49 protein-coding genes and 1 riboswitch (2 of these 50 running past the window's edge) are annotated in these 57358 nt (G+C 66.1%); of the genes, 27 read left to right on the forward strand and 22 right to left on the reverse strand.

Features of this window, described 5'->3' with window-relative positions:
* A protein-coding gene (locus EYS42_RS11680; protein ID WP_130968337.1) for an acyl-CoA dehydrogenase family protein crosses the window boundary here: on the reverse strand, window positions 1-71 show its 5' portion. 1090 nt of this gene lie to the left of the window's left edge; the window shows 71 of its 1161 coding nt (coding positions 1-71); the start codon lies at window positions 69-71; its stop codon lies off the left edge, out of view.
* Between the two features lie 248 nt (window positions 72-319).
* Here EYS42_RS11680 and EYS42_RS11685 point away from each other — a divergent pair, with 248 nt between their 5' ends.
* Complete coding sequence (locus tag EYS42_RS11685; RefSeq protein ID WP_130968338.1) at window positions 320-922, forward strand: TetR/AcrR family transcriptional regulator; 603 nt, start codon at window positions 320-322, stop codon at window positions 920-922.
* A gap of 105 nt (window positions 923-1027) precedes the next feature.
* Here the strand turns inward: EYS42_RS11685 and EYS42_RS11690 are convergent, their stop codons facing one another.
* Together EYS42_RS11690 and EYS42_RS11695 are read right to left on the reverse strand one after the other, a co-directional pair.
* Window positions 1028-1207: a hypothetical protein gene (locus EYS42_RS11690; protein ID WP_130968339.1), complete on the reverse strand. Its 180-nt coding sequence runs from the start codon at window positions 1205-1207 to the stop codon at window positions 1028-1030.
* A 164-nt stretch (window positions 1208-1371) separates the two neighbouring features.
* Window positions 1372-1551: a hypothetical protein gene (locus EYS42_RS11695; RefSeq protein WP_130968339.1), complete on the reverse strand. Its 180-nt coding sequence runs from the start codon at window positions 1549-1551 to the stop codon at window positions 1372-1374.
* Window positions 1552-2113: 562 nt separating this feature from the next.
* Between EYS42_RS11695 and EYS42_RS11700 the strand changes: the two genes are divergently transcribed.
* From EYS42_RS11700 to EYS42_RS11765, 14 genes are all read left to right on the forward strand, one after another.
* On the forward strand, window positions 2114-2413 hold the full coding sequence (locus EYS42_RS11700; RefSeq protein WP_245503619.1) for a flagellar basal body protein: 300 nt from the start codon (window positions 2114-2116) through the stop codon (window positions 2411-2413).
* A gap of 98 nt (window positions 2414-2511) precedes the next feature.
* On the forward strand, window positions 2512-3486 hold the full coding sequence (locus EYS42_RS11705) for an alpha/beta fold hydrolase (RefSeq protein WP_130968341.1): 975 nt from the start codon (window positions 2512-2514) through the stop codon (window positions 3484-3486).
* Window positions 3487-3638: 152 nt separating this feature from the next.
* Complete coding sequence (locus EYS42_RS11710; protein ID WP_130968342.1) at window positions 3639-4739, forward strand: GDP-mannose 4,6-dehydratase; 1101 nt, start codon at window positions 3639-3641, stop codon at window positions 4737-4739.
* A gap of 10 nt (window positions 4740-4749) precedes the next feature.
* Entirely contained in the window at window positions 4750-6180 is a 1431-nt protein-coding gene (locus EYS42_RS11715) for a sugar transferase (RefSeq protein ID WP_130968343.1), read from the forward strand.
* Complete coding sequence (locus EYS42_RS11720) at window positions 6170-7123, forward strand: glycosyltransferase family 2 protein (RefSeq protein WP_130968344.1); 954 nt, start codon at window positions 6170-6172, stop codon at window positions 7121-7123. Before EYS42_RS11715 ends, EYS42_RS11720 begins: the two co-directional genes overlap by 11 nt.
* Window positions 7114-7953 (forward strand): NAD-dependent epimerase/dehydratase family protein, encoded by an 840-nt coding sequence (locus EYS42_RS11725; RefSeq protein ID WP_165456750.1) that lies wholly within the window; start codon window positions 7114-7116, stop codon window positions 7951-7953. The genes EYS42_RS11720 and EYS42_RS11725 overlap by 10 nt, the downstream gene beginning before the upstream one ends.
* Entirely contained in the window at window positions 7941-8909 is a 969-nt protein-coding gene (locus EYS42_RS11730) for a glycosyltransferase family 2 protein (protein WP_130968346.1), read from the forward strand. The genes EYS42_RS11725 and EYS42_RS11730 overlap by 13 nt, the downstream gene beginning before the upstream one ends.
* The gene (locus tag EYS42_RS11735) at window positions 8906-10351 is read left to right on the forward strand and encodes an O-antigen ligase family protein (RefSeq protein ID WP_130968347.1); all 1446 of its coding nucleotides are present in this window, start codon (window positions 8906-8908) and stop codon (window positions 10349-10351) included. The genes EYS42_RS11730 and EYS42_RS11735 overlap by 4 nt, the downstream gene beginning before the upstream one ends.
* Complete coding sequence (locus EYS42_RS11740) at window positions 10348-11562, forward strand: glycosyltransferase family 4 protein (protein ID WP_165456751.1); 1215 nt, start codon at window positions 10348-10350, stop codon at window positions 11560-11562. The genes EYS42_RS11735 and EYS42_RS11740 overlap by 4 nt, the downstream gene beginning before the upstream one ends.
* Window positions 11559-12707 carry an acyltransferase family protein gene (locus tag EYS42_RS11745; protein ID WP_130968349.1) on the forward strand — a complete coding sequence of 383 codons (1149 nt, stop codon included), beginning with the start codon at window positions 11559-11561 and terminating at the stop codon, window positions 12705-12707. The genes EYS42_RS11740 and EYS42_RS11745 overlap by 4 nt, the downstream gene beginning before the upstream one ends.
* Window positions 12708-13395: 688 nt before the next feature.
* On the forward strand, window positions 13396-14079 hold the full coding sequence (locus EYS42_RS11750) for a polysaccharide biosynthesis/export family protein (RefSeq protein WP_165456752.1): 684 nt from the start codon (window positions 13396-13398) through the stop codon (window positions 14077-14079).
* Between the two features lie 2 nt (window positions 14080-14081).
* Complete coding sequence (locus EYS42_RS11755) at window positions 14082-15254, forward strand: glycoside hydrolase 5 family protein (protein ID WP_130968351.1); 1173 nt, start codon at window positions 14082-14084, stop codon at window positions 15252-15254.
* Window positions 15251-16771, forward strand: a complete 1521-nt coding sequence (locus EYS42_RS11760) for a GumC family protein (protein WP_130968352.1) — start codon at window positions 15251-15253, stop codon at window positions 16769-16771. The genes EYS42_RS11755 and EYS42_RS11760 overlap by 4 nt, the downstream gene beginning before the upstream one ends.
* Before the next feature lie 3 nt (window positions 16772-16774).
* On the forward strand, window positions 16775-18046 hold the full coding sequence (locus tag EYS42_RS11765) for a lipopolysaccharide biosynthesis protein (RefSeq protein ID WP_130968353.1): 1272 nt from the start codon (window positions 16775-16777) through the stop codon (window positions 18044-18046).
* Here the strand turns inward: EYS42_RS11765 and EYS42_RS11770 are convergent.
* From EYS42_RS11770 to EYS42_RS11785, 4 genes are all read right to left on the reverse strand, one after another.
* A complete protein-coding gene (locus EYS42_RS11770; protein WP_130968354.1) occupies window positions 18027-19037 on the reverse strand; it encodes an inorganic phosphate transporter in 1011 nt (336 codons plus the stop codon). The genes EYS42_RS11765 and EYS42_RS11770 overlap by 20 nt on opposite strands.
* Window positions 19038-19052: 15 nt before the next feature.
* Complete coding sequence (locus EYS42_RS11775) at window positions 19053-19700, reverse strand: DUF47 domain-containing protein (protein WP_130968355.1); 648 nt, start codon at window positions 19698-19700, stop codon at window positions 19053-19055.
* A gap of 97 nt (window positions 19701-19797) precedes the next feature.
* Window positions 19798-20478, reverse strand: a complete 681-nt coding sequence (locus tag EYS42_RS11780) for an enoyl-CoA hydratase/isomerase family protein (RefSeq protein WP_130968356.1) — start codon at window positions 20476-20478, stop codon at window positions 19798-19800.
* An 83-nt stretch (window positions 20479-20561) separates the two neighbouring features.
* Window positions 20562-20822, reverse strand: coding sequence for a DUF1653 domain-containing protein (locus EYS42_RS11785; RefSeq protein ID WP_130968357.1), 261 nt, complete (start codon window positions 20820-20822; stop codon window positions 20562-20564).
* Between the two features lie 226 nt (window positions 20823-21048).
* Here EYS42_RS11785 and EYS42_RS11790 point away from each other — a divergent pair, with 226 nt between their 5' ends.
* Window positions 21049-22767, forward strand: coding sequence for a long-chain fatty acid--CoA ligase (locus EYS42_RS11790; protein ID WP_130968358.1), 1719 nt, complete (start codon window positions 21049-21051; stop codon window positions 22765-22767).
* A 33-nt stretch (window positions 22768-22800) separates the two neighbouring features.
* On the opposite strand, the gene EYS42_RS11795 is transcribed toward EYS42_RS11790, so the two are convergent.
* The 4 genes from EYS42_RS11795 to EYS42_RS11810 form a co-directional block, all read right to left on the reverse strand.
* On the reverse strand, window positions 22801-24621 hold the full coding sequence (locus EYS42_RS11795; protein ID WP_130968359.1) for a S8 family peptidase: 1821 nt from the start codon (window positions 24619-24621) through the stop codon (window positions 22801-22803).
* A gap of 44 nt (window positions 24622-24665) precedes the next feature.
* Window positions 24666-24753: riboswitch (cyclic di-GMP riboswitch) on the reverse strand.
* Window positions 24754-24858: 105 nt separating this feature from the next.
* Entirely contained in the window at window positions 24859-25194 is a 336-nt protein-coding gene (locus tag EYS42_RS11800) for a 2Fe-2S iron-sulfur cluster-binding protein (RefSeq protein WP_130968360.1), read from the reverse strand.
* Between the two features lie 11 nt (window positions 25195-25205).
* Window positions 25206-25676 carry a cyanophycin metabolism-associated DUF1854 family protein gene (locus EYS42_RS11805; protein WP_130968361.1) on the reverse strand — a complete coding sequence of 157 codons (471 nt, stop codon included), beginning with the start codon at window positions 25674-25676 and terminating at the stop codon, window positions 25206-25208.
* Between the two features lie 42 nt (window positions 25677-25718).
* The gene (locus EYS42_RS11810) at window positions 25719-27977 is read right to left on the reverse strand and encodes a cyanophycin metabolism-associated ABC transporter (RefSeq protein WP_130968362.1); all 2259 of its coding nucleotides are present in this window, start codon (window positions 27975-27977) and stop codon (window positions 25719-25721) included.
* A 103-nt stretch (window positions 27978-28080) separates the two neighbouring features.
* On the opposite strand from EYS42_RS11810, the gene EYS42_RS11815 reads away from it, so the two are divergent.
* Together EYS42_RS11815 and cphA are read left to right on the forward strand one after the other, a co-directional pair.
* A complete protein-coding gene (locus tag EYS42_RS11815) occupies window positions 28081-30282 on the forward strand; it encodes a cyanophycin synthetase (protein ID WP_130968363.1) in 2202 nt (733 codons plus the stop codon).
* 29 nt (window positions 30283-30311) lie between these two features.
* Window positions 30312-32882 carry a cyanophycin synthetase gene (gene cphA, locus EYS42_RS11820; protein ID WP_130968364.1) on the forward strand — a complete coding sequence of 857 codons (2571 nt, stop codon included), beginning with the start codon at window positions 30312-30314 and terminating at the stop codon, window positions 32880-32882.
* 9 nt (window positions 32883-32891) lie between these two features.
* Here the strand turns inward: cphA and EYS42_RS11825 are convergent, their stop codons facing one another.
* Window positions 32892-36617, reverse strand: coding sequence for an indolepyruvate ferredoxin oxidoreductase family protein (locus EYS42_RS11825; protein WP_130968365.1), 3726 nt, complete (start codon window positions 36615-36617; stop codon window positions 32892-32894).
* A 177-nt stretch (window positions 36618-36794) separates the two neighbouring features.
* On the opposite strand from EYS42_RS11825, the gene EYS42_RS11830 reads away from it, so the two are divergent.
* The 5 genes from EYS42_RS11830 to EYS42_RS11850 all read left to right on the forward strand — a co-directional run bounded on the left by EYS42_RS11830 (window position 36795) and on the right by EYS42_RS11850 (window position 43343).
* A complete protein-coding gene (locus EYS42_RS11830) occupies window positions 36795-38408 on the forward strand; it encodes a carboxyl transferase domain-containing protein (RefSeq protein WP_130968366.1) in 1614 nt (537 codons plus the stop codon).
* 60 nt (window positions 38409-38468) lie between these two features.
* Window positions 38469-39266: an enoyl-CoA hydratase-related protein gene (locus EYS42_RS11835; protein ID WP_130968367.1), complete on the forward strand. Its 798-nt coding sequence runs from the start codon at window positions 38469-38471 to the stop codon at window positions 39264-39266.
* Between the two features lie 3 nt (window positions 39267-39269).
* Complete coding sequence (locus EYS42_RS11840; RefSeq protein WP_130968368.1) at window positions 39270-41393, forward strand: acetyl/propionyl/methylcrotonyl-CoA carboxylase subunit alpha; 2124 nt, start codon at window positions 39270-39272, stop codon at window positions 41391-41393.
* 12 nt (window positions 41394-41405) lie between these two features.
* On the forward strand, window positions 41406-42593 hold the full coding sequence (locus tag EYS42_RS11845) for an isovaleryl-CoA dehydrogenase (protein WP_130968369.1): 1188 nt from the start codon (window positions 41406-41408) through the stop codon (window positions 42591-42593).
* Between the two features lie 150 nt (window positions 42594-42743).
* A complete protein-coding gene (locus EYS42_RS11850) occupies window positions 42744-43343 on the forward strand; it encodes a chalcone isomerase family protein (protein WP_165456753.1) in 600 nt (199 codons plus the stop codon).
* Window positions 43344-43370: 27 nt separating this feature from the next.
* Here the strand turns inward: EYS42_RS11850 and EYS42_RS11855 are convergent, their stop codons facing one another.
* The 9 genes from EYS42_RS11855 to EYS42_RS11895 all read right to left on the reverse strand — a co-directional run bounded on the left by EYS42_RS11855 (window position 43371) and on the right by EYS42_RS11895 (window position 52735).
* Window positions 43371-43673 carry a hypothetical protein gene (locus EYS42_RS11855; RefSeq protein ID WP_130968371.1) on the reverse strand — a complete coding sequence of 101 codons (303 nt, stop codon included), beginning with the start codon at window positions 43671-43673 and terminating at the stop codon, window positions 43371-43373.
* Between the two features lie 154 nt (window positions 43674-43827).
* Entirely contained in the window at window positions 43828-44835 is a 1008-nt protein-coding gene (glk, locus tag EYS42_RS11860; protein WP_245503620.1) for a glucokinase, read from the reverse strand.
* Between the two features lie 28 nt (window positions 44836-44863).
* On the reverse strand, window positions 44864-45934 hold the full coding sequence (locus EYS42_RS11865) for an ABC transporter ATP-binding protein (RefSeq protein WP_130968372.1): 1071 nt from the start codon (window positions 45932-45934) through the stop codon (window positions 44864-44866).
* 11 nt (window positions 45935-45945) lie between these two features.
* Window positions 45946-46812, reverse strand: a complete 867-nt coding sequence (locus EYS42_RS11870; RefSeq protein ID WP_130968476.1) for a carbohydrate ABC transporter permease — start codon at window positions 46810-46812, stop codon at window positions 45946-45948.
* A gap of 52 nt (window positions 46813-46864) precedes the next feature.
* Window positions 46865-47746 (reverse strand): carbohydrate ABC transporter permease, encoded by an 882-nt coding sequence (locus EYS42_RS11875; RefSeq protein WP_130968373.1) that lies wholly within the window; start codon window positions 47744-47746, stop codon window positions 46865-46867.
* Window positions 47747-47863: 117 nt separating this feature from the next.
* Window positions 47864-49123 carry an ABC transporter substrate-binding protein gene (locus tag EYS42_RS11880; RefSeq protein ID WP_130968374.1) on the reverse strand — a complete coding sequence of 420 codons (1260 nt, stop codon included), beginning with the start codon at window positions 49121-49123 and terminating at the stop codon, window positions 47864-47866.
* A 55-nt stretch (window positions 49124-49178) separates the two neighbouring features.
* The gene (locus EYS42_RS11885; RefSeq protein WP_130968375.1) at window positions 49179-50378 is read right to left on the reverse strand and encodes a maltoporin; all 1200 of its coding nucleotides are present in this window, start codon (window positions 50376-50378) and stop codon (window positions 49179-49181) included.
* A 182-nt stretch (window positions 50379-50560) separates the two neighbouring features.
* Window positions 50561-52027, reverse strand: a complete 1467-nt coding sequence (locus EYS42_RS11890; RefSeq protein WP_130968376.1) for a sensor histidine kinase — start codon at window positions 52025-52027, stop codon at window positions 50561-50563.
* Window positions 52028-52033: 6 nt separating this feature from the next.
* Window positions 52034-52735: a response regulator transcription factor gene (locus EYS42_RS11895; RefSeq protein ID WP_130968377.1), complete on the reverse strand. Its 702-nt coding sequence runs from the start codon at window positions 52733-52735 to the stop codon at window positions 52034-52036.
* Between the two features lie 73 nt (window positions 52736-52808).
* Between EYS42_RS11895 and EYS42_RS11900 the strand changes: the two genes are divergently transcribed.
* Window positions 52809-53663, forward strand: a complete 855-nt coding sequence (locus EYS42_RS11900; protein WP_130968477.1) for a MurR/RpiR family transcriptional regulator — start codon at window positions 52809-52811, stop codon at window positions 53661-53663.
* Here EYS42_RS11900 and EYS42_RS11905 read toward each other — a convergent pair.
* A complete protein-coding gene (locus EYS42_RS11905; RefSeq protein ID WP_130968378.1) occupies window positions 53648-54640 on the reverse strand; it encodes a PfkB family carbohydrate kinase in 993 nt (330 codons plus the stop codon). The genes EYS42_RS11900 and EYS42_RS11905 overlap by 16 nt on opposite strands.
* A gap of 235 nt (window positions 54641-54875) precedes the next feature.
* On the opposite strand from EYS42_RS11905, the gene EYS42_RS11910 reads away from it, so the two are divergent.
* From EYS42_RS11910 to EYS42_RS11920, 3 genes are all read left to right on the forward strand, one after another.
* Window positions 54876-55886: a sugar ABC transporter substrate-binding protein gene (locus EYS42_RS11910; protein ID WP_130968379.1), complete on the forward strand. Its 1011-nt coding sequence runs from the start codon at window positions 54876-54878 to the stop codon at window positions 55884-55886.
* Between the two features lie 61 nt (window positions 55887-55947).
* The gene (locus EYS42_RS11915) at window positions 55948-56907 is read left to right on the forward strand and encodes an ABC transporter permease (RefSeq protein WP_130968478.1); all 960 of its coding nucleotides are present in this window, start codon (window positions 55948-55950) and stop codon (window positions 56905-56907) included.
* A 36-nt stretch (window positions 56908-56943) separates the two neighbouring features.
* Window positions 56944-57358: the 5' portion of an ATP-binding cassette domain-containing protein gene (locus EYS42_RS11920; protein ID WP_130968380.1), read on the forward strand. It continues 392 nt past the right edge of the window; the window shows 415 of its 807 coding nt (coding positions 1-415); its start codon is at window positions 56944-56946; its stop codon lies off the right edge, out of view.

Here is a 57358-nt window from a genome sequence, read left to right on the forward strand (position 1 = left end):
CGGGTGGCCGACTCCTTGAGCATGCGGTGCTCGTCGGTCATCCAGGCGGGTGCAAAGCTGTGAATGGGCATGGAAAGTCTCCGAAGGTCCTGGTGAACAGATGTCAACCACTCAGGTAATTTGAATTACCGCCAATGGTTTACCCTTGATTGCAGTTGAAAGGATGGCAGCGCAACGGCTTGTTCACGCACATCTTCACTGCTCAATGGGCTTTCCACGGGGTGGCTGTGTGGCTTGATCTTGCAATGCAGCCCACCAGACAGCAAGGCCAAAGGAACGTTTTCTGCCAAAGCAGCATCATTTGGTAAGCTTGATTTCCATGAGCACACCTGCCTCCCTGAACAGCCTGCGCCCCGAAACACGTGAACGGCTGGAGAACGCCGTGCTGTCACTGTTTTCCAGCCGAGACTTCCATGATGTGGGGTTGATCGACGTGGCGCGCGAGGCCCACGTGTCGCTGCAGACCATCTACAAGTACTTCGGCAGCAAGGAAGCGCTGGTGTACGCCATGCTCGATGTGATGCTGGGGCGCCTGGCCGAGCGCATGATCGACCACCTGCAAGGCATCGACGACGTGCGCGAGCGCCTGCGCAAGACCCTGTGGGTCACGCTCGACTTCCTCGACCGCCACCCCGCTGTGCTGCTGTTGCTGTTCACGGCCGTGCCTGTGGTCAAGCACCGCAACATCCGCATCTACGAAAGCCCGGAACTGATGGGCGCCTTCCTGGGCGTGTTCGCGGACGGCCAGGCGCGGGGTGTGCTGAACCCTCGTGTGTCCACCAAAGTGCTGCTGGACGTGTTCATGGGCCTGGTGGGGCGGGTGGCCCTGATGCACATCGTTCGCCGAGAGAAAACCCCGCTGCTGTCGCACTTCGACGAGTGGTTCGGCATCATCTGGCGGGCCATGGCTCACAGCGAGTGATCACGGCCCGGCGGCCCACAAAGCAAAACCCCGGAGGCTTGCACCTCCGGGGCTGTCGGTCTTGATCGTCAAAAAGCGCCGCCAGTCAGCGGCGCTCATTCATGTTCAGATCAGCACCTTGAGCAGGGCCGAGCCGGTCTTGACCAGGGGGGTGCCCACGATCACGCCGGCGTTGTACAGACCGGAACCCAGGGCCACACCGGCCTGAGCGCCCGTCTTCACGGCCGAAGTCAGGATGCCGGCGCCGGCGACTTGTTGCACTTGCTTTTGGTTCAGTTGTTGCATGGTACTTCTCCAATCAATATGTATTCAGACCACAGGAATATAAAGAACAGGCAGAAAACCCTTGCGAGAATTCAAGCACCCATTCTTGGCCGCGACGAAATCAACAGCCCCATATATTCAATGTCAATGGGCTTAAATGAATAAGCCCACGGAGCTCTTGAATATCAGATCAGCACCTTCAGCAGGGCCGAACCGGTCTTCACCAGCGGGGTGCCGACGATCACGCCAGCGTTGTACAGGCCAGAGCCCAGGGCCACGCCTGCTTGGGCACCCGTCTTCACGGCCGAGGTCAGGATGCCAGCGCCGGCGACTTGTTGCACTTGCTTTTGGTTCAGTTGTTGCATTTTGCTTGTTCCAGTCAGTGTGAGGTTTTTGGAATCTGTGGGCCGCTGGCTTGTTGCTTTGCGAATCCACAACTTCACTTTACCCTTTGCAAAACAGCCTCTCCCAGCGGGGAATATCACCCCGCCCCACATTTCCCCTCAAAAAGGGGGATGGGTTATCACGAAGCTCGGCTTGGCGCGATCTGGTAATTCAAACCGAAAATGGGAATTAATATTTCCGAACACAATTTCACAATGCAAAAACGGTAATGTCTGCTTCTGACAGATTGTCGGCAATGTGACCTTTTTCATGCACATGACAGTGTCGAGTCCGTGAACTCCCTCAGACGTGTCACCTTTTGACAAGGTGCTCGGCGAGGCTCGCCCTCCTCCAGGACAGGCGGCAGGTGCTGGAACAGCCGCACACAGGGTTTACACGATTTGGCGCTTTGTGCCCCCTGCGTCTTCCGCAACTGAATGCCCGCCGCTGGATGCGCCATGACGTCAAAAACGTCACGCCTGCAGGCAAAAGAGCCCGCCCTCCCTCTGGTGTCCGCGGCAGAGGCCTGCCAACATGGCACGCATGAGCACCACTGGCATTGCCCTGTCTGGCATGAACGCCGCGATGTTGCAGCTCGACGTGAGCGCCAACAACATCGCCAATGCACAGACGCCCAACTACCGCAAACAGGCGGTGGCACTCGAGGCTGCGCCTGAAGCTCAGGGCGTCAAGGCCACCATCGTGCAAACGCGCGAGGCCCAGTCGTCCATCGAAGGCGATGTGGTCGGGCAGATGGCCGCGACCTACTACTTCCGCGCGAACCTGAAAGTGCTTCAGACCGAGGAGCGCATGATGGGCTCGCTGCTCGACGCCCGCGCCTGACCACCTCGGGTTAGTGCGGGGGGCTGGCTGTCGTCGGTGCTTCCCTGGTGTCGGCTGCATCCCTGTGCAACGGAAGCGACGGCTTCTACAGTGCTCGCATGGCTGCAGTACACCCCACTTCGCACACACCGGCCGCATGCGCACCTGAATGGGCTGGCACCGAACAGCTCCGGCGTGGCACGCATGCCATCGCCCTGCAACGCTGGGGAGACCCCCGTAAGCCCGTGCTGGTGCTGGTGCATGGCTATCCAGACGATCGCAGCATCTGGGCTCCGATGGCACGCCTGCTGGCTGACGAGTTCCATGTCGTCGCCTACGACGTGCGGGGGGCCGGTGCATCAGGCAAACCCTGGCGTCAGCGCCACTACCGGCTGCAAGAGCTCAGTGCCGACCTGCGGGCTGTGATCGACCATGTCAGCCCCGATCGGGCGGTGCACGTGGTGGCGCACGACTGGGGCTCGGTGCAGAGCTGGGAAAGCGTCACCGACCCGGGCTTCAAGGGGCGCATCGCCAGCTACACCTCCTGTTCAGGCCCGTGCCTGGACCACATGGGACACTGGATTCAACGCCGTCTGTCTCAACCCTCGTGGGCCCACAGCCAGGCCCTGCTGGGCCAGCTGCTGAAATCCTGGTACGTGTACCTGTTCCATCTGCCGGTGCTGCCCGAGCTGCTGTGGATGCTGGTGTTCGGCCCGGCCTTTGCCCCCTTGCTCAGGCTGATGGAGGGCATTCGCACCGAAGGGCGTGCCAATCAGGCCCGCGATGCGGTGCGAGGTGTCCGCCTGTACCGCGCCAATGTGTTCCCGCGCCTGTGGGCCCCGCGTGAGCGGCATGCCGTGGCGCCCGTGCAGCTGCTGATCCCGCTGCAAGACCGCTTCATCAGCCCGGCGCTGTACGACGACCTGCACCGCTGGGTGCCCGAACTCACCCGACACACATTTCAGGCCGGACACTGGCTGCCGCTCAGTCACCCCAGTGAAATGGCTGGGGCCGTGCGCCGCTTTGTGCGACAGCACGGAGGCGGAGACCGCCGCCCCGTCGCCTCACCGCCACCTGGCCCCACCAAGAGTTAGGGGGGAAGAGGGGTACGGCGCTTGCATGCATCCAGGCAGTGTCATTAACCTGACACTGTAGGCCCATGTCATGCACCAACGTGGGCCAGCCCGGCAGTCAAGGGCAAGCGAGGTGTTTCCCTTGACAGCCCCACGGGCTGGGGAGAAGCTGCATGTCGCACATCGTGATCACGGGTGGCGCCGGATTCGCTGGCTCCCACATCGTCGATGAGGTCTGTCGCGCCTATCCAGACGACCGGGTTCTGATCCTGGACAAGATGACCTACGCCGGTGATGTCCGCAACGTGTCCCACCACGTGTTTTCCAACCGCGCGCAACTGATGGTCGGTGATGTGGCCGATCTGGACGTGTGCAGGCGCGCTGTCCAGGGTGCACGCTTGGTGATCCATGCTGCAGCGGAAAGCCACGTCGACAACTCCTTCGGCAACTCGCTGGAGTTCACCCGCACCAACGTGGTGGGCACTCACAGCCTGATGGAGGCTTGCCGGCAACAAGGCGTCCAGCGCATCGTCCATGTGAGCACAGACGAGGTGTATGGCGAGGTGCACAGCGGCAGCGTCGATGAACACACGGTGCTGCGACCCACGAACCCCTATTCGTCGTCCAAAGCCGCTGCAGAAATGATCCTGCGCGGGTATGTGCAGTCTTACCACCTGCCCATCGTCACCGTCCGCGCCAACAACCTGTTTGGCTCGAGACAATTCCCTGAAAAGATCATCCCGCGGTTCATCTGTCACATGCTGCTGGAACGACCGCTGCCCTTGCATGGCAACGGTCAGAACCGACGCCACTACCTCAGCGCCATCGACTTCGCCAAGGCGGTGGTCTTTGTCTGTGAGAAAGGCCAGGAGGGGGAGGTCTACAACATCGGCACGACCGACGAATTCACCAACCTGCAGGTTGCCGAAATGATTGCTGCGCATTTCGGCCCTTTGCGATCGGAGCTCTTCGAGTTCGTCCCAGATCGGCCCTTCAACGATGCCCGATACGCGATCTCATGGGAGCGGCTGTCCTCCATGGGGTGGACCCCCACGCGCCACCTGCACAGCGAACTGCCAGCGCTGATCGCCTGGTACCGTGCACACCTGGCCCGATACGTCGAGCTGTTCGGCGTGGAAGCACTGGACAGAGCATGCCCGGAGTTCCCCACCGTCGATCTGTCAGACCTGCCCGTCCCCGCAGCCCTGCGATCCGATCGATGGCCATTGGCCGACAAGGAACTGGCGGTAACGGCTGCGTCTGACGTGCAGTGAGGGCTCGCACATGGGCGCTGTCAAAGAACCCCTGTCGGATCGGTGGGAACGTCCGCCCGTCACACCGGGCAAGACGCTGCACCGCCCTGTCGACCTGCGCTGGCGTGCTGACCTGGACGATCTGGCGCTGCGCGGCCTGTTGGCACTGGCTGCCGCGGTCTCTGTGCCTCTGGTCTGGTGGTTGCTGGGGCCCGATGACTGGAGTACACGACACGCGGATTTCAGGTGCTGGTGGATGGGTTTGCCCACGCTGAGCATGCTGGGAAGCACCAGCACGCAGCGCTGGACAGGCGGACGACTGCCCGTGGGGCTGGCATGGGTGCATTCGGCATGGCACAGCACCTGGTCATGCATGGCGCTTTACGCACTGGGCGCGGCGCTGCACTTGCAAGGGCCCGGTCCATGGCTGCTGCTGTCGCTCTGGCTGCTGCCACCCACACTGGCCATGACGGGTTTCAGAGCTTGGAGCGCTTGGCGCAAACGCTGGGCCCCACGCATGAATGTGGTGCTTGCAGGCACCGCCCAAGGCTTGCAAGGACTGAGGGTGCAAGCGCAACAGCACCGGGGACTCAACGTGATCGGCGAAGCATTGTTGTCACAGAGGTCCCCGCTGTCAGCAGCCCACCCTGCCGCGGAACCTGCAGCCACCTGTGATGGCGTGCTCATATCGCCCGAAGGCATGTCGGGCACCGACTGGCAACGCCATGCCCAGATGTGGCGCCAACTCACGCCCAACGTGTACGTGTGCACCGACGCCTTCTGGGCGACTCACACCCTGGCGCAACCCAGCCGCCGAGGGCCAGAAGGCACCTGGTCACTGGGCCCGGAGTCACTCCCGCTGTCGGGAAGACTGGGCAAGCGGCTCTTCGACATCGTGTTCTCCGGACTGGCACTGACCGCCTTCTTGCCAGCAGGCCTGGTGATCGCCCTGGCGATCCAGCTCGAATCACCCGGGCCAGTCTTCTTTGTCCAGCCGCGCTGCGGGCGCCATGGACGCATCTTCCCCCTGGTCAAGTTCCGCAGCATGCGCCACGACCCGAGCCCCCAGGAGATCCGCCTGACCGAACGAGGTGATGCCCGGGTCACACGCGTGGGTGACTTCCTTCGCCGAACCAGCCTGGATGAGTTCCCGCAATTTGTGAATGTGCTGCTGGGCCACATGTCGGTGGTGGGCCCACGCCCACATCCGCCTGGCGTGAAGGCCGGGCAACGCACCTATGAAGAAGTCATCCCACACTTCATGGCGCGCTACCAAGTGCGTCCTGGCCTGACCGGCTGGGCGCAGGTGCATGGACTTCGCGGCAACACCTTCACCGAGCAGGACATCGTCGAGCGTTTCGAAAAAGACATCGAATACATCCAACGCTGGTCGTGGCCACTGGATCTGCTGATCATCCTGCGCACGGTGCTGGGTGGCTTCGGAGGGCGCAATGCATTCTGACTCGAACACCAAGGGCCAGGCACACGTCAGCCTCATCGTGCCCACCTGGAATGCCGAACGTCACATTCCTGATCTGCTCAGGGCGTTGTCCAGCAGTCGCAGACCGCCTGATCAGGTGCTGTGGATTGATTCTTCCTCGGTCGACCAGACCGTCCCCCTTCTGAAGCGTCATGGTCAGAGGGTGCTGGTGATAAGGCAGGAAGAATTCGGGCACGGCTGCACACGCAACCTGGCGCTTGAACACTGCATGCCCACCGACATCGTGATCTACCTGACCCAGGATGCGGTTCCTCAGGGCACCGACTGGCTCTCACAACTGATCGCTCCCTTCGACGATGCCGCGGTGGCAGTGAGCTACGGACGGCAGACACCCAGACCGGACGCCCATTTGCTGGAACGCCACGCCAGACATTTCAACTACCCATCGCAAGGCCAGCGCAGCCAATGGAGTGACCTCGACCGACTCGGCATCAAGGGGGTGTTCTGCTCCAACTCGTTCGCGGCGTACCGAGTGAGTGCCTTGCGCAGCATCGGCGGCTTTCCCGAGCAACTGCCCCTGGGAGAGGACATGGCCGCAGCGATTCGCCTGCTGGCGCAAGGCTGGGTTCGCGTCTACCAGGCAGAGGCCCAGGCCGTGCACAGCCACAATCACCCGCTGCCTGTAGAGTTTCGACGCTATTTCGACATTGGGGCGCTGCTCGCGATGGACCCGGCGCTGCAACGCGCTCACCTCGCCGCGTCGGGTGAAGGCCTTCGGTACGTGCTCACTGAATGGCGGGCTGCCTGGCAAGCACGATCTGCCAGCACGCTGTGTCAGATTCCACTGCGCGCCATCGCCAAACTCGGCGGGTTTCACCTGGGACGAAGGTTCCGCCATCTGCCGCCGTCTTGGTTGCCCTGGTTGGGCTTGCACCGCCAGTTCTGGAGACAGGCATGCAAGTGACGGTGGTGGGCACTCACAGCATGATCGCGCAAGCGCTCAGCACCTTGCCGGCCACAGCCGGGTGGCGTTGGCTGACACATGCGCAAGCCGCTGATCCAGTCGAGACTTTCGACAACACCGATGTGGTGCTGAACTGTGCATTCGCGCCAGCCCTGCGCACGGGCGCCTTGGACCCCGCCGATGACATCGACATGAAGCTGGCGCTTCGCTTGATGCCACACCCTCGCGCTCACCTGATCACCCTGAGCACCCGCATGGTCTATGGCCTGTCCGTGGATGGCACCCCGTGGCGAGAGTCGATGCCTTGCAACCCTCACACCCCTTATGGGCGCAACAAGCTCCAAATCGAAGCACAACTCCACTCCCTGCTGGGCCCACGCCTGACCGTGCTTCGACTGAGCAATGTGTTCGGCCTGGAGCTGGCCAACGGTCGCCGCAGTTTCATGGCCCAGGCCCAACAGGCGCTGCTGTCACGCGGCTGCATCTCGCTTGACGTCAGTCCCTTCGTGGCGCGTGACTTCATTCCGCTCGATCACCTGGCCGCATCACTGCTGAAGGTCATCCACGGGGTCCAGCCAGGCTGCTACAACCTGGGGGCCGGGGTGGCAGTGCCCGTCGGCCGTGTCATGCAGCGGCTCACCATGGGCCTGGGTCGTGGTCAGATGCTGGTCACCGACTGGCGCGAACACGACCCCTTCGCGCTGGACATCGGCCGAGCTGTCCAGACCTTCAGCATCAGGCCACTGTCAGCCGACGAAGTACTGGCTGCTTGCGACACCTTGGGCGCCACATTGCGCGAACGATCGGAGGCCATGTCATGCAGCACCTGACCATCTCCATCGTCAATTACAAGACGCCAGCGTTGGTGATCCGCGCAATCGATTCGATCAAACGCCACCCGCCGCAACGCGCCACGGTGTCGGTACAGGTGGTTGACAACGGATCAGCAGATGGCAGCCTGACACTGATCGGCCAGGCACACCCCGACGTGACGCTCATCGATGCCGGCGGCAATCTGGGCTTTGCGGCTGGCAACAACCTGGTCTTGCGCTCGCTGTCCGCAGGGCATGCCCTGCTGTTGAACAGCGACGCCGAAGTCGAAGCCGGCACACTGGATGCTTTGCTGGCTGCATTGGATGACGACACCCTAGCAGGTGCCGTCAGTGCCCGGGTGGTCAATGCCGATGATGGCGCCGATCAAGACTACCCCAGCCACTTTCCAAGCCTGGGTCAGATGCTCAAACGCGCACTGCTTGGGCCCGACTTTCCTGCCAGTGGCGAGACTTGCCCGGTGCCCATGGAAAGGCTGCATGGCGCCTGCATGCTGATCCGTGATCGGGCCCTGATGGCCGTGGGCTGCCTGGACGAAGGCTTCTTCATGTACGACGAAGATGTGGACTGGTGCCTGAGGGCGCGTCATGCAGGCTGGCGCCTCCTGCTGGTGCCAAAGGCCCGCGTGCTTCACCGAGGCGGTGCATCGTCGGGCAGATCGCCACATGGTGCTCGCGCCAGGCTGGAGGCGTCGCCCACGGCACTGCGCATGCGCTTTGAACTGCGTCGCAGCCGCTACCTGCTGTATCGCAAGCACCGCACGGCTGTCGAGATCCTGGCCTTGAAGCTGCTGACGGATCTGACCTTGCTGGCGCACAGTTTGCGTGTGCTGACCACCGCAGCGACCGATCCCTCGGGCCGAGGAGCGGCCATGGCCATGGTGCGGACCGATCTGCGGATCATGGGACTGAACCCTTTTGATCTGAATGCTGGTGCGCGGAGAACGCCATCATGAGCCCTGTACTGGCCGTCTCCACAGGCTTGCTGATGGCCATGCTGATCGTGTGGTGGCCCTGGGCTGGCGTGGCGGCGCCCGTGGTGCTTTGCGCACTGCTGCTGGTGTGCCGGCACCCCTTGTGGATGTTGCCGGTGTGGTTCATCTCCCTGGGCATCCCCGTGCAGAAGAGCCTGGCCGGCCTGCCGTTGACCCTGAGCGACGCTCTGCTGGTGGGGTGGTGGATGCTGCTCCCCTTCCTGAAATGGCCTGGCAGCGAACGCGCTCAACCCAGCAGATGGCGACTGCCCGACATCACCCGCGCCATGCTTCCATTTCTGGTGGCTGCCGCGTTGTCCCAGTGGGGATCGATCAATCCGTCAGCAAGCTTCAAACAACTGTTGCGCCTTGTTGAATGGTTTGTGCTGTTGCCATGGGTGCTGACCAGCTTGCGCTGGGACCTTCAAACCCGTCGCTTTGCTGCGCTGGTGCTGATGGTGGCGCCTTGCGCCTTCGCGCTGGACGGCGTGGTCGAGTACATCACCCACGGTCGGTCAGTCAGCGGCATGCTGGGCATCGGAGTGCCTGTCCCGGAGGGAACACAGACCATCCGGCACACCTTCGATGTCTCGGGGCGTGCTGGGAGCACCTTCGGCGGCGCACAGGGCTTGGCCATGTTCCTGGCCATGTCGGGCAGTGTGGCTTGGGCCCATTGCCTGCGCCCCACCGCGTCATGGCATCGCCCTCTGGCGCTGCTGAGCCTGCTGGTGAGTGCGGCTGGGTTGGCCGTTTCGCAATCACGGGGGGGCATGCTAGGAGCGGCGGTCATGCTGACTGTGATCGCGCTGTCTTGCCATGCCGGTCTGCGACGTGGCAGCCGTTGGGGCCTGCTGCTGGTCGCACTGGCTGCGTGGCTGGGGCTTTCGCTTTGGCCGCAATGGGACGGCAGCGTAGAGGGCCTCGTGCCCGGTCGTCCGGAGGCGGTACTTGATCGCCTCATCATCTGGGGCAAAGCCCTCCAGGTGGCCAGCGAATCGCCGTGGTTCGGGGTGGGGCTGAGCAACTTCCGTGACGCCTTCTATGGCCAGGAACCATGGCTGCATGTGCCGCTGGGCTACGCATCGACCCATGCGCACAACACGTACCTCGAGATCCTGGCCGATACGGGTGGCGTCGGTCTGGCGTGCTACCTGCTTTTTCTGTTCTGGATGGGTCGTGGCCTGTGGCTGCGCTGGCAGGCACGGGGTGACACCTTCACCCTCGCCGCCCTGGGCGCCCTGGGCGCCTACCTGGTGTTCGCTACGGTCGACATGCTGCTGCTGCAGAACATGCACATGCTGCTGGTGACCCTGCTGACCTTGGGTCTCAACCAGGAGGATGGGCGGCGCCTGGGCATGGGACGTGAGTCCAAGCACCACAGGGTGCCCGGCAGCGTGTACACAACAGGAGGACGATGGGCATGAAGGTGATGATGCTGGTCGAAAGCCTGACCCTGGGAGGGCTCCCCAACCATGTGCTGACTGTCAGCCGCGCCTTGCAGGATGCGGGCGATGACATGGTCCTGGTTCACGCGACACCTGTGGTGCCCGACCATCTTGAAACCCATGGCCTGACGCTGGTGGACCTCAGCGGCCCATTGGCCAGCGGCCACGCTGACGTGCTCGTGGACGCCATGCAGGCCCTGCAGCCTGATGTGCTGCATGTGCACCTGTGCAGTCATCCCGCCTGGTTGGAAGCGATCACCCGCATGCCGCAACCCAAGGTCAGGTCGTTCCACGACTACACCTCCATGTGCCTGCGCATGGGACGTCGCCGCTACCCTGGAGACCGCTGCCACCGACCACTGGGCGCCAGTTGTCTGATGTTCGGTTGCTGGCTGGGTGCGCCCGAGCAAGGTGAACTGTTGCCACGCCTGATCCCGGTACGACAGAAGCTGGCGGAGGCCCGCCAGTACCGCGACTTTGATGCGGCCGTGGTGGGCAGTCAGCACATGCTGCGCATGCTGAAGGTCAATGGCTACCAGGACACGCAATGTCATCTCATCCCGTACTTCAATCGATTTGATGCCACTGCTCGGGTCGATGACGCAGCCCTGCCACACCGCCCCGGTCGCCCGGGCAGCGACCGCCCTGTGGAGATGCTGTTCACGGGGCAGGCGATTGCCGGCAAGGGCCTGCTCGTGCTGTTGGACGCCTTGAGAGACCTGCCTGGCACCTGGCGATTCACGGCCGTGACGGCGGGGCCCCAGCTCAATCTGGCAAGGGACAAAGCTGCCCAGCTGACGATGACCGATCGTGTTCGTTTCCTGGACTGGCTGCCGCAAAGCCAGCTGGCCGAGCTCTACAGCCAATCAGACCTGCTGGTGGTGCCCTCCGTATGGGACGACCCGGGGCCCCTTGTCGGCCTGGAAGCCATGTCGCACGGAACACCCGTGGTGGCCTTTCCTGTTGGCGGGTTGACCGACTATGTGCGCAATGGTCAGACCGGCTGGCTGGCTGAACAGGTCAGTGTCACAGCACTGCAGGGAGCGCTCATGCGGGCCATGGCCGACCTGACAGAGCCCGAGAGGTGGCGCCATCGCGCCCGTCAGCATGTGGCAAAGCACCACAGCAAACATGTGCACATCGACAGCCTGCGCCGACTCCATCAACAGCTTCTGGAGGTGACCCCATGAAGGCGTTGTCCACCACACTGCCTTGGCTGGTCTTGAGCCAACGCCTGCAGGCTGCATCCTCTGTCCACCGAGACGAATTGCTGTCTGTGCAAAGACTTCGTGGCCTGGCGGTCCTCATGGTGCTGATCGTCCACATCGAAGACATCGCGATGAAGATGCCCGGCTGGGGGAACGTGCACGGAACGTACGCTCGGGCGTTCGGCTATTCAGCGCCAGACCTCTTCTTCGTGATCAGCGGCTTCATCATGAGCCACATCACCTTCAGTCAGCCGTTCGAGCCTCGTCGCTGGCTGCTCAGCCGCTTCATCCGCATCTACCCGCTTTTCTTTCTGTTTTGCCTTCTGGCCACCGTTCTGTGGCTGATCAATCCGGCAATGACCATGGGCAGCGGCAACCACACCTGGTCATCGGTGCTGTTGTCATGGCTGGCCTGGCCCCAGGCGGGCCTGCCATTGCTGTTCATTGGCTGGACGCTCGAGCACGAAATCGTTTTCTACGCCACCGTGTTCTTCACCGCCAGCGTACTGGGCCGCGAGCGTCTGCTGCCCGTCATGCTCACCCTCAGCGCACTGGCCGCTGTGCGTTGGTGGTGGACCCATCAAGGCGGCGCGCCCTGGTGGGACTGGCACCTCACTTCGCTGTTCATCTGGCAATTCACTCTGGGTGTCCTCGTGCATCACACCCTCGATCGGCTGGCCCGCTGGCCTGCGTGGGCATGGTGCGTGCTGGCCGTGCTGTGCGGCGCTTCGGCTGTGCTGTGGGCGCATCCAGGCGCCATCAATGAAGAACATCCGGTGAGGGTGATCACCTTCGGCCTGACTTATGCGTGCGTGCTCATTGCATGGCTGGTCCATGAACGCAAACAGCGCCTGCAGGGCACTTTTCGAGCTCAACGGGATGCCTGGGTCTGGGCTGGCGATGCATCCTATTCGCTGTACCTGACCCACCCCTTCGTTCTGGCCACTGTCGGCAAGGCCTTGGCATTGATGCACCTCGCGCCTTGGGCCCAGTGGCTGTGTGTGCTGGTGGTCACGGGACTGGTGCTGTCAACCGGCATGCTGGTCCATCTTCTGCTTGAGCGTCCGATCATCGACTTCGGCCGTCGCTTGACCCGCAGGCCCATCCAACGCGCACAGACACCATGAGTGCATTGCCACACCCCCGGCTGCAGCCCCGGATCGAACCTCCCGTCCCGGCGACGGCTGCAGGTGAACTCGATGGCCCTCTGCAAGGGCTGGCTGCACAGCTCCTGCGTCAGTGCACGGCGTCGTCATCGCCCCACCTCATGCTGGTGGGGGTCGATGCAGGCGCTGGCTGCAGCACCGTGGCAGCTCATGCCACCCGGCAGCTGGCCCCAGGGCATGGCGGTGCCACCTGGGTCCGCGTGGATGACACTGCAACTGCAGACTTTGATCCGCAAGTGCCGCCGCACGCAGACACCCAAGGCGTTCGCCGCACCCGCATGCGGATTGCAGATTGCATGGCCCTTTTCCGGAGTCCGCAGGGGGGCATGCCCCCCCGCTGGTTGCAGGCAGAACCGCTGGTTCTTTGGGATCTGCCTCCCATCAGCCGATCCCCCGCTGCGTTGTTGATGGCGCCGCACAGCCAGGGCGTGATCCTTGTGGCCCGGGCCGGCCACACACGCAAAGCAGTGCTCCGCCACACAGCCCGACAGTTCGAACAGGCTGGCACCCAAGTCCTGGGTGTCGTGCTGAATCGAACGCACAACTGGATTCCCGAATGGCTTTACCGATTGATCTGATGCGACAGCAACACCGAAACACTCGACGGCTGCCCCTGGTGCGGTGGTGTACAGCCTTGGCTGCCCTGTGGATGTCTGGGTGCACGACCGTGTATGTGGCCGAACTGCCTGGCGCTGAAGGTCTGCCGCTGGGAGACACGCCAGGCGCCTTGCTGCCCGCCTATCGCCTGCAACCTGGCGACGATCTGGACGTGAAGTTCGCCTACACCAGCGAGCTCAATGAAAGCCAGAAGATCCGACCCGACGGGTTCATCACCCTGCAATTGATCGATGACGTGAAGGCCGCGGGCCTGACCCCGCTGGAACTCGACGCAGATCTGACACAACGGCTTTCTGCCAAGGTGAAAAATCCCACACTTTCGGTCATTGTTCGTTCATTCGCCGGCCACCGAGCGTACGTCGGCGGCGAAGTTGGCACCCCGCAGGTGGTGCCACTGGATGGCGGGATCACCGCTCTGCAGGCCATCCAGCGCGCGGGCGGCCAGCGTGCTGCTGCCCAGATGGAATCGGTGATCCTGATCCGCAAGGGCCCTGAAGGGCAACCCATGCCCTACCGACTGAACCTGACCGAAGACGCACTCGCTGAAGGCAAGCCAGACACACGGGTGGCACTGATGCCGTCGGATGTGATCTACCTGCCCCGCACGCGGGTGGCCAACGCCAACCGGTTCGTGCAGCAATACATCACTGACTTGCTGTTGCTGCGCGGTGTGAACTTCGGCTTCAACGTCAACCAGGAACACCTGAAGGACTGAGCATGCGTGTGAGCAGGGTGCTGTGCTGGCTGGTGCTGGGGTTGAGCCTGTGGCAGGCCCAGGCTGCCGCATCAGCAGGTCGCATGCCTGCCTTGGGCATCAATGTGCTCTGGGGGCCGGGAGACGACGCCACACTGCAGCAACGATTTCAGAAGGTACGGCGACTCGGTCTGCAGGAAGTTCGGATCGACTGGGAATGGCGCATCGTCGAGAAGCAAAAGGGCAAGTACGACTGGCGCGCCCTGGATCGTCTGGTCAACACAGCACACAAGGAAGGGGTGCGGCTGCTGCCCATCGTGCACTACGCGCCTGCCTGGGCGCTGCCCGATCTGCACAAGGCCGACGACGTCTATGAATTGGCCCCCTCACCCGATCACCTGGGCGACTATGCCCGTTTCCTGAAGGCCTCCATTGAACGGTATGGGCCTCAGGGCAATGCACCCATCACGTGGACACCGATCACACACTGGCAGGTGTGGAACGAGCCCAACGTCAAGATGTTTTGGGGGCCCAAGCCGGACGCGAGGGCATTCACGGCCTTGTACAAGGTTGTCCACGAACACCTTCGCCCCGTGCGGGCGCGCATCCAGCTGGTGCACGCCGGCCTGGCCAAACCCGACATCGAGTTCATGTGGCAGTTGTGGGAGGCGAACCCTGCACATGGCGAGACCTTCGACGTGATGGCTGTACACAGCTACCTGTTTCACTGGTGGGACGGCATTCGAGAAGCGGAGGCCATGGACAAGGACGATCGAAAAGCCAGCGCCATGGGCTTTGTCGGCAGCATCGATGACCCGGGCTTCCTGGGCAAGGTGTTCAACATCCAGCTGTTCATGACATTGCGAAAATCGGGGGGCAAACCGATCTGGATCACCGAGATGGGCTACTTCGTGAGCAACAAGCGCCTGGGCGTTGACGAGGCTGGGCAAGCCCGCCGTCTTCAGCAGGATCTGAGCTTTGTGACGCAGCGCCTGACCGATCGCCCTTACGGCACAGGTGCACGCAGCATCCCCACCGGCGTGCAACGCGTGTACTGGTTCGCCCTGGAAGACTACCCTTCACCCGATGGCATGGGCAGCTTCGGTGTCTACCGACCCGACGGCAGCCTGCGTCCTGCTGGGGATGCCCTTCGACGACTGACACAGCGCCCGCCCTCAGACAGGAGTCCCCCATGACAGCCCGTGACCTGCTGCAGGTGGTGTTTCGCCGCCGAGCCGCCATCCTGACCTTCATGGCAGCGGTGGTGGTCGGCGTGTACGCCAGCCTGCGCCTGATCTCACCCACCTACGAGGCACAAGCCTCGCTGCTGGTCAAGCTTGGACAGGAAGACATCTACATGCCAGCCCTGCCGTCCAGCCAGTTCAGAACACCTGTGATGTCCGTGATTCGGGAAGAGCAGCTGCGTTCAGAAGCCAGCATCCTGACCGACCCCGCGCTGGCTCGTCAGGTGATCCGCACCCTCGGCCCTTCCGCGGTCTTTCCTGGCATTGACGTGGTACACCCCTGGTACACCCCCAAGGGCGTCCTGCAGCGCCTGACCTGGATGTACAACGCCCTTGAAGATCATTTTTTTCCTCTGTCCAGCCAACGCAGCCTGGAAGACAAGGCCGTGAGCGCCTTCCAAAGAGCCGTCAAGGCAGAAGCACTGAAAAGCTCGAACACCCTGGAAGTGAGCATGCGCAACAAGTCACCTGACGCTGCTGCCCTGACCGTCAACACCCTGGTCAACCTGTACCTGCAAGAGCGTGTGCGCATCCACCAACGAGAGCAAAGCGACTTTTTTGCCCGCCAACTGGCGCAACTCGATCGCCAGCTCAAGGGCACCGAAGAGGCCGTGGAAAGCTACCGCAGCACGCACCACGTGTCTGATCTCGACCAGCAACGCTCTGCACAGATTGCCGCGCTCAATGACGCGGGCAAGCGTCTGGATGACACGCTGGTGGCCATGGCTCAGCAGGAGAGTCGTGCCGCAGTGCTCAAGCAGCAGCTCCAGCAGATGCCGGCCACCATGCAGCTGGCCGGTGGAGAAAGCGCCAACAACCTCGCGCTGAGTGAACTGAACAAGCAACTGGCCGACGTCGCCCGTCGAGAAGCCGACATCCGCCAACGATTTTCGGACCTCGACCCCAGGCTGGAAGGCTTGGCTGAAGAACGCAAGGCCCTGATGCAACTGCTGCAGGACCAGCAGGCACAACGGGTGCGGAGCAGTGAGACCGGACTGAACCCAGCCCATGCCCGCATCCGCGATGACCTGCTGCAGACTGAGGCGCAACTGGCGGGCTTGCGTCGCAGTGCTGCGAGCCTGAAGGCACTGCAGCAAGAAATCGAAGGGCGTCTGGAGCGATTCAACCGGCAAGATGCGCAAGACAAACAACTGACGCAGCAACTGGACGTGCTTCGGTCCTCCCGACAGCTTTACCTGGAGAAGCAGGAAGAAGCCCGGCTGGCTCAAGCGCAGGCCGCAGCACGGCTGGGCAATGTGTCGATCATCAGTGCTGCCGCTCGGCCCACTCAACCGGTGAGCCCCAAGTTGTGGATGGTGCTGGTGGGTGCGCTGGCGGGAGCGCTGCTTGGCGGTCTGGGGCTGGCCTTCCTGCTCGACCATGTCGACGACAGGATCCACCAGGCGCACGACATCGTCGGTACGCTGGGACTGCCACTGTTGGCCAAAGTGCCCGAACTGGCAGCCTGACCGATGAACACCAGCCGTCGATGGGCCAGGCCGCAGCCAGTGCTGTGGGTGGTGGCGGGGCAGGCCTGTCTGAGCCTGGCCGGCTTCCTGTTGCTGGTGGCCCTGGGCCGCTGGGGATCGCCCGAAGCCCTGGGTTTGTTCTCCTTGGGATGGTCGGTGTGTTTCCTGAGCCTTTCCATCGCAGACACCCTGGTCTACACACCCGGTGCGTGGCTCCAGACACAACACCACCATGCGAACGACACTGACCATTCACTGGCAGCTCGCACCCTGGCTGTTCTGTTGGTTGGCCTGCTGCCCATCAGCGCCCTGATCGGTGTGCTGCAGCTGGTGCTGCCAGAGACACTGGGCCGCCTCGATGGCAGCTTGGCCTGCGCAGTTACCGCCCTGTGCCTTCGAGATTTCGCCCGCCGGCACTGGATCCAGACCCGGCGGCCCCAATTGAGTTTCGCTGCAGAAGGCAGCAGCGCGCTCATCTTGCTCACAGGTCTGCTGTCGCTGCACATGACCCTGGGGTTGAGCGCAACTGGGGCGATGTGGATGCTCGCACTCAGCGGCATCGGCCCGTTGCTGCCTGCTGTGCGAGCCCGTCATCTGGTCGCACTGTGCAGAGCCTTCGCTCACCTGGGCAACACGGCACGCGCATGCTGGGCCTATGGGCGGTGGCTGCTGATGGGCGGGCTCTTTCATGTGGGCACGCAGCAGGCCTTGCCATGGCTGGCAGCCCATGTCGGTGGCACCACCATGGCGGGGTGGTGGGCGGCTGGCATGTCGGTGTCGAATGCGATGTCGCCACTGCTGACAGCACTGACCAATCACCATCGCCCGCGGTTCATGGTGGCTCAAAGCACTGCGGGCAGGCAAGGTCTGCAACAAGCCGTCCGAGACAGTTTGTCAGGCTATCTGATTGCCCCCTGGGGGATGTGCCTCGCGGCCTGGGTGGCTTCACCGATCATGGTGCAGGGCATCTACGGACCATCGTTCGACCCCACCGCACATGCACTGCCATGGCTGTGCGCGGTGGTGGGCTTGACTGCAGCGGCAGCCCCCGCACAGCTGGCCTTGCTGGCCCGAGGCCAGTCGCACAGCAACCCGGTGTTTCACGGCGTGACCCTGATGGGACTTGGCGTGGGCGGGTTGCTGTGGGTCAGCACGACCGCGCCCACGGTCGAGGGTCTCGCCCAAGCCTATCTGGGTGCCAGCCTACTGGGCACCACCGTCTTGTGGCAGATGTATGGCCGGAGCTGGGCCCTGATCAAAACAGCTGCAGGCTGATCCAGTAGGCGACACCGGCGACAAACGCCGACGCCGGGATGGTGAGCACCCACGCCCACACGATGTTGCCGGCCACCCCCCAGCGCACGGCGCTGGCCCGCTGCACCGAGCCCACCCCCACGATGGCACCGGTGATGGTGTGCGTGGTCGAGACCGGCACACCGATGGCCGTGGCCAGGAACAGCGTCATGGCGCCGCCGGTCTCGGCGCAGAAGCCGCCCACAGGCTTGAGCTTGGTGATCTTCTGCCCCATGGTCTTGACGATGCGCCAACCACCGAACATGGTGCCAATGCCAATGGCGGCATAGCAGGACACGATCACCCAGGTGGGCGGTGCCTTGTCGGCACTGGCGGCATAGCCGGTCGAGATCAGCAGCATCCAGATGATGCCGATGGTCTTCTGCGCGTCATTGCCGCCATGGCCCAGGCTGTAAGCCCCGGCCGAAACCAGCTGCAAGCGACGGAACCAGCGATCGACCTTGGAAGGTGGCGTGCGACGGCACACCCAGGCCACGAGCACCATCATGAGCGAGCCCAGTGTGAAACCCAGCGCGGGCGACACGAAGATGAAGGTGACGGTGCGCAAGATGCCCGTGCCGATCAGGGCACTGGCGCCAGCCTTGGCCAGCACCGCGCCCACGATGCCGCCGATCAGGGCATGCGACGAGCTGCTGGGGATGCCGTAGTACCAGGTGATCACGTTCCAGGTGATGGCGCCCGTGAGGGCCCCGAACACCACGTGCACATCGACCACCCCGGGTTGGGCAATGCCCTTGCCCACGGTGGCGGCCACACTGAGGTGGAAGACGAAAATGGCGACGAAATTGAAGAACGCCGCGAACAGCACGGCCTGCGTCGGGCGCAACACGCCCGTCGAGACCACCGTGGCGATCGAATTGGCCGCGTCGTGAAAGCCGTTCATGAAATCGAACAGCAGCGCCAGCACGACCAGCGCGGCGATGACCCACAGGGCCACCTGCATGGTTTCCATCAGAGCCTCCCGGGATCAGGAGTTTTCGAGGATCACACCCTCGATCAGCTTGGCCACGTCCTCGCACTTGTCGGTGACGGTTTCCAGCAGTTCGTAGATGGCCTTGAGCTTGATGACTTCGCGCACATCGGGCTCGTCACGGAACAGCTTGCTCATGGCCGCGCGCATGACACGGTCGGCATCGCTTTCCAGCTGGTCGATTTCTTCGCAGGTCTTGAGCGCGGCCTGGGCCACCTTCTGGTCACCAATGTCGTGCAGCAGGCCCACGGCATCTTTCAGGCGCTCGACGCTGCGCACGCACAGATCGGTCAGGCGCTCGATCTCTTCGGTCATGCGGCGCACGTCGTACAGCGCCATGGTTTCGGCCGAGTCCTGCAGCAGGTCGGCCACGTCGTCCATGGTGTTGATCAGCGAGTGGATCTGCTCACGGTCCAGCGGGGTGATGAAGGTCAGGTGCAGCAGCCGGTTGACCTCGCGGGTGACCGAGTCGGCCGCGTTCTCGGCGTTGTCCACCTGCTTGTTGTACTTCTCGCGCAGGGCGGGGTCGTTGTAGTTCTTGACCAGCGCCGCAAAGGCGTGCGCGGCTTCGACCACGTGTTGAGCGTGCTGGTTGAACAGCTCAAAAAAATTGCCCTCACGGGGCAGCAGCTTGCCAAAGATCATGGTGGACTGGGGTGTGTCACTGGCGTGACATTGACTTGTGTTATGTCGCCATTCTACCGAGGGCGCCCCGAAGGGCTGCCCCACCCCGCGGCCCACCTCACACGGTCAGGCTGCGCTCCTTGGCCCAGCGCGCCATGCTGGGCTTGAGGCCCTTCTTGATGGCCGCGTAAGTGGCGCGGTCACGGGTGGCCAGGTCTTGTGCCAGGTTGATGGCTGCAGGCAGCACGGCTTCACCCGGCAACGCCTGGCTGACCACCTCGCGCCGGGCGCACTCTTCGCCGCCCCAGGCGTTGCCGGTCAGGGCCAGCTCGAAGCCCGCCCCCTGGCTGGGCAGCAGGCGCACGATGTCAAGCAGGGCCGGCGTGAACGCCATCTTCACCTTCACTTCCGAATAGCAGAAGCGGCCCTTGTCGGCACGCATCAGGCGGAAGTCGCACACCGTGGCCAGCAAAGCGCCGCCCGCATAGGCATTGCCGTTGATGGCCGCGATCACGGGCACGTTCAGCAGGCTCAGGCGCACCAGCATGTCTTCCATGCGCTGAACGAAGCCCATGAGGTCACCACTCTGCATCAGCCAGGGCAGGTCGATGCCATTGCTGAAGCACTTGGGGTCGTCGCTGGTGATCACCAGGGCGGCCTCGCCTTTGTGTGCCTGGATCTGGTCCATCACGGCGTGGTACTCGGCCAGCACCGCGTCGTTCAGCGTGTTGCCGTTGGCGCCATTGCGCAAGGTGAGAACGAAAACGGAGCCTTGTTGCTCCAGGGTCATGGTGCTCATGCAGCAGTCCTTGAGGGTGGTTCAGCGCCGTGGCCGGCGAACCCCGCAGTATGGCAAAAAGCCATGCCGACAGGCACTGCGATTCAGCCCTGGCCGTTGGCCAGATCAGGGCAGTGGCGGAACCTGGGCACGTCCTGCCCATTGATGTGCACGGTCTCGCAGAACATGGCCGCAGGCCGCACCCACAGGCCCTGCTGGCCGTACAGCGCGCGGTAGAGCACCAGCGGTTCGAGGGTCTCGCTGTGGCGCACCACGCCCAGAACCTCGTAGGGCAGTTGCTTGTAGTGCTCGTAGCGGCCCAATGGCACATGCGGCAGTGGGGGCAGGTCGTCGTCTGAAGCCATGTTGGGGTGTTGGCCCGTGTGGGCTGATTGCAAAAGTGTGTGCCGAAGCCCGCATTCGCGGACAAACCGGCCCGCAGCGCAGAACCGGGCCCCAAGGGTAACCGCAAGCCCCGGGGCAACCCGGATGCCCACCCCGCCAACACGGGGTAGAACCTGAGCAGCGCCCAGGCCCACACGGCTGCAGCGCCCCCTGAAGTCTTCCTTCCACCACCCCCACGGAGACCGCATGGCCCCGCACGCCACAGCCCCACATCACGCCTTCTGGCCCGCCCGCTTGCCTCGCACCCTCACGGTGCCCGAGACCCCGCTGTGGCACAACCTGACCACCAGTGCCGCGCGCTACCCGCACAAGGCGGCTTACCTGTTTGCAGGCGCCAGCCTGAGCTACACCGAGCTGCTGCAGCAGGCCGAAGCCCTGGCCGGCTGGCTGCAACAGGTGGCGCGGGTTGAGCCCGGCGAACGCGTGCTGCTGTTCATGCAGAACTGCCCGCAGTACGTGGTGAGCTGCTACGCCATCTTGCGCGCCCGCGCCGTGGTGGTGCCGGTGAACCCGATGAACAAGGCCGACGAATTCGGCCATTACATCAGCGATGCCGACGCCCGCGTGGCCCTGTGCACGGCGGAGCTGGCGCAGGTCGTGCACAGCGCCAACGAGGCCCAGCCAGCCCACCAGCGCCTGCAGCACCTGCTGGTGACACGCTACGCCGACGCCATGCCGCCCACCGACGCGCCCGACAGCCCCATGCCGTCGGCCATGCAGGCCTGGCTGCGCGCCGAACACCCGCTGCCCGCGGGGGCCACCGCCTGGGCCCAGGCCCTGCAGGCCGAACACACACCGGCGCCGTATGAGGGCCAGTCCGACGACCTCGCCCTGCTGCCCTACACCTCGGGCACCACCGGCTTGCCCAAGGGCTGCATGCATTCGCACCGATCGCTGATGCACAACGCCGTGGGCAGTGGCCTGTGGGGCCATGTGGGCGCCGATTCGGTCACGCTGGGCGTGGTGCCGCTGTTCCACATCACCGGCATGCTGTATGGCGTGCTGACCCCGGTGCTGTACGGCTCGACCGTGGTGCTGATGCCGCGCTGGGACCGCGAACTGGCCGCGGCCCTGATCGCACAGCATCAGGTCAGCCACTGGACCTGCATCCCCACCATGATCATGGACCTCTTTGGCAGCCCGAACTACCCGCAGTTCAATCTGAGCAGCCTGCGCTTTCTGAGTGGCGGCGGCGCGGCCATGCCCGAGGCCGTGGCCCAGCGACTGAAAGACGAGTTCGGCATCAGCTTTGCCGAAGGCTACGGCCTGACCGAAACCTCGGCACCTTCGCACGCCAACCCGCCCGAGCGCGCCAAGCTGCAATGCCTGGGCATGCCCATGTTCGGCACCGACTCGCGCGTGGTCGACCCGGTCACGCTGCAGGATGTGCCCACCGGCGAAGTGGGCGAGATCATCACCAGCGGGCCCATGGTGTTCCAGGGCTACTGGAAGCACCCCGAGGCCACTGCCGCAGCCTTCATCGAGCGGGAGGGTCGCCGCTACTTCCGCACGGGTGACCTGGGCCGCGTGGACGATGAAGGCTACTTCTTCATCACCGACCGCCTCAAGCGCATGATCAATGCCAGCGGCTTCAAGGTGTGGCCTTCCGAAGTGGAAATGCTGCTGTACCGGCACCCGGCAGTGCTGGAGGCCTGCGTGATCGCCAGCCGGGACGCCTACCGCGGCGAAACGGTGAAAGCCGTGCTGGTGTTGCGCCCCGAGGCCCGTGGCACCACACAGCCCGACGACATCATCGGCTGGGCCAAGGACCACATGGCCGCCTACAAGTACCCGCGCATCGTCGAGTTTGCCGACGGCCTGCCCAAATCGGGCGCCGGCAAGGTGCTGTGGCGGGTGTTGCAGGCCGAGGAAGACCGAAAGGCTCAGGCCGCCGAAGCCACCTGAGCCTGGTGATCTGCCCGAACCGGGCCGCTCAGATCAACGGGCCACGCCCAGGGTGTAGGTACCGGTGCTGCCCGACAGCCCGCTGACCCGATTCACCCCGAGCACCACCGGCACGGCGGTGCCGCCCGAATTGGTCACGTAAATGGTCTCGGTCAGTCCACTGCCATTGCGGCTGGCCACGAGCAGCTTGCCATTGCTCATGTACACGGCCAGGTCGTAGTTCGACGCACTGTTGGGCTTGAGCGTGAGGGTCACCCGCGTGCCCGCCGGGATGCTGAGCTTGAAGTAGTCGACATCGCTGGTGCTGCCGATGGTGCCGCTGACCGTCATGGGGATGCTGGCGATGTTATTGCCCGCAGAAAAGCTGTTGTTGCTCTCGGTTTCCTTCATGCCGGTGCTGGGCGCAGGCGCCGGGGCAGGTGCTGGAGCAGGTGCGGGAGCGGGGGCCGTGCTGGTGGTGCCCGCCGCTGCATTGACTGCGGCCTGCGCATTGACGATGCCCGAGCCGCAACCACTGCAGGCCGCAGGGAAGGCCCTGGAAGTGGACTTCAAGGTGCTGGCCACGGTGTCGGGCGACAGGCTGCTGTTGACCGACAGCATCAGGGCCACCACGCCGCTCACATGCGGTGTGGCCATCGAAGTGCCCATGTACTGGGCGTAGTTGTCGCTGCCTGGTGTGGTGGTGCCGCTGTTGAGGGTCGACAAGATGCCGAAGCTGCCGTCGCCACCGGGCGCGGCCAGCGCCACCTTGCTGCCGAAGTTCGAGTAGGAAGCCTTGCCACCGGTCTTGCCCACGGCTGCCACGGTGATCACCCCAGCGCAGCTGGCCGGGGTCTTGTTGGCCACGTCGGCATTCTCATTGCCGGCCGCCACCACCACCACGGCCCCGCGGCTGCGGGCCGCGTTGATGGCGTTTTGTGTGGTGGTGTCGCAGGTGCCATTGCCGCCCAGCGACAGGTTGATCACCTTGGCTGGCGTGGCATTGGCCGGCACGCCGGCGACGGTGCCACCCGAGGCCCACACGATGCCATCGGCAATGTCCGAGGTGTAGCCCCCGCAGCGCCCCAGCACACGCACGGGTTGCACCTTGGCACCATGGGCCACACCGGCCACACCGATGCCGTTGTTGGCGGCTGCGCCCACCGAGCCCGCTACGTGCGTGCCGTGCCAGGTGCTGTTGCTGGCGGGCGAGCCTGAATAACAGAAGCCCGAAGCCACGGCATCACCCGGGTCGGTCGGGTCGGCGTCTCGGCCCGTGCCGTCGTTCGACACCTTGGTGTCGGCGATGAAGTCATAGCCCGCGACCAGGTTGGCCTTGAGGTCGGCATGGGCACGCACACCCGTGTCCAGCACGGCCACCACCACGTTCCTGCCGGTGCTGCGGTCCCAGGCCGTGGGCAGGTTCATGCCAGCAGCGGCGTCGAAGTAGGCCCATTGCTGCGCGTACATCGGGTCAGAGGGCGTGGCCTGCGGGTGCAGGATGCGGTCGGGTTCTGCGTATTCGACATTGGCATCGCCGCTTCGCAGGTCGGCCGCCAGGGCCTTGAGCTGGGTGACGGGCATCGCGCGGCTGACCTGGATCACATCCGAGCCCGAGGCCATGCGCCGCAGGTGCGACAGGCGCACACCTTGCCGGTTGCCCGCCACCTGCGCGATCCTCAGCGCCGAACTGCTCGGGGCCGTGACCACCAGCGAGGCGTTGCGGTACTTCACGATGAGGCGATCGGTGACCGGCTCTGTTGAAGCCGCCTTGAGCAGCAAGGTGGGCTGGGCCTGGGCGGGGGCGTGGCTCAGACAGGCCAGCGCGATCACACTGCAAGCCAGGGGCGAAACGAACAAGAGGGCGACGTGCATAGGGCCTCAACAACAGACAGCCCGGCGGGACGTGACGGCGCCCGACCGGCAGCCCCGCTGCCATGGCAGCGAAGCTGCGTTAGGCCGGTGGCTTTGCGTCCCGGGCTTTCACCCGGTTTGCGATGCGTGAATGCTAGCGAGGACCCGGTAGCGGGCCTAGGTGGACAAGCGATCGGCGCCCCGCAAAGGCGCCCGCAGTGCGCAATAGCGCACGCATGTCAGGGCTGCACAGCGTGTTCAGCCAGGCAGGGTTTCATCCGGGAAAAACAGCTCGGCCCCCGGCACCCTCAGCACCACATGGCTTTCGGCCACGGCCACACAGGGCAGGATGCAGCCTTGGGCCTTTTCATCCAGCGACAGGCTGGGCCACTCGATGGTGTGCCGCACCTGGCCAGACACCTTCACGCACAGGCAGGTGCGGCAAGTGCCGTTCTGGCACGAGCGCGGCAGCCACACGCCCACGGCCTGGGCCGCCTTGAGCAGGCTGACGTGCCCGCTGGCATGGAACACCCAGCCCTGGGGCTCGATGCGCACCTCGAACTCGGCGGTGGGGGAAGCGTCGACCGGGGACATGCCTGCCAGCGTCAGAGGAAGCGCTCCAGCAACTTGCGGGAATGCTTGTCCATGCCCATGCGATCCGGGATGGACCACACCACGCCATGGCTGCTGTTGATCAGCAGGGCCGAGCCCGGCAGGCGGCGGATGTCGTCTTCCGACTTCAGAATGAAACTGGTGGGCCCTCGGTCGGTTTCGACCGTCCAGGTGCTGGGCGTGGCGAACGTGGACACATCGAGCAGCGCACGGATCACCGGCACGAAATCACGGCTGGCCAGCTCTTCACGGATCAGCTCGGCCATGGCGGCCGGCACCTGCGACAGGCGATCGATCCACAGCAGCTCGTGGCCGTCGCTGCCCACCAGCGACACACCCTCGTCGGGCGCACTCAAAGGAAAGGCCCGCACAGGCACGACGCCCTCGTGGCGCTGCCCCTGGGCATCGGTGTAGACCAGCAGGCCGTGGGCATCGCGCTGCAGGCTGAGGTTCTGGAAGGTCATGGGTTCAGGGTTCCGGCGAAGGCCATTCAAGGGTCACCAGGCTCATTCGGCATCCAGGGCCGCGTCCTGCTCGGCCTTGCGGGCCTGGGCTTCGTACAGGCGCCAGTAGGCGCCCTGGCGGGCCATCAGTTCGTCGTGCGGGCCCACCTCCACCACCTGGCCGCGGTCCATCACCACCAGGCGATCGGCCTTGCGCAGCGTGGACAGGCGGTGCGCAATGGCGATGGTGGTGCGGCCTTGCACCAGGTTGTCGAGCGCGCGCTGGATTTCCTTTTCGGTCTCGGTGTCGACCGCCGAAGTGGCCTCGTCCAGGATCAGGATGCGCGGGTTGATCAGCAGCGCGCGGGCAATGCTGATGCGCTGGCGCTCGCCGCCCGACAGGCCCTGGCCACGTTCACCCACCAGCGAGTCATAGCCCTGCGGCAGGCGCAGGATGAACTCGTGCGCGTGGGCTGCACGGGCCGCGGCCACGATCTCTTCGCGGGTGGCGTCGGGCTTGCCGTAGGCGATGTTCTCGGCGATGGTGCCAAAGAACAGGAAGGGTTCCTGCAGCACCAGGCCGATGTGGCGGCGGAAATCCGACACGCCGATGCGGCGGATGTCGACGCCGTCGAGCTTGATGGCGCCATCGGTCACGTCGTAGAAGCGGCAGATCAGGTTGACCAGCGTGCTCTTGCCCGAGCCGCTGTGGCCCACCAGGCCGATCATCTCGCCCGGCTTGATCTCCAGGTTCAGGCTGCGGATGACCGAACGGCTGCCATAACGGAAGCCCACCGACTCCATCTGCAGGCCGCCCTGCACCGTCTTGAGCGGCACCGGGTGGGCCGGCTCGGGCACGCTGCTGACGTGGTCGAGGATGTCGAAGATGCGCTTGGCGCCGGCCGCAGCCTTCTGCGTGACCGACACGATGCGGCTCATGGAATCGAGGCGCCCGTAAAAGCGCCCGATGTAGGCCAGGAAGGCGGTCAGCACACCCACGGTGATGTCGTGGTGCGAGATCAGCCAGATGCCGAAGGCCCAGACCACCAGCAAGCCGATCTCTGTCATCAGGGCCACGGTGGGCGAAAACAGCGACCAGGTCTTGTTCAGGCGGTCGTTGATCTCGAGGTTGTGCTGGTTGGCATCCTTGAAGCGCTGGGCTTCTCGGGCCTCCTGGGCAAAGGCCTTGACCACGCGGATGCCCGGGATGGTGTCGGCCAGCACGTTGGTGACCTCGCCCCACACGCGGTCGATCTTTTCAAAGCCGGTGCGCAATCGGTCACGCACCAGGTGGATCAGCCAGGCGATGAAAGGCAGCGGGATCAGGGTGACCAGCGCCAGCCAGGGGTTGATCGACAGCAGGATGCCGGCGGTCATGGTGATCATGAGCACGTCGGTGGCGAAATCGAGCGCATGCAGCGACAGGAACACGCTGAGGCGGTCGGTTTCCGAACCGATGCGGGCCATCAGGTCACCTGTGCGCTTGGAGCCGAAATAATCGAGCGACAGGCCCAGCAGGTGGTCGAAGGTGGCGGTGCGCAGGTCGGCACTGATGCGCTCGGACACCAGGGCCAGCAGGTAGGTGCGCGCCCAGCTCAAGGCCCAGGCCACCACGGCCGAGCCCAGCAGCCCGCTGAGCAGCCAGGCCACCAGGTGCGGGTCGATGGCCTGCCCGTTCTGGAACGGGATCAGCACCTTGTCCATCAGGGGAATGGTGAGGTAAGGCGCCACCAGGGTGGCCGCAGTGGAGGCCAAGGTCAGCAGAAAGCCGGCCAGCAGCTGCCCTTGGTAAGGTTTGGCGAAGCGCCACAGGCGCAGCAACACCCAGGTCGACGGTGGGGTTTCCAGCTCGCGGCTGCAAACCGGGCAATCGTCGGCATCGGGCGGCAACTGAGCCTTGCAGCTCGGGCACTGGGTCAGGTCCTCGTCCGACACCTGGGGGCCGTGGGCCATGTCGTGCAGTCGGCGCTCGAACTGTTCCACCAGACGCAAAACGGGCACCTGGCTGCCCAGGGTGAAACGCCAGACGTGCAAGCGACTGGCCGCGTCGTGCAGGGCCAGGGTGCCCACCCCGGCATGGTCGTGGTGCTGAAGGCGCAGACCCGGGTTCAGGGGCCAGGCACGCCACTGCCCACCCTCTTCCAGGGTCAACAGGCGCTGATCTGTGAGGATAATCGGGGCTTTTGTGAAGCGAAGTTTCGCATTCAGGTCAACCTCGGCATTGGCCAGGACGTTTTCATTCACTGCAAGAGGCGCTTGCAGGGCCGCCCGTTCGGGGCCAACATGAACGCCAGAGGCATCCGCGTGAGCGTGTTGGTGCATGGTGGTGATGGTTGGACGAGGCACTCGGACAACGCCTCAAGAACCTCCGCAAGGTTGGCATTCTCGCGCAAGCCGGCCACCCCGCAACCCAGACTTGCAGCCCATGAGCAAGAAGAACGACATCCAACTGCTTCGCATCACCCACCTGCGAGGTCCGAACATCTGGACCTACCGCCCCGCGCTGGAAGTCTGGCTCGACCTCGGTGAACTGGAAGATTTCCCCAGCAACCTGCTGCCCGGCCTGACCGAGCGCCTGACCGGCTGGCTGCCGGCCCTGGTCGAGCACCACTGCGGTGTGGGTGAGCGTGGCGGCTTCCTGCAGCGCCTGGAAGAAGGCACCTGGATGGGCCACGTGCTGGAACACGTGGTGATCGAGTTGCTGAACCTGGCCGGCATGCCCACCGGCTTTGGTCAGACCCGCAGCACCAGCCAGCGCGGCGTGTACCGCATGGTGTTCCGGGCCCGCGACGAACAGGTGGCCCGTTGTGCACTGCAGCAAGGCCACGCCCTGCTGATGGCAGCCATCAACGACGAACCCTTTGACGTGAAAGCGGCCGTCGAACTGGTGCGCGAACAGATCGACGACTGCTACCTGGGACCATCCACCGCCGCCATCGTGGGGGCCGCCACCGACCGCGGCATCCCGCACATCCGCCTGAACGACGGCAACCTGGTGCAGCTGGGCTACGGCGCGGCGCAGCGGCGCATCTGGACGGCCGAGACCGACAAGACCAGCGCCATTGCCGAAAACATCGCCAGCAACAAGGACCTGACCAAGTCGCTGCTCAAATCGTGCGGCGTGCCGGTGCCCGAAGGCGAAGTAGTCGACAGCCCCGAGGCCGCCTGGGAAGCCGCACAAGACATCGGCCTGCCCGTGGTGCTCAAGCCGCTGGACGGCAACCATGGCCGTGGCGTGTCGCTGGAGCTGACCGAGCGCGCCGACATCGAAGCGGCCTTCAAGGTGGCCGAGGCCGAGGGCAGCGACGTGATCGTGGAGCGTTATGTGCCCGGCGACGAGCACCGCCTGCTGGTGGTGGGCGGTCAGGTGGTGGCCGCCGCCCGCGGTGAAAGCCTGTGGATCACGGGCAATGGCCGCGACAGCGTGCGCCGCCTGATCGACGACCAGCTCAATTCCGACCCGCGCCGCGGCGAGGCCGAAGAATTCCCGCTGGAAACCATCATCCTGGAGCGCGAGCCGGCCATGTGCCTGCTGCTGGAACGGCAAGGCCTGAACCCCGAATCGGTGCCTGCCGCCGGGCAGCGCGTGCTGGTGCAGCGCAACGGCAACGTGGCCATCGACTGCACCGACGACGTGCACCCCGACGTGGCCTTTGCCGCCTCGCTGGCCGCGCGCGTGGTGGGCCTGGACATCGCCGGCATCGACCTGGTGGTGAGCGACATCTCCAAGCCGCTGGCCCCGCAACGTGGCGCCATCGTGGAAGTGAACGCGGGACCCGGCCTGCTGATGCACCTCAAGCCCGCAGAAGGCCTGCCCCGCCCGGTGGGCCAGGCCATTGCCGACCACCTGTTCAGCGCCGACGAAACCGGCCGCATCCCCCTGATCGGCATTGGCGGCACGCAAGGCGGCGCCACCATCGCCCGCCTGACCGCCTGGTTCCTGCACCTGAGCGGCAAGCACGTGGGCCTGGCCTGCGGCGACGGTCTGTTTCTGGCCAACCGCCGCGTGGAAACACGCCCCAGCGCCACGTTCGATGCAGGCCAGCGCCTGCTGATGAACCGCGACGTGAACGCCGTGGTGATCGAAAACGGCCCGGCCAGCATCCTGGGGCACGGCCTGGCCTACGACCGCTGCCAGGTGGGCGTGGTGACCGATGCAGCCAGCATCGACGGCCTGGTCCACCACGACGTGCACGAGCACGCGCAGCTGTTCAAGGTGCTTCGCACCCAGATCGACGTGGTGCTGGACCAGGGCACCGGCGTGCTCAATGCCGATGACGCCCTGCTGGCCGACATGGCCGAGCTGTGCGATGGCAGCGTGCTGCTGTACACCACGAACCCCGAGCACCCGGCGGTGCAGGCCCACCGTGCCAGGGACGGCCGGGCCCTGATCGGCCTGCCCGAACACATTCAGATCTTCCAGGGCCAGCAGCCCGCAGGCCGCGTGCCTTTGCAGGGCGCTGCCGCACAGCGCGTGCTGGCCACTCTGCAGGAGCGCCATGGCCTGAACGCTGACGATGCCCGACGCGCCCTGATGGCCGCCGTCGGCGCCGCCTGGTCGCTGGGTGTGGCGCCCGAGCTGGTCAATGCCGGCCTGGAAACCTTTGCCACCACGCTGCCCGCCTGAACGAAAGCGCACGACCGAGAAAGACACGCATGGACGTTTCACGCATCCGAGCCCTGCGCGGCCCCAACCTCTGGAGCCGTCACACTTCCATCGAAGCCGTCGTCAGCTGCAACGACAACGAACGCGACGTGGCCCAGTTGCCCGGCTTCGAAGCCCGCCTGCGCGAGCTGTTCCCGGCCCTGGGGCCGCTGCGCCCGGCCGGCCGGCCGGACGCCATCTCGATGGCCCACGTGCTGGAAACCACCGCCCTGGCCTTGCAGGCCCAGGCCGGCTGTCCGGTCACCTTCAGCCGCACCACGCAGACCGTGGAAGAAGGCACCTACCAGGTGGTGGTCGAGTACAGCCAGGAGGCCGTGGGCCGCAAGGCGTTCGCCCTCGCCGAGGACCTGGTGGGCATGGCGCAGCAGGCTGGCAGTTTCGACATCGACACGGCCATCGCCGAATTGCGCGACCTCGACGAAGACATCCGCCTGGGCCCCAGCACCGGCAGCATCGTGGATGCGGCCGTGGCGCGTGGCATTCCCTACCGCCGCCTGACCGAAGGCTCGCTGGTGCAGTTCGGCTGGGGCAGCAAGCAGCGCCGCATCTGGGCCGCCGAGGTCGATTCCACCTCGGCCGTGGCCGAATCGATCGCCCAAGACAAAGACCTGACCAAGCGCCTGCTGGCCTCGGCCGGCGTGCCCGTGCCCATCGGCCGGCCGGTCACCGACGTGGACGACGCCTGGGCCGTGGCGCAAGAAATTGGGCTGCCCGTGGTGGTCAAGCCGCAAGATGGCAACCAGGGCAAGGGCGTGACGGTCAACATCGTCTCGCGCGAACACCTCGAAATCGCCTACCGGGTGGCTGAAGACATCGGCCAGGTCATGGTCGAGAAGTACCTGCCCGGCAGCGACTACCGCCTGCTGGTGGTGGGCGACAAGATGGTGGCAGCGGCTCGCCGTGACCCGCCCCACGTGATCGGCGACGGTGCGCACACCGTGCGCGAACTGGTCGAACGCGTGAATGCCGACCCGCGCCGTGGTGATGGCCACGCCACCTCGCTGACCAAGATCCGCTTCGACGACATCGCCGTGGCCCGCCTGAAGGTGCAGGGCCTGACGCCCGAGTCGGTGCCCGACAAGGGGCAGCGCGTGATCCTGCGCAACAACGCCAACCTGTCGACCGGTGGCACCGCCACCGACGTGACCGACGACGTGCACCCCGACGTGGCGGCCCGTGCCGTGGCGGCAGCCCGCACCATCGGCCTGGACATCTGCGGTGTGGACGTGCTGGCCGAAAGCGTGCACAAGCCACTGGAAGCCCAAAGTGGCGGCATCGTGGAGGTGAACGCCGCCCCTGGCCTGCGCATGCACCTGTCGCCTTCGTACGGCAAGGGCCGTCAGGTGGGCGAAGCCATGATCCAGCACCTGTACAAGGCCGGTGACGACGGCCGCATCCCGGTGGTGGCCGTGACCGGCACCAACGGCAAGACCACCACCGCGCGCCTGGCGGCCCACCTGTTTGCAGCCACCGGTCTGCGCGTGGGCATGACCAACACCGATGGCGTGTACGTCAACGGTCGCCAGATCGACAGCGGTGACTGCTCGGGCCCGCGCAGCGCACGCAATGTGCTGATGCACCCCGATGTCGATGCCGCCGTGTTCGAGACCGCCCGCGGAGGCATCCTGCGCGAAGGCCTGGGCTTCGACCGCTGCCAGGTGGCCGTGGTGACCAACCTGGGCGCCGGTGACCACCTGGGCCTGAACTACATCACCACGGTGGAAGACCTGGCCGTGCTCAAGCGCGTGATCGTCATGAACGTGGCCGAGACCGGCTACGCCGTGCTGAACGCCGCCGACCCGTTGGTGGCCGCCATGGCGCCCAAGTGTCCGGGCCAGGTCATCTTCTTCGCGCAAGACCACCACGACCCCGTGCTCACGGCCCACCGTGCACAAGGCAAGCGCACCATCAGCGTCGATGGCGACCACATCGTGGTCAGCGAAGGCGCCTGGCGCGAGACCATCGCCCTGCGCGACATCCCGCTGACCCGTGGCGGCCGCATCGGCTTCCAGGTGGACAACGCCATGGCCGCCATCGGCGCGGCCTGGGGCTGCGGCCTCGATTGGGACGCCATTCGCCACGGCCTGCGCAGCTTCGCCAACGACGCCGACAACGCGCCCGGCCGCTTCAATGTGATGGAGTTCCGCGGCGCCACCGTGATCGCCGACTACGGCCACAACCCGGACGCCATGCGCGCCCTGGTGCAGGCCGTGGACGCCCTGCCCGCCAAGCGCCGCTCGGTGGTGATCTCGGGCGCCGGTGACCGCCGCGACGAAGACATCCGCGAGCAGACCCAGATCCTGGGGGCGGCCTTCGACGACGTGGTGCTGTACCAGGACGCCTGCCAGCGTGGCCGGGCCGACGGCGAAGTGCTGGCCCTGCTGCGCGAAGGCCTGCAGGGCGCCAGCCGCACCCGCCAGGTCGACGAGATCACGGGTGAGTTCAAGGCCATCGACCTGGCCCTGGAACGCCTGCAACCGGGCGATCTGTGCCTGGTGCTGGTCGACCAGGTGGAAGAAGCCCTGGCCCACCTGCGCGCCCGCGTGGCGGGCACGGCCTGAGTTTCAGGCTCAGGACGGGTGCTGTGGCACCGGTGACGCCTGCTGCCACTGGCGCAGGGCCTCGTCCCAACGGGGCAGCACCTGCGCCAGGGCCCGGGCCTTCACCGGCCCGAAGCCCTTGATGCCGTCGGGCATCTGCAACAGCGCCTGCGCCTGTTTCAGCGTCGCGGCGGTTGCTGCGTCTGCCCCATCTGCCCCACCTGCGCCACCTGCGCCTGCCGCAGTGGGTGACAGGCGCCCGACCACGGCCTGCAGCGTGGCTTCGTAGCGCGTGATCAGGGCCCGCTCGGTGCGGCGCTCCTCGGTGTGGCCCAACGGGTCCAGCACCGTGCCCCGCAACACCTTGCCACAGGCCAGCAGGCTCAGGGCCCAGCGCCACCCCGGCCCGAAGGCCCGCTTGCGCTCGCCCAGCACGGGCGGAGCCAGGTGAAAGCGCAGCTGCACCGACCCCTCGTATTGCGCAGCCACCTGCGCGTGGAACGTGCGGTCGCTCAGCAGGCGCGCCACTTCGTACTCGTCCTTGTAGGCCATCAGGCGGAACAGCTGCTGCGCCGCGGTGCGGCACAAGGCTTCGTGGGCCGACAAGGCCAGCAGCGGCTGCAAGCTGGCCTCATAACGTCGGGCCCAGGCCGCGTTCTGGTACTGCGTCAGGAAGGCCATGTGGCGGGCCATCAAGGCCTGCAGCGGTTCCGCGGGGTGGCCCGGCTCTGCTCCGTGGGCACGGGGCACCCAGGTCACGGGCCTGGCCGGCAGCGCCTGGCGCATCACGCCCGGCAGGTCAAGGGCGGCACGCCGCCCCCAGTCGAAGGCCGACAGGTTCTGCGCCACTTGCGAGGCGTTCAGCTCCATGGCGCGACACAAGGCTTCGCGGCTCAGTGGAATCCAGCCCTTCTGCCAACAATAGCCCAGCATCAGCGGGTTGGTGAACAGCGCATCGCCCAGCAGGCCTTCGGCCAGCGCCTGGGCATCGAAGCGGACCAGGCGCTGGCCGCTGCCGTCGTCGCCCACGGCCGTCTGGAGCACCGTGTCGCAGGCCTGCTCGGGGTAGCGCCAGCTCGGCTGGTGCACCACGGCGGCCGTGGGGGCGCCGTGCGTGTTCAAGGCCACGTGCGTGCGGCCGGCCGCCATCACGCTCAGGGTGGTGGGCTGGGCTGCCACGATGGCGTCGCAGGCCATGACCAGGTCGGCCTCGGCCGTGGGCACGCGCGTGGTGTGCAGGCAGGCCGGGTCGTCGGCGATCTGGATGTGGCTCCAGGTGGCACCGCCCTTTTGGGCCAGCCCCGCTGCGTCTTGCGTGATCACGCCCTTGCCGTCGATGTGCGCGGCCACGCCCAGCAGCTGCCCGATGGTGATCACACCCGTGCCGCCCACGCCGGCCACCACGATGCCCCAGGGGCGGGGTGCAGCGGGCACCTCAGGTTCAGGCAGGTCAGACAGCGCGTGCCCGCGGGCGGGCGCGAACGACCTGGCGGGAGCGGCTTCTGCGGCGGGGGTTGCAGTGGACGTTGTGGTGGACGTTGCGCCCGCCTGGGCCTGCGGCGCCTTCAGGCGCGGGGCCTGGCCATCGGCGCCCTCCACCGTCAACAGGCTGGGGCAAAAGCCTTTCAGGCACGAGAGGTCCTGGTTGCAGCTGCTGGGGTTGATGCGGCGCTTGCGGCCCAGGGGCGTGTCCACCGGCTCCACGCTCAGGCAGTTCGATTGCACCGAGCAGTCGCCGCAGCCTTCGCACACGGTTTCATGGATCACCACGTGCGAGCGGGCCATTGGCGCCTTGCCACGCTTGCGGCGGCGGCGCAATTCGGTGGCGCAGGTCTGGTCGTAGACCAGGACGGTACAACCCGGTGTGGCACGCAGCTCGCGCTGCAAGGCATCGAGCTCATCGCGGTGGTGCACGGTCACGCCCGGGGCCAGGTCATCGACCTCGTCGTACTTGCTTGGGTCGTCGGTCACCACCACGGTGCGCACCACGCCTTCGGCCTGCAGCTCGCGCGTGATGGCGGGCACCGACAGGTTGCCGTCGAGCGGCTGGCCGCCGGTCATGGCCACCGCGTCGTTGTAGAGAATCTTGTAGGTGATGTCCACACGGGCTGCGATCGATTGCCGCACGGCCAGCAGGCCCGAGTGGAAGTAGGTGCCATCGCCCAGGTTGGCGAACACATGGGCCTCGTTCGTGAACGGGGCCTGGCCCACCCAGCCCACGCCCTCACCGCCCATGGCCGTGAAGGTGCTGGTGCGGCGGTCCATCCAGTTGACCATGTAGTGGCAACCGATGCCGGCCATGGCACGCGAGCCCTCGGGCACACGGGTGGAGGTGTTGTGCGGGCAGCCACTGCAGAACCAGGGCGGCCGCTCGGCGCTGCCGGTGGTGGCCAGCAAGGCCTCGGCCTCGCGCTCCTTGGCCTCGATCACGGCCAGGCGCTCGGCCACATGGCGGCGCACATCCGCATCCACGCGGGCCAGCAGGCCGGTGGCCTCCAGGCGTTGCGCAATGGCCTTGGCGATGAGCGCAGGGTTCAGGTCGGCCTTGGCGCGCAGCAGCCAGTGGCCACTGGGGTTGGGGCGGCTCCACTCGCCACCCGAGCGGTCGGCATGGTCGGGCCCGAACTTGCCCAGCACCTGCGGGCGCACGTCTTCGCGCCAGTTGTACAGCTCCTCCTTGAGCTGGTACTCGATCATCTGGCGCTTTTCTTCGATCACCAGGATCTCTTGCAGACCGGTGGCGAACTCGCGCGTGATGCTGGCCTCCAGCGGCCACACCACACCCACCTTGTGCACACGCAGGCCCAGACGCGCGGCCAGGTCATCGTCAATGCCCAGGTCGACCAGGGCCTGGCGCGTGTCGTTGTAGGCCTTGCCACTGGCGATCAGGCCCAGGCGGGCCTCGGGGCTGTCGATCACGGTGTGGTTCAGCCGGTTGGCGCGCACATAGGCCAGGGCGGCATACCACTTGTGGTCCATCAGCCGGGCCTCTTGCGCCAGGGCCGTGTCAGGCCAGCGGATGTGCAGGCCGCCTTCGGGCATGTCGAACTCGGGCAGCACGATGTGCACGCGGTCGGGGTCGACCCACACGCTGGTTGAGGATTCGACCACCTCCTGGATGGTCTTGAGCCCGGCCCACAGGCCCGAGAAACGGCTCAGGGCCCAGGCGTGCAGGCCCAGGTCCAGGATCTCCTGCACATTGGCCGGGAAGAACACCGGGATGCCGCAGGCCTTGAACACGTGGTCGCTCTGGTGGGCCAGCGACGAACTCTTGGCCACGTGGTCGTCACCGGCCACCGCGATCACGCCGCCATGCCGCGCCGTGCCGGCCATGTTGGCGTGCTTGAACACGTCCACGCTGCGGTCCACCCCCGGGCCCTTTCCGTACCAGAGGCTGAACACGCCATCGAAGCGGCGCTGCTCGGGGTACAGATCGAGTTGCTGCGAGCCCCACACGGCCGTGGCCGCGAGCTCTTCGTTCACCCCGGGCTGGAACACCACCTGGTGCTGCTGCAGGTGCGCACGCGCCTTCCACAGCGACTGGTCATAAGCGCCCAGGGGCGAGCCCCGGTAGCCGCTGACGAAGCCGGCAGTGTTGAGGCCCGCAGCCACATCGCGTGTGCGCTGCAGCATGGGCAATCGCACCAGGGCCTGTACGCCGCTCATGAAGGCGCGGCCATGGTCGAGGGCGTACTTGTCGTCCAGCGTGAGCGACGCCAGCGCACGGCGCACCGAATCGGGCAAGGGAGCGTTCATCACGACCTCCTTTGCGGTGGGAACCACCTCGCGGGCTTGACCACCGCGCTTTCAGTGTAGGCAGCATGCGCGCCTTGTGCACGCCCTTAAGGGTCAATACCGGGGTGCTGGCGCGGCAATTTGTCGCACCATGAATTCGCCGCTCGGTCCCATACTGGCTTCAAGAGGTCTCAGCCCATGCCGGTCATTGAATCGCGTCTGAACCCACGCAGCGAGAGCTTCCTGGCCCATGCCCAGGCGGTGCGTGCCCTCAATGCCGACCTGCACCAGCAATTGGCCCGGGTGGCCGAAGGCGGTGGTGCGGCAGCGCGTCAGAAGCATGTGGCGCGCGGCAAGCTGCTGCCGCGCGACCGCATCGACGCCTTGCTCGATGAAGGCTCGCCCTTTCTGGAAGTGGCGCCGCTGGCCGCACTGAACCTGTACGACAACCAGGCCCCGGGTGCGGGTGTGATCGCGGGCATTGGCCGCATCCACGGCACCGAGTGCATGGTGGTGTGCAACGACGCCACCGTGAAAGGCGGCACCTACTTCCCGCTCACGGTGAAGAAGCACCTGCGCGCACAAGAGATCGCGCTGCAGAACCAGCTACCATGCGTGTACCTGGTCGATTCGGGCGGCGCCTTCCTGCCCCTGCAGGACGAGGTGTTCCCTGACCGTGACCACTTCGGCCGCATCTTCTACAACCAGGCCCAGATGAGCGCGGCGGGCATCCCGCAGATCGCCGTGGTGCTGGGCTCGTGCACGGCCGGTGGCGCCTATGTGCCGGCCATGTGCGACGAGACCATCATCGTGCGCGAGCAAGGCACCATCTTCCTGGGCGGCCCGCCGCTGGTCAAAGCCGCCACCGGTGAAGACGTGAGCGCCGAAGACCTGGGCGGCGGCGACGTGCACACGCGCCTGTCGGGCGTGGCCGACCACCTGGCCGAGAACGACCTGCACGCCCTGGCCCTGGCCCGTCAGGCCGTGGCACGCCTGAACCGCACGCCGCGCCAGCCGGTGCCGCATGCGCCGGTGGCCCCACGCTACAGCGCCGATGAACTCGATGGCCTGGCGCCCATCGACCCGCGCCAGCCGCTCGACATGCACGAGGTTGTCGCTCGCCTGGTCGATGACTCGGTCTTCGATGAATTCAAGGCCCGCTACGGCAGCACCTTGCTCACGGGCTTTGCGCGCATCGAAGGCATGGAGGTGGGCATCGTGGCCAACCAGGGCATCCTGTTCGCCGAAAGCGCCGACAAGGGCGCGCACTTCATCGAGCTGTGCTGCCAACGCGGCACGCCGCTGGTGTTCCTGCAGAACATCACCGGCTTCATGGTGGGCCGGCAGGCCGAGAACGCCGGCATTGCACGCGCCGGGGCCAAGCTGGTGATGGCCGTGTCGTGCGCGCAAGTGCCCAAGTTCACCGTGGTGCTGGGCGGCAGCTTTGGCGCGGGCAACTACGGCATGTGTGGCCGAGCCTTCAACCCGCGCATGCTGTGGATGTGGCCCACGGCCCGCATCAGCGTGATGGGTGGCGAGCAGGCCGCTTCGGTACTGGCCACCGTGAAACGCGACAGCCTGCAGGCGCAGGGCCAGGCCTGGTCGGCCGACGACGAAGCCGCGTTCAAGGCGCCCATCCGCGCGCAGTACGAACAGCAAGGCCACCCGTACCACGCCACCGCACGCCTGTGGGACGACGGCCTGATCTGCCCGGCCGACACGCGGCGTGTGCTGGGCCTGGGCCTGGCCATGGCCCGCCCCCTGATGCCCACAGGCCAGCCGCCCACGCGCTTTGGCGTGTTCCGCATGTGACCCAGCCTTTGAAGCCGGATGTGAACCTTCCACGTGAGCCCCACCCCGCAGGAGACGACCATGCCCGATGCTTCCCCTGTGACCTTGCACCATGAAGGCTGGCGCTGCACCATCACGCTGGACCGGCCCGAGCGCCACAACGCCTTCGATGCCGAGGTGATCGCGCAGCTGACCCAGGCCTTTGCGCAGGCGGCTGAGCCCGCCGACACGCGCGTGGTGGTGCTGGCGGCCCGCGGCAGCACCTTCTGCGCGGGCGCCGACCTGCGCTGGATGAAGGCCATGGCCTTGCAGACACCCGCTCAGAACGTGGCCGACGCCGAAGCCCTGGCCGCCCTGCTGCATACCGTGCACCAGTGCCCGGTGCCGGTGGTGGCGCAGGTGCAGGGCGATTGCATGGGCGGTGGCGTGGGCCTGGTGGCCGCTTGCGATGTGGCCCTGGCCTCGCACCAGGCCCACTTTGCACTGAGCGAAGTGCGCCTGGGCCTGGTGCCCGCCACCATCAGCCCTTACCTGGTGCAGGCCATGGGCCCGCGTGAAGCCACGCGCTGGGCCTTGTCGGGCCAGCGCTTCGAGGCGGCCACGGCCCTGCAGACCGGGCTGGTGCACGAGGTGCTGCCGGCGCTGGAACTGCCCGAGCGCGTGCAGGCCTTGTGCGCGCAGTACCGCGCCTGCGGACCGCAGGCCCTGCGCCAGTGCAAGGCCCTGATGCGCGAGGTGGCGCAGGCCCCGCTGGATGCGGCCTTGCGCCAGCGCACGGCCCACTGGATCGCGCAGGTGCGCAGCAGCCCCGAAGCGCAAGCCGGCCTGGCCGCCTTTTTGAATCGCCAGCCCATGCCCTGGGCTGCGCCGGAGGCCTGAGCCATGCCCAAGCGCTCCTTGTCGACACCCCAGCCGCCCGGCACGCTGCTGATCGCCAACCGCGGCGAGATCGCCTGCCGCATTGCGCACACGGCCCGCCAGCTGGGCTGGCACACCGTGGCCGTGTTCTCCGAGGCCGATGCCGGGGCCGCGCATGTGCTGGCCTGCGACCGGGCCGTGTGCATTGGCCCGGCACCGGCCAGCCAAAGCTACCTGAACGTGCCAAGCCTGCTGCAGGCAGCCCGTGACACGGGTGCGCATGCGGTGCACCCGGGCTATGGATTCCTGAGCGAGAACGCCGACTTCGCCCAGGCCTGTCTCGACGCGGGGCTGCTGTTCGTGGGCCCACCGCCCGAGGCCATCCGGGCCATGGGCGACAAGGCCGCGGCCAAGCGTTGCATGGCCGAAGCCGGGGTGCCCCTGGTGCCCGGTTACCACGGCGAGGCGCAAGACCTGCCCACGCTGCAGGCTGAGGCCGAGCGCATCGGCTACCCCGTGATGGTCAAGGCCGTGGCCGGTGGGGGCGGCAAGGGCATGCGCCTGGTGCACGCACCCTCGCAGTTCGCTGCCGCCCTGGCCGCGTGCCAGCGCGAAGCCCAGGCCAGCTTTGGCGATGCCCGCGTGCTGCTGGAGCAAGGCCTGATCGCGCCCCGGCACATCGAGGTGCAGGTGTTCTGCGACCGGCATGGCCAGGGCGTGCACCTGTTCGAGCGCGACTGCTCGGTGCAGCGACGCCACCAGAAGGTGCTGGAAGAAGCCCCGGCCCCCGGCCTGAGCCCGCTGCTGCGCGAACGCATGGGCCAGGCCGCCGTGCTGGCCGCCCAGAGCGTGGGCTATGTGGGCGCCGGCACGGTGGAGTTCATCTGCGCACAAGACGTGGCCCGCACTGGCCGTTTCTACTTCATGGAAATGAACACGCGCCTGCAGGTGGAGCACCCCGTGACCGAAGCGCTCACGGGCCTCGACCTGGTGGCGTGGCAACTGCGCGTGGCCCGCGGCGAGCCCCTGCCGCTGGCGCAAGAACAGATCCGCACGCAGGGCCACGCCATCGAAGCGCGCCTGTGCGCCGAGCAACCCCGCGCGGGCTTCCTGCCGGCCACGGGCACCGTGCACCACCTGCGCTGGCCACCGCACCGCGCCTGGGCCCCGGCCCCGCTGCGCGTGGACACGGGCCTGCGTGAGGGCGATGCCGTCACGCCACACTACGACGCCATGGTGGCCAAGCTGATCGCCCATGGGCCCGACCGCGCCACCGCCATCGCACGGCTGCAGGCCGGCCTGGCCCAGCTGCAACTGGCGGGCGTGGCCCACAACGGCGAGTTGCTGCAACGGGTGCTGGCCCTGCCCGCCTTCCAGCAGGGCCTGGTGCACACCCACCTGATCGACGACCACAGCGACACGCTGCTGGCCCTGCCCGATGCACAGGCCGTGCAGCTGGCCCTGGCCGCCTTGGCGCAGCACCTGCGGCAAGCCCCTGTCAATACACCTGCCAACACACCTGGCCAGACACCGCACACTGGCGGACCCCCCCCCGACCCCTGGGCACGTGGCGATGGCTGGCGCCTGCACGGCCAGCCAAGCCTTCATGGCGAGATGCTGTGGCTCGATGCGCCCACGCCCCAGCGGCTCGGCCTGCCCCGCCACACCGACGCACAGACAGACGCACACACCGCCCACCTGCTGCCCGCCTGCACCGTGGTGCCCCGCCCGCAGGGTGATGCATTTGACGTGTTCACGCCACTGGGCACCTTCGCCTTCGCACGCTGCCAGCCCTTGCAGGACGGGCTGCGCGCCCAGCAGGCACGGGCGCAGGGCCACACCGGCACGGCCAGCCTGCACGCGCCCATGCCGGGCCGCGTGCTGGCCATCGACGTGCAAGCCGGACAGCGCGTGCAGGCCGGCCAGCGCCTGGCTCTGACCGAGGCCATGAAGATGGAACACGCCGTGTGCGCCCCGCACGACGGCGTGGTCAGCGAACTGCTGTGCGCCGTGGGCGAAGCCGTCGCGCAGGGCCAGCCCCTGCTGCGTCTGCAGGGCCTGCACAGTGATGACGCCCCCACCGCATCACCCGCATCCACCACAGCACGCACTGTCTCGTCTGCCCCCACCCGCCCCCATGCGCCTTGAGAGGAACCCGCCATGCTGCACCTGCCCTCCCTGGACCACGGCCTGAGCCCCGAACTGCAGGCCCTGCGCGACAGCGTGCGTGATTTCGCGCAGGCCGAGATCGCGCCCCTGGCCGCTCAGGCCGACCGCGACGACGCCTTCCCCCGGCATCTGTGGCCACGACTGGGCGCCATGGGCCTGCTGGGCATCACGGTCAGCGAGGCCTGGGGTGGCAGCGGCCAGGGCTACCTGGCGCACCTGATCGCCATGGAAGAAATCAGCCGGGCGGCGGGCGGCATTGCGCTGAGCTATGGCGCGCACTCCAACCTGTGCGTCAACCAAATCCACCGGCATGGCACCGACGCGCAAAAGGCCCGCTACCTGCCACCGCTGATCTCGGGCGAACACGTGGGCGCGCTGGCCATGAGCGAGCCCGAGGCCGGCTCTGACGTGGTCAGCATGAAACTCACGGCCACGCTGGGCCCGGGCGGCGACCACCACGTGCTGCAGGGCCGCAAGATGTGGATCACCAACGGCCCGGTGGCCGACACCCTGGTGGTGTACGCCAAGACCGCCCCCGAGCGCGGCGCGCGGGGCATCACGGCCTTCCTGATCGAACGCGGCATGCCGGGGTTTTCGGTGGCACAGCGGCTCGACAAGCTGGGCATGCGCGGCTCACCCACGGGCGAGCTGGTGTTCGAGCAGGTGCGCGTGCCTGTGGAGCAGGTGCTGGGCGAGGTCAATGGGGGCGTGCGCGTGCTCATGAGCGGCCTGGACATCGAACGCGCTGTGCTGGCCGGGGGCCCGCTGGGCCTGATGCAGGCCGTGCTCGACCAGGTGCTGCCGTATGTGCACCAGCGGCGCCAGTTCGGCCAGGCCATCGGCGAGTTCCAGCTGATCCAGGCCAAGGTGGCCGACCTGTACACCACGCTGCAGGCGGCCCGCTGCTTCGCCTACACCGTGGGCCGCAACCTCGACGCCTGCGGCGAACAGGGGGCGCGCCACCTGCGCAAGGACTGTGCGGCCCTGATCCTGTGGGTGGCCGAGCAGGCCACGCGCATGGCCAGCGACGGCATCCAGATCCACGGAGGCAACGGCTACATCAACGACTACCCCCTGGGCCGCCTGTGGCGCGACGCCAAGCTCTACGAGATCGGGGCCGGCACGTCCGAAATCCGTCGCATGCTGATCGGGCGCGAGCTGTTCGAAGAAACCCTGTGACGCACGCCCCTGAGGATGCTGGGCGCCTGTAATACACTCGAATCAAACGCAACAGCGTGTGGCAGAAGTCCTGCAGTTCGAGGTGCACAACGCCGATCTCACTGGCGCATGGCCCCAGCACGGCGGGCCTGCTCGCACCGAGGAGACCGCATGCCCCCGTTCCTGCGCACCGCGCTGGCCCTGACCGTGGCCGGCTGCATGACCTGTTCCCCCCTGACGGCTCAGGCCGCCTCCCTGGAAGGCGTGACGGTGGACGACACCGTGACCGTCAATGGTCAGAAGCTGGTGCTCAATGGCATGGCGGTGCGCAAGCGGGGCTATTTCAAGACCGAGGTGTCGGCCTTGTACCTGCCGCAGCGCACCGACAACCCCGAGGTGGTCTACCGCACCAATGCCATGCGCTACATCCGCATGACCCTGCTGCGCGACCTGCCGCCAGCCACCGCCTCGCGCTTTTTCATCAAGGAATTCACCCAGAACGCCACCGAGGCCGAGGCCAAGCAGCTCATCAACGAGCTGGGCACGCTGGGGGGCATCTACGGCAGCCTCAACAAGATCAACAAGGGCGATGTGGTCGAGATCATCTGGACCCCGGGCCCCGGCATGACCGCCCGCTACAACGGCAAGCTGATCACCGAACAGGGTGTGCCCAACCCGCTGTGGTGGGCCGTGTACATGCGCGGCTATGTGGGCCCGAACGTGTCAGACACCTACCGCAACGGCCTGATGGGGGCCAGCCTGAGCAACTGACCCGGTCGTGGCACCGCAAATCGCGGCTCAGCGCTTGGGTTCGCGACGTTGCCAGAGCTGCTCGCGCAGCCGGCTGACGAACTGCTCGCGATTGAAGCCACAGCGCTCGGCCGCTGCGGGCCAGCCCTGGGCCACCTGAGGGGCCAACTGGCGCACCAGGGCCTGGAGGTCTTGCGCGTGGCCATACCAGCGGGCACGCGACAGCGTGGCGGCCGCGCAGGCCCCTTCATCCGGGTTCGCTTTCAGGAACTCGGCCCAGGCGCCCGGGTTGAAGCGGGCTTGCTGGTGGGTGCAGAAACTCAGCAGTTGTTGTTCGACTTGTCGGTTCATGTTGCCTCGACAACAGTGACATGCATGCCTTCAAAACGCGACACAGACGCGATTGGATGACAGCCGGGGCACCACACACGCAAAAAAATGCGGGGTTTTCCGGGCCTGTTGTCCGAAAAACCCCGCCAAGACCGCGGGTCGACTCTGAAAACGTTCAGCGCAAGGCCTGCCCCACCCCCCTCAAGGCGGGCGAAACCTCGGCATCGATCAAGAAGACAGGCACCTCGCGCACCAGGTGCGACAGGCGGCCCTTGTCCTCGAACCGGCGGCGGAAATCGGAATGGTCAAACCAGGGACCCAGGCGCGGCACGATGCCGCCGCCGATGTAGATGCCCCCGCGCGCGCCCAGCAGCAAGGCCAGGTCACCCGCGGCACTGCCCAGCAGGCCGCAGAACATCTGCAGCACCTGCTCGGACACCTTGCAGTCGCCCGTCATGCCATGCTGTGAAATGGCGGCCGCCGTGCGCTCGGGCAGGCGGGCGTGGTCACCCGTGACCTGCTCCAGCGCGTCCAGCAGGTGGATGAGCCCCGGCCCCGACAGCACCCGCTCGGCCGACACGCGGCCATTGAAGCGGCGCTGCAGCGCCTTGAGCACCCAGATTTCCTGCTCGGTCTCGGGCGCCAGGCTGATGTGCCCGCCCTCGCCTTCGATGGGCGCCCAGTGCAGCTGCCCGTTCACGGTCAGGGGCAGCAGCCCCCCCATGCCCAGGCCGGTGCCCGCCCCCAGCACGCCGATGGCCTTGCCAGGAGCCCCCTGCTGTGGCCCCATGCTCACGACCCGTCTTTCGTGAGGCAACAGCAGGGGGATGGCAAGCGCTAAAGCGGTGAAGTCATTGATGACGACCAGTTCGTGCACCCCCAGCGAGCAGCGCATGCCCTCGATGGAAAACGACCAGTGGTGGTTGGTCATCTGGATGTGGTCGCCGTGCACCGGGTTGGCAATGCCCACGCCCACGCGCTGCGGCAGGGGCCGGCCCGTGCGCTGCAACCAGGCCCGCAGGGCCGATTCGAGCGAGTCGTGCTCGGCGCAGGGCAGCGTCAGCACGTCCTGCAGCTCAGCGCCAGGGCCCGCCTGCCAGGCGAAGCGGGCGTTGGTGCCGCCCACATCGGCCAATACACGGGTGTCGGCACCAATGCGAGCGCGAGTGTCCATTTCAGCCATGGTGTGCAAGCCTTCTGGTGTCCAGGGGTCAGACCGCGTCGATGCGGCGCTCGGTGCCGGCGTCGAACAGGTGCACATCGTGCGGGGCCCAGTCCAGGTGCACGGCGTCGCCCTCGGCGTGCGGCACGCGGCCCGGCACGCGCACCACCACCGAGCCCAGCGGGGTGTCCACATAGGCGTAGGTTTCGGGGCCGGTGGGCTCCAGCATGCGCAGCGTGCCCGGCAGGCCCTGCTCGGCAAAGCGGATCGCCTCGGGGCGCAGGCCGTAGATCACACCCTGGGCACTGCTGGCCGCCAGGGCTTGCTGCTCGGCCGCGCCCAGGGGCAAGTCCAGGCCATGGGCCGTCAGGCCTGCGCCGTGGCGGTCGGCTTGCACCGTGTTCATGGCCGGCGAGCCGATGAACTGCGCCACGTACAGCGTGGCCGGGCGGGCATAGATGTCATCGGGCGTGCCCAGCTGCTGCACGATTCCGTCGCGCATCACGGCAATGCGGTCGCCCAGCGTCATGGCCTCGACCTGGTCGTGCGTCACGTACACGGTGGTGGTCTGGGTGCGCTGGTGCAGGCGCTTGATCTCGGCGCGCATTTCCACGCGCAGCTTGGCGTCCAGGTTGGACAGCGGCTCGTCGAACAGGAAGAGCGCCGGGTTGCGCGCCAGGGCGCGGCCCATGGCCACCCGCTGGCGCTGGCCACCCGACAGCTGACCCGGCTTGCGATCCAGCAGGTGCTCGATCTGCAGCATCTTGGCCACGCGCTGGATGGCTTCCTGGCGCTCGGCCTTCGGCACCTTGCGCATCTCCAGGCCAAAGGCGATGTTCTCGGCCACGTTCATGTTCGGGTAGAGCGCATAGCTCTGGAACACCATGGCGATGTCGCGGTCCTTCGGCGGGGCGTGGGTCACGTCGCGGTCACCGATCAGGATCTGGCCCGAGGTGGGCGAATCCAGGCCGGCGATCATCGACAGCAGGGTCGACTTGCCGCAGCCCGAGGGGCCCACGAGGATGAGGAATTCGCCCTTCTCGACTTCGATGTCGATGGACTTGAGGATGTGCGTAGGGCCATAGCTCTTGCGAACCTGGCGGATGGACAGTGCGCCCATGATGATTCCTTTCAACCCTTGACGGCGCCGGCCGTGAGGCCACGCACGAAGTACTTGCCCGCCACGATGTAGACAAAGAGCGTGGGCAAGCCGGCGATCATGGCGGCGGCCATGTCGACGTTGTATTCCTTGACGGAGCTGGAGGTGTTGGCCAGGTTGTTCAGGCCCACCATCAGCGGCTTGGAGTCGGTGCTGGAGAAGACCACGCCAAACAGGAAGTCGTTCCAGATCTGGGTGAACTGCCAGATCAGGGTCACGACCAGGATGGGCGTGGACAGCGGCAGCACGATGCGCCAGAAGATGCGCCAGAAGCCGGCGCCATCGAGCATGGCGGCCTTGATCAGCTCGTTGGGCAAGGCGGCGTAGTAGTTGCGGAAGAACAGCGTGGTGCTGGGCAGGCCGCACAGCACGTGCACCAGGGTCAGGCCCCAGATCGAGCTGGCCAGCCCCAGGTAGCCGAGCACCTGCGACATGGGCAGCAGGATCACCTGCAGCGGCATGAACACGCCGAACAGCATCAGCGCGAACAGGGTCTCGCTGCCGCGGAACTTCCACTGGGTCAGCACATAGCCGTTGATGGCCCCGAGCACCGTGGACACGGCCACCGCCGGGATCACCATCCACACCGAGTTCCAGAAGAAAGGCTGCAAGCCGTTGCAGTCGGTGCCGGTGCAGGCACTCGACCAGGCCTTGGTCCAGGCCTCGAAGGTGGGCAGGTGCGGCAAGGCCAGCAGACTGCCCTCGCGGATTTCGTCCATGCTCTTGAACGAGGTCGCCAGCATCACATACAGCGGGGCCAGGAAGAAGCCGGCCAGACCCAGCAGCACGGCCCACAGCAGCAGGCGCGTCCAGTCGAAGCCGCCCGAAGTGCCGGCCATCACGGGGGCCGGCGGCGCGAAATGTCGAGAAGAAGAACTCATGGTGGGGGCCTCACTTGCGCTGACGCAGTTCGCTGTACAGGTAAGGCACGACGATGGCGGCCACCGTGGCCAGCATCACCGTGGCCGATGCGGCACCGACATTGATCTGTCCACGCGTGAAGGCCATGGAGTACATGAAGGTGGCTGGCATGTCGGTGGCAAAACCAGGCCCGCCAGCGGTCAGGGCCATGACCAGGTCGAAGCTCTTGATGGCGATGTGGGCCATGACCATGATGGTCGAGAAAAACACCGGGCGCAGGCTGGGCACCAGGATGCGCCAGTAGATGCGGGCGGTGGACGCCCCGTCGAGCTGGGCGGCCTTGATGATCGAATCGTCGATGCCGCGCAGTCCCGCCAGGAACAGGGCCATCACGAAGCCGGCGCTCTGCCAGATGCCCGCAATGGCCACGCAGTAGATGGCCTTGTCCGGGTCGACGATCCAGTCGAAGGTGAAGTGCTCGAAGCCCCAGTTGCGCACGGTGTTTTCAATGCCCATGCCGGGGTTGAGCATCCACTTCCAGGCCGCACCGGTCACGATGAAGCTCAGGGCCATGGGGTAGAGGTAGATGGTGCGCAGCACACCTTCGGCGCGGATCTTCTGATCGAGCAAGATGGCCAGCAGCAGGCCCAGGCCCATCGAGCCGCCCAGGAACAGGCCACCGAACACCAGCAGGTTCCAGGCCGAGGTCAGGAAGCGTTCGCTTTCCCAGAGTTGCAGGTAGGCGTCAAAGCCCTGGAATTCGTAATTGGGCATCAGGCGCGAGGCCGACACCGAGAGGTAACCGTTCCAGGCAATCAGCCCGTAAATGAACAGCAGCGAGAGCACGAAGGTCGGGGCCACCACCAGTTTGGGCAGCCAGTCTGTGCTCGGCGATCTTGGGGTTGTGCGCATGATCGAAGCGGAACAACCTGCCCCGGTGGGGGCAGGCGGGGGTGAATTTCCAAAAGAAATCAGAGCGGTGAGGGGCGGGCCTCGTGAGCCCGCCCTCCCGACAGGGGCAGTGCAGGTTCAACGAACCTTGGCGGCACTGACCAGCTTCTTCATGGTGTCGGCGGCCGTGGCCTTGTCGCTGTTCCAGAACTGCGAGATCACATCCTGGATGGCGCCCTGTGCAGCCGACGGCACGGCCATGCCGTGGGCGATCGACGGCACCAGGCCACCTGACTTGGCGGTGTCACCGAAGTCCTTGGCCGAGGCCTTGGCGCAGGCATCGAACTTGTCGAGGTTCAGGCCGGTGCGCACCGGGATCGAGCCCTTGTTCAGGTTGAACAGTTCCTGGAAGGCAGGCGACATCAGGGTCGAGGCCAGGTCACGCTGGGCCTTGATGTTGTCGGCGTTCTTCAGCTGGAACATGGCAAAGCTGTCCACGTTGTAGGTGAAGGCCTTGGCGGTGCCGGGGGCGGCCACGCACTCGAAATCCTTGCCCGGGGTCTTGCCCGCGGCCACGAATTCGCCCTTGGCCCAGTCGCCCATCAGCTGCATGCCGGCTTCGCCCCGGATCACCATGGCGGTGGTCAGGTTCCAGTCACGGCCCGGCGAGTTCTTGTCGGTGTAGCCCTTGATCTTCTTGAAGGTCTCGAGCACTTCCTTCATCTTCGCGCTTTGCAGCGTGGCGGGGTCCAGCTGCACCAGGGCCTTTTTGTAGAACTCGGTGCCACCGACGCCCAGGGCCACGCTTTCGAAGGTGGTGAAGTCCTGCCAGTTCTGGCCACCATGGGCCACGGGCACGATACCGGCCTTCTTCAGGGCTTCGGCTGCGGCAAAGAACTCGGGCCAGGTGGTGGGCACCTTGGCGCCGGCCTTCTTGAAGGCTTCGGGGTTCACCCACAGCCAGTTCACGCGATGCACGTTCACCGGGGCGGCGATGTAGTGGCCCTTGTGCTTCAAGCCGTTGGCGATGGGCCCGGGCAGCAGGCTGTCCCACTTCTCGGCCTTGGCCACGTCGTCCAGGTTGGTCAGCACACCTTCCTTGGCCCACTCCTGCAGCGACGGGCCCTTGATCTGGGCGGCGGCCGGGGCATTGCCCGACACCACGCGCGACTTCAGCACGGTCATGGCCGAATCACCACCGCCGCCGGCCACAGCGAAGTCCTTCCACGAATGGCCTTTGGCCTTCAGGGTGGCGGCCAGCGCCTGGGCGGCCTTGGCTTCGCCACCGGCGGTCCACCAGTGCAGCACTTCGACTTCACCGGCAAAGGCCGAGCCACACAGGGTGGCGGCGGCCAGGGCCACGCTCAGGGCGCGGCGCGAGATCTTGAATGCGTTCATTGCGGATGCTCCTTGCAACACGTCAACCGGGGTGAATGATCACCCCAGGCTCGATTTACCACCAGATTTCGGCTTGGACACCGAAGCTGGTGCCCGAGGTCTTGTTGTCGCCCAGACCGGTCAGGCCGGTGGCGCCAGCGGCGGTGTTGGCCGCGCCGTTCCAGGTGGCACGGGTGACGTACAGGCGCAGCTCAGGACGGTCCCAGAAGCCCTTGCCAGCGGCCAGCGTGGGCGCGATGGTGACCTTGGTCAGGCGCGAGGCTTCGGCATTGCTGGGCTTGACGCGGTCGACACCGACTTCGCCCAGCAGCTTGAAGTTGCGGGTGAAGGCGTACGACAGGCGGCCACCCAGCGAGGTGATGGTGGTGTCGACGGTGTCGGAGTTGTTGCGCTGGACCATCGCGATGGCCTGACCACCCAGCTGAGGCGTCAGCTGGAACTGGTAGCCGTCGACCAGGCGGATCTTCTTGACGTCGGTGCCGTCGGTCAGGGTGCCAAAGTTGCCGGTCAGGCCCGCCGAGCCTTGCGACATCTGGATCCACACGTTGTTGCTGCCACCCAGCACGCCTTCCTGCGTGTGGCGCACGCTGACGGCCAGACCCGACTTGCCGCCGGTGAAGTCACCCTTGGTGGCGTTCAGCACCACGTTCAGCTTGCCACCTTCGTTGACCGGCACATCACGCCACCAGGCGTTCAGGCGGTTACCGGGCTGGTCGCCGGCCACGTTGCTGCTGGCGTCGTCCGAGCGGTAGAAGGCCAGGTCGAGCTTGCCGCCCAGGGCGTCGATCTGGGCGCCCGCGCCGGTGCCGTCCAGCTGTTCAAAGAACTTGTCGACGATGTGCACGTCGGCACCGCGGTGGTAGCGCTTGCCCGCCCAGAAGCTGGCGCTGGGCGCGAAGTCCAGGCCGGCCACTTCGGTGTACATCTGGGCCATGCCCAGCTTGGCGTCGCCGGCGTCGCTGGCATTGCCCTTGTAGATGCTGGGCATCAGGCGAACCTTGAACTGCTCGCCCGTTTCCTTCTTGATGGTGCCGGTGAACAGGAACTCACCGTAGAAATCGCACTCGTTGCCGAGGCGGTACTTGAACTCGGCGCCCGACAGGCCATAGCAGGCGCGGTTGGCGTCTTTCGACGTGGCTTGCGGGCCAGCGCGGAAGTAGCCGTTCGATTCGAGGGACAGCTGGGCCGAAGCGGGCAGGGCCACCAGGGCGCCCAGGATCATGGGCAGCGTGCGGGAGAGGTGCTTGATCTTCATGTTGTCTCTTCGGTGAGGTTGATGAATGCCTGCCAGCGTCGCCCCTCAGCGGCGTGCGACATGCCGTGGTCGGCGGGCATCGAAGTATTAACGATCACTTAATGAGAACAGTCAGAATCTTCGCCTATTGCCTTTTTGCGTTAATGAATGTAGGGGTTCGTTCAAGATGTTGAACGTTTTCATCATGCGAGAGGCAGCCGCACTTGCACGCTCAGGCCTTGCGGCATGCGTGACGCCAGTTGCACCGAACCGCCATGGCGTTCGGCAATTTCACGCACGATGGCCAGGCCCAGGCCGCAACCGGTGCCCTCGTGGGTGGCCCTGAAGAAACGGCGAAACACGGCCTCGTGGTGGGCCTCGGGAATGCCTGGCCCCGTGTCGTCGATGCGCACGCACACCTGCGCGCCTTCGCGGTGCAGGCTGAGGGTGACCTCGGCACCCGCCCCCGCATAGCGGATGGCGTTGTCAATGACATTGAACAGGGCCTCGCGGATCAGCAAGGCATTGCCCTGCACCATGCAGGGCGCAGCGGGCGCCGGCAGGTCGTCTGGCCGCTCGTCTTCGGCCAGGCCCAGGTCCACGCGGGCCTGCAGCGCACGGGGCACGAGTTCGGCCGTGAGCTCCTGCACCAGGCGGTGCAGATCGAAACGGCTCTGGCCCATGGCGTCCATCGATTCAGGCTCGGCGCGCGCCAGGGTCAGCAACTGGTTGACCAGGTGGGCGCTGCGCGTGGCGCTTTCGTGCACACGCTGCAAGCGCACCTTCAGTTCCGGGTCGGCCGTGGCCTTCAGGGCCAGCTCGGTCTGGCTTTTGAGACCGGCCAACGGCGTGCGCAACTGGTGGGCGGCATCGCTGATGAAACGCCGCTGGCTGGCGACGCTGCCTTGCACGCGACCCAGCAGGTCATTGAGCGCACTGACCACCACCTCGACCTCTTCGGGCACAGGCCCCAGTGCGATCGGGTTGTGATCGCCCGGCGCACGTGAACCCACGGCCTGCTGCAAGCGCGACAAGGGTGCAAGCCCCTTGCGAACGCCCCACCACACCCCCACCGACATGGCCATCACCAGCAGCACCAGCGGGATGGCGATGTCACCCAGGATGCGGCTGGCCAGCGCGTCCCGGCTGACACGGCTCTTGGCGATCTGCACCAGCATGGTCTGCGGGTTGTCGGCTTCGCCATAGGCCAGGTACAAGGCCACCACGCGCACACCCATGCGGCGGGCATCGACCTTCAATGCGTCATCGTAGAAGCGGGGTTCGCCATCGAGACCTGAGGCGGCACGGGCCAGGTCACCAGGAGGCGCTGGCAACACCCGATTGCCCAGGATGAACTGCCCGGGCGGTGAGCTCACCATGTAGTAAACCTGCTCGTCGGGGTCTGTCTCCAGGATGTCGCGCGCGGCGCGCGGCAGGTCGATCAGCAGGCCGCTGCCCAAAGGCTTGACCTGCCGGGCCAGGGCTCGAGAGGACTGGTACAGGCTGCGGTCAAGGGCCAGGTTGGCATGGTGCAGGGCCACCTGGTAGGACATGAAGGCCGCGGCCACCCACAGCACCAGCTGGGGCGCGATCATCCACACCAGCAGGTATTGGCGCAAAGGCGCCGTGCCCGGCGACAGGCGAGAACGCAGGGTGCGCCACCAGGCCATGGGGCCTCAGGCGTTTTCCAGCAGGTAGCCCAGGCCCCGCACCGTGCGGATCGACAGGCCAGAGTCTTCCAGCTTGCGACGCAGGCGGTGCACGATCACCTCCAGCGAGCCCGAGGGCATGTGGGGCTCGGCGGGCGCATCGCCCGACCACTCGGTGGCGATCTGGTCCTTGGTGACCACCTTGCCTTCGTGCGTGAGCAGCAGGTCGAGCAGCGACCATTCTCGCGGCGACAGATCGACCGGCTGGCCTTGCACCGTCATGCGGCGGGCGTCACGGTCGAAGCTGAGCTTGCCCGCCACCTGCACGGCATTGGCGGCCTTGGCCGGCGTGGCGGCGCTGGCGCTCAAACGGGCGCGCCGCAACAAGGCGCGGATGCGCGCTTCCAGCTCGGGGAAATCAAAAGGCTTGGTGAGGTAGTCATCTGCACCGGCGTTCAGGCCGGCCACGCGGCTTTCCAGGCCATCGAGCGCCGTCAGCACCATCAAGGGCAAGGCGGGCCGGGCGGCGTGCGCGCGCTTGACCACGGTGAGGCCGTCGACCAGCGGCAGGCCGATGTCGATCACACCGAGGTCGAAGTTGTGGCGTGTGAGCAGGTACTCGGCCACCGCGCCGTTTTCGGCCACTTCCACCTCGAAACCGGCATGGCGCAGGTTGGCCGACAGGGCATCGGCCAGGATGGGGTCGTCTTCGGCAAGGAGCAGGCGCATGGCCTGATTCTCGCACGCTGCCCCCTGTGCACGCCTGGTCCTGCACATCAGGGTCTAGACTGATGCCATGCGCCTGACCGACCAGATCGAACGCCAGCTCGAAAGCCTGCCTGCGGCCGAACAACGCGTGGCCCGTGTGATCCTCCATGACCCGCGCACAGCCATGGGCCGCCCGGTGGCCGAACTGGCCGCCGAAGCGAAAGTGAGCAACCCGACCGTGGTGCGCTTTTGCCGCAGCATGGGCTTTGAAGGCTGGAGCGATTTCAAGCTGCAGCTGGCGGCCAGCCTGGGCCAGGGCGGCACGCCCTTCGTGCACCAGCGGGTGCAGGCGGGCGATACCGGGCGCGAGCTGGTGCACAAGGTGACGGCGCACAGCATCGAGGTGCTGAGCCGCTTTGCAGAGACCGCCTCGCAAAAGCGCATCGACCAGGCCGTGACGGCGCTGTCGCGCACAGTGCGCGAGGGCGGGCGCATCGAGTGCCACGGCGTGGGCAACTCGGGCATCGTGGCCCAGGACGCGCAACTGAAGTTCTACCGCATGGGTTGCCACGCCACGGCCGTGGCCGACGGGCACCTGCAGATCATCGGGGCCACGCTGCTGCAAAAGCGCGATTGCCTGGTGGTGATCTCCAGTGCGGGCCGCAGCCAGGGCCTCATCGACGCGATGGAACTGGCCCAGCGCCAAGGCGCCATGACGATCGCGATCACGGCCAGCGGCTCGCCTCTGGCGTCTCTGGCCCGCATCCACCTGGCGGCCGACCACCCCGAGGGCTATGAAGAGTTCAGCCCGATGGCCTCTCGCCTGCTGCACCTGCTGGTGATCGACGTGCTGGCCACGGGCGTGGCCCTGCAGCTGGGGCCCGACCTGCCGGCCCGCCTGCTGCAGGTCAAGCGCAACCTGATCAGCAAGCGTTACCGCACCGGCTGATCGACGAAAGCGCGGGTTTCCAGCCAGCTGGGCGGCTGGCAGCCCTGGCGCTGCACGTTCAGTGCCGCTGCGGCCATGGCGTGCTGCAAGGCATCGGTCAGTTCGCGCGGGCCCAGGGCCTGCAAGGCGGTGGCGCGCAGTTGCCCCGCATGGTGCAGCCAGGCCAGCAGACCCGCCTGGAAGCAGTCGCCCGCACCCACGGTGTCCACCACATGAATGCCCGCGCGAACGGGCAGACGCACCAGGTGCTGGGCCGTGACCAGGGCTGCGCCCTCGCCACCCAGGGTCAGGGCCACCAGGCTGGCGCGGTGACCCTCAGGCTGCCAGCCATCCAACAGGCGATGCGCCACCGCGCGCAGGCTGCGGTCATCGTTCGCATCAAGGTGCCAGCCCAGTGCGGCCACGTCTTCGTCGCTCAGCTTGACCACGTCGGCCTGGGCCAGGGCCCACTGCACGGCCTGCCGGTAGGCCATCTGGCGCAGCGGGTCGCTGCCGGCCACCACCATGCGCAGGTTGGCATCGACCGAGACCAGGCCACCCCGCGCCCGCGTGGCCGCGATCACGGCCAGCGCACGCTGTTCGTCGGGCGGCATCAGGGCCAGGCCGCCCACATGCAGGGCCTGCACCGCCTCGGGCAGACGCTGCAGCAGCTCGTCCAGGCTGCCGTCGCGGTCGGCCACGGCCTCGCGGTGGAACACGTACTGCGGCACGCCCTGCTCGCCCAGGGACACCACCGCCAGCGAAGTGGGCAGGTGGCTGCGCCATGGCGGGTCAATGGCCACACCGTCGTCACGCAGGCCTTGCACGAAGCGTTCGCCAAAGGTGTCGGTCGACAGCGGGTTCAGGTAACGGATGGGCAGGCCCTGGCGCGCCACGGCCCGCGTGAAGTTGCACACCGAGCCCCCAAGGCAGGGCTCGTAACGGCCATCGGGGTGTTCGATCAGGTCGACAAGGGCTTCGCCCAGCGCGGCAAACATGGGGTGCTTTCTCCAGATGAAAAGGCCGTGCAGGCACGGGCCCACAGCGGCGCCCAAGGGCCCCGCAGGCCCCTGGCTCGGTCGCCAGTGTGCGAGACGGACCTAGGGTTTGACATGAGGGTTTCCCATTAATACAACCACTTGATTTATTAATGAAGCGTTTGGATACTTCGGTCCGTCGGCCCACATGGCCGACCATGCCAAGACCCACAACCCCCTACCGAGGAGCTTTTCCATGACCTCTCGTCGTTCGCTGGCGGTGTCCCTGGGCGCTGTCGCGCTCGCCCTGGCCGCTGCCCAGGCTTCGGCGGCCGATCAGCCCATCGTCGGCCTGATCACCAAGACCGAGACCAACCCCTTCTTCGTCAAGATGAAGGAAGGCGCGGCCGAAGCCGCCAAGGCCAAGGGGGCCAAGCTGCTGACCGCCGCCGGCAAGCAAGATGGCGACAACGCCGGCCAGGTCACGGCCATCGAAAACATGATCGCGGCCGGTGCCAAGACCATCCTGATCACCCCGTCGGACGCCAAGGCCATCGTGCCGGCCATCAAGAAGGCCCGCGACAAAGGCGTGATGGTGATCGCCCTGGACAGCCCCACCGACCCGCAAGAGGCCGTGGACGCGCTGTTCGCCACCGACAACTACAAGGCCGGTGTGCTGATCGGCCAATACGCCAAGGCCGCGCTGGCCGGCAAGCCCGCCAAGATCGCCACGCTCGACCTGTTCCCCGGCCACCCGGTGGGTGCCCAGCGCCACAACGGCTTCCTCAAGGGCTTTGGCCTGGCCGCCAACGCCGCCACCTCGAATGAGCTGAGCAAGCCCGCCGAAGTGGTGTGCATGGCCGACTCCTACGGTGACCAGGCCAAGGGTCAGACCGCGATGGAGAACTGCCTGCAGAAGAACCCCGACATCAACCTGGTCTACGCCATCAACGAGCCGGCTGCGGCAGGCGCCTTCAAGGCCCTGAAGTCAGCAGGCAAGGACAAGAACGTGGTGATCGTGGCCGTCGACGGCGGTTGCCAGGGCGTGAAGGACGTGGCCGCCGGCAAGATCGCCGCCACCTCGCAACAATACCCGCTGAAGATGGCCGCCATGGGCGTGGAAGCGGGTGTGGCGTATGCCAAGACCGGCAAAAAGGTGGCGGGTTACACCGACACCGGCGTGACCCTGATCGCGGGCAAGCCTGTGGCCGGCGTGGACAGCAAGGACACCACCACCGGCCTGAACCTGTGCTGGGGCAAGAAGTGATCTGACCATGCAGGCCTCCACCACCTCCTCTCACACACCCGCCACCAAGGGCGCTCTGACCATGAAAGACTGGACGAAACATCTGCCGCCGATGTCGACGCTGGGCCCGCTGCTGGCCCTGCTGGCGGCCTGCGCCTTCTTTGCGCTCAAGACCGACAACTTCCTGTCCGCTCAGAACTTCTCGCTGGTGATGCAGCAGGTGATGGTGGTGGGCCTGCTGGCCATCGGTCAGACCCTGATCATCCTGACGGCGGGCATCGACCTGTCGTGCGGCATGCTGATGGCGCTGGGCTCCATCGTCATGACCAAGCTGGCCACCGAGATGGGCCTGCACCCGCTGGTGGCCATGGCCATTGGCGTGGGTGCCACCACGGCGTTTGGCCTGGTCAATGGCCTGCTGGTCACGCGCATCAAGCTGCCCCCGTTCATCGTGACGCTGGGCACCATGAACATTGCTTTCGCGATCACGCAGATCTACTCCGAATCGCAGACCGTGACCGATCTGCCCGAAGCCATGACCTGGCTGGGTGACCCGGTCATGCTGCTGGGCACGCCCGTGGCGCGTGGCGTGCTGGTGCTGCTGGGCCTGTATGCCGCGGTGTGGTTCGCCCTGACCCACACCGCGCCGGGCCGCCACCTGTACGCCGTGGGCAACAACACCGAAGCCGCCCGCCTGACCGGCATCTCCACGCAGCGCGTGCTGCTGTGGGTGTACGCCCTGGCCGGCACCTTCTACGGCATCGCCTCGCTGCTGTCGGTGGCCCGCACCGGCGTGGGTGACCCGCAAGCCGGGCAGACCGAGAACCTCGACTCCATCACGGCCGTGGTGCTGGGCGGCACCAGCCTGTTCGGTGGGCGCGGCGTGATCATCGGCACCCTGATCGGCGCACTGATCGTGGGCGTGTTCCGCAACGGCCTGACCCTGATGGGCGTTTCGTCGGTGTACCAGATCCTGGTCACGGGCGTGCTGGTGATCCTGGCGGTGGCCGCCGACCAGCTCTCGCAGAAACAAGCCCGCTGAAGGCGGTTTCACGCAACGCACACCGGAAAACACCCCATGCACGCTGCAGCCCCCACCTCCAGCAACCCCGTGGTCCTTCAGGCCACCGGCCTGGTCAAACGTTATGGCCAGGTCACGGCCCTCGATGGCGCCGACTTCGAATTGCGCGCCGGGGAGATCCTGGCCGTCATCGGCGACAACGGCGCCGGCAAATCTTCATTGATCAAGGCGCTGTCGGGCGCCACCATCCCCGACCAGGGCGAGATCCTGATGCACGGTCAGGCCATCCACATGAAAAGCCCGATCGACGCCCGCCGCCAGGGCATCGAAACCGTGTACCAGGACCTGGCCGTGGCCCCGGCCATGACCATCGCCGAAAACCTGTTCCTGGGCCGCGAGCTCATCAAACCCGGCTTCGTCTCGCAGATGCTGCGCGTGATCGACAAGAAGCGCATGCTGGAAGAGGCCATCG

The sequence above is a fragment of the Aquabacterium lacunae genome (genome assembly GCF_004310865.1).
Classification (GTDB): domain Bacteria; phylum Pseudomonadota; class Gammaproteobacteria; order Burkholderiales; family Burkholderiaceae_C; genus Aquabacterium; species Aquabacterium lacunae.

Bases quoted from the DNA above. Each gene is read 5' to 3' on its own strand.
- EYS42_RS11865 (WP_130968372.1), bottom strand. From the start codon at position 45,934: ATGGGCGCACTGTCCATCCGCCAGGTTCGCAAGAGCTATGGCCCTACG.
- EYS42_RS11830 (WP_130968366.1), top strand. From the start codon at position 36,795: ATGCCGGTCATTGAATCGCGTCTGAACCCACGCAGCGAGAGCTTCCTG.
- EYS42_RS11690 (WP_130968339.1), bottom strand. From the start codon at position 1,207: ATGCAACAACTGAACCAAAAGCAAGTGCAACAAGTCGCCGGCGCCGGC.
- EYS42_RS11755 (WP_130968351.1), top strand. From the start codon at position 14,082: ATGCGTGTGAGCAGGGTGCTGTGCTGGCTGGTGCTGGGGTTGAGCCTG.
- EYS42_RS11915 (WP_130968478.1), top strand. From the start codon at position 55,948: ATGAAAGACTGGACGAAACATCTGCCGCCGATGTCGACGCTGGGCCCG.
- EYS42_RS11710 (WP_130968342.1), top strand. From the start codon at position 3,639: ATGTCGCACATCGTGATCACGGGTGGCGCCGGATTCGCTGGCTCCCAC.
- EYS42_RS11880 (WP_130968374.1), bottom strand. From the start codon at position 49,123: ATGAACGCATTCAAGATCTCGCGCCGCGCCCTGAGCGTGGCCCTGGCC.
- EYS42_RS11910 (WP_130968379.1), top strand. From the start codon at position 54,876: ATGACCTCTCGTCGTTCGCTGGCGGTGTCCCTGGGCGCTGTCGCGCTC.
- glk (WP_245503620.1), bottom strand. From the start codon at position 44,835: ATGGCTGAAATGGACACTCGCGCTCGCATTGGTGCCGACACCCGTGTA.
- EYS42_RS11875 (WP_130968373.1), bottom strand. From the start codon at position 47,746: ATGCGCACAACCCCAAGATCGCCGAGCACAGACTGGCTGCCCAAACTG.
- EYS42_RS11855 (WP_130968371.1), bottom strand. From the start codon at position 43,673: ATGAACCGACAAGTCGAACAACAACTGCTGAGTTTCTGCACCCACCAG.
- EYS42_RS11750 (WP_165456752.1), top strand. From the start codon at position 13,396: ATGTCTGGGTGCACGACCGTGTATGTGGCCGAACTGCCTGGCGCTGAA.
- EYS42_RS11890 (WP_130968376.1), bottom strand. From the start codon at position 52,027: ATGGCCTGGTGGCGCACCCTGCGTTCTCGCCTGTCGCCGGGCACGGCG.
- EYS42_RS11770 (WP_130968354.1), bottom strand. From the start codon at position 19,037: ATGGAAACCATGCAGGTGGCCCTGTGGGTCATCGCCGCGCTGGTCGTG.
- EYS42_RS11905 (WP_130968378.1), bottom strand. From the start codon at position 54,640: ATGTTTGCCGCGCTGGGCGAAGCCCTTGTCGACCTGATCGAACACCCC.
- EYS42_RS11705 (WP_130968341.1), top strand. From the start codon at position 2,512: ATGGCTGCAGTACACCCCACTTCGCACACACCGGCCGCATGCGCACCT.
- EYS42_RS11720 (WP_130968344.1), top strand. From the start codon at position 6,170: ATGCATTCTGACTCGAACACCAAGGGCCAGGCACACGTCAGCCTCATC.
- EYS42_RS11730 (WP_130968346.1), top strand. From the start codon at position 7,941: ATGCAGCACCTGACCATCTCCATCGTCAATTACAAGACGCCAGCGTTG.
- EYS42_RS11740 (WP_165456751.1), top strand. From the start codon at position 10,348: ATGAAGGTGATGATGCTGGTCGAAAGCCTGACCCTGGGAGGGCTCCCC.
- EYS42_RS11800 (WP_130968360.1), bottom strand. From the start codon at position 25,194: ATGTCCCCGGTCGACGCTTCCCCCACCGCCGAGTTCGAGGTGCGCATC.
- EYS42_RS11825 (WP_130968365.1), bottom strand. From the start codon at position 36,617: ATGAACGCTCCCTTGCCCGATTCGGTGCGCCGTGCGCTGGCGTCGCTC.
- EYS42_RS11870 (WP_130968476.1), bottom strand. From the start codon at position 46,812: ATGGCCGGCACTTCGGGCGGCTTCGACTGGACGCGCCTGCTGCTGTGG.
- EYS42_RS11840 (WP_130968368.1), top strand. From the start codon at position 39,270: ATGCCCAAGCGCTCCTTGTCGACACCCCAGCCGCCCGGCACGCTGCTG.
- EYS42_RS11725 (WP_165456750.1), top strand. From the start codon at position 7,114: ATGCAAGTGACGGTGGTGGGCACTCACAGCATGATCGCGCAAGCGCTC.
- EYS42_RS11850 (WP_165456753.1), top strand. From the start codon at position 42,744: ATGCCCCCGTTCCTGCGCACCGCGCTGGCCCTGACCGTGGCCGGCTGC.
- EYS42_RS11785 (WP_130968357.1), bottom strand. From the start codon at position 20,822: ATGGCTTCAGACGACGACCTGCCCCCACTGCCGCATGTGCCATTGGGC.
- EYS42_RS11685 (WP_130968338.1), top strand. From the start codon at position 320: ATGAGCACACCTGCCTCCCTGAACAGCCTGCGCCCCGAAACACGTGAA.
- EYS42_RS11895 (WP_130968377.1), bottom strand. From the start codon at position 52,735: ATGCGCCTGCTCCTTGCCGAAGACGACCCCATCCTGGCCGATGCCCTG.
- EYS42_RS11845 (WP_130968369.1), top strand. From the start codon at position 41,406: ATGCTGCACCTGCCCTCCCTGGACCACGGCCTGAGCCCCGAACTGCAG.
- EYS42_RS11790 (WP_130968358.1), top strand. From the start codon at position 21,049: ATGGCCCCGCACGCCACAGCCCCACATCACGCCTTCTGGCCCGCCCGC.
- EYS42_RS11810 (WP_130968362.1), bottom strand. From the start codon at position 27,977: ATGCACCAACACGCTCACGCGGATGCCTCTGGCGTTCATGTTGGCCCC.
- EYS42_RS11805 (WP_130968361.1), bottom strand. From the start codon at position 25,676: ATGACCTTCCAGAACCTCAGCCTGCAGCGCGATGCCCACGGCCTGCTG.
- EYS42_RS11795 (WP_130968359.1), bottom strand. From the start codon at position 24,621: ATGCACGTCGCCCTCTTGTTCGTTTCGCCCCTGGCTTGCAGTGTGATC.
- EYS42_RS11835 (WP_130968367.1), top strand. From the start codon at position 38,469: ATGCCCGATGCTTCCCCTGTGACCTTGCACCATGAAGGCTGGCGCTGC.
- cphA (WP_130968364.1), top strand. From the start codon at position 30,312: ATGGACGTTTCACGCATCCGAGCCCTGCGCGGCCCCAACCTCTGGAGC.
- EYS42_RS11780 (WP_130968356.1), bottom strand. From the start codon at position 20,478: ATGAGCACCATGACCCTGGAGCAACAAGGCTCCGTTTTCGTTCTCACC.
- EYS42_RS11715 (WP_130968343.1), top strand. From the start codon at position 4,750: ATGGGCGCTGTCAAAGAACCCCTGTCGGATCGGTGGGAACGTCCGCCC.
- EYS42_RS11735 (WP_130968347.1), top strand. From the start codon at position 8,906: ATGAGCCCTGTACTGGCCGTCTCCACAGGCTTGCTGATGGCCATGCTG.
- EYS42_RS11885 (WP_130968375.1), bottom strand. From the start codon at position 50,378: ATGAAGATCAAGCACCTCTCCCGCACGCTGCCCATGATCCTGGGCGCC.
- EYS42_RS11700 (WP_245503619.1), top strand. From the start codon at position 2,114: ATGAGCACCACTGGCATTGCCCTGTCTGGCATGAACGCCGCGATGTTG.
- EYS42_RS11815 (WP_130968363.1), top strand. From the start codon at position 28,081: ATGAGCAAGAAGAACGACATCCAACTGCTTCGCATCACCCACCTGCGA.
- EYS42_RS11765 (WP_130968353.1), top strand. From the start codon at position 16,775: ATGAACACCAGCCGTCGATGGGCCAGGCCGCAGCCAGTGCTGTGGGTG.
- EYS42_RS11775 (WP_130968355.1), bottom strand. From the start codon at position 19,700: ATGATCTTTGGCAAGCTGCTGCCCCGTGAGGGCAATTTTTTTGAGCTG.
- EYS42_RS11760 (WP_130968352.1), top strand. From the start codon at position 15,251: ATGACAGCCCGTGACCTGCTGCAGGTGGTGTTTCGCCGCCGAGCCGCC.
- EYS42_RS11695 (WP_130968339.1), bottom strand. From the start codon at position 1,551: ATGCAACAACTGAACCAAAAGCAAGTGCAACAAGTCGCCGGCGCTGGC.
- EYS42_RS11745 (WP_130968349.1), top strand. From the start codon at position 11,559: ATGAAGGCGTTGTCCACCACACTGCCTTGGCTGGTCTTGAGCCAACGC.